This window comes from Kitasatospora sp. NPDC058115, from assembly GCF_042884635.1.
Taxonomy (GTDB): domain Bacteria; phylum Actinomycetota; class Actinomycetes; order Streptomycetales; family Streptomycetaceae; genus Kitasatospora.
Genome location: NZ_JBHVTL010000014.1, coordinates 160333 through 217099, shown reverse-complemented (window position 1 = coordinate 217099; position 56767 = coordinate 160333). Strand labels below are relative to the sequence as shown.

Sequence of the window (56767 nt, the reverse complement as noted above, 5' to 3'; positions counted from 1 at the left end):
ACATCGAGCGCGCCCTGCAGACCGGGCACGACCTGAGCGTGCGCGAGTACTCGCTGCTCGACGTGCTCAGCCGCCAGCACGACGGCGAGGGCGGGCACCTGCAGATGAAGCAGGTCGCCGACGCGGTGGTGCTCAGCCAGAGCGCCACCACCCGCCTCGTCACCCGGCTGGAGGACCGCGGCCTGCTCTCGCGCTACCTCTGCGCGACCGACCGCCGCGGCATCTACACCGATGTGACCGGGCCCGGCCTGGAGCTGCTGGAAGCGGCCAGGCCGACCAACGAGGCCGCCCTCCGGGAGGCGCTGGACGAGGCCGCCAGGAACCCCGAGCTGGCCCCGCTGGTCGCCACCGTCGAGGAGATGAACACGGCGCGACGGCTCCCCGAGCCCGCCGCCGCGCACTGAGCACGACGAAGCCCCGGGACCTCGCGAGAGCGGTCCCGGGGCTTCGTCGTGCCGACGGTCAGGCGGTCAGGCGGTCAGGCGGTCGAGCGGTCGAGCGGTCGAGCGGTCGAGCGGTCGAGCGGTCAGGCGAGGGTGGCGCCGCGGGTGCGGGCGAGGTCCTCCAGGCCGTAGCGGGTGACGTGCTCGGGGTTGCCGAGGTCGACGGCGCGGATGCCCTCGGCGGTCAGGCGGGCGTTGATCTCGTCCAGGTGCTGCTGGACGAGCAGCTTCTCGGCGTCGGTGGTGCGGCCCTTGTGGGGGCGGCCGGCGTGCTCCAGGCTCGCGTAGTTGACCCGCTCGCGGGCGGAGGCGGCGGCACCGGCCGGGGCGCTCTGGACCGGGACGGGGCGGGCGGCCCGCTCGGCGCCGCGCAGCACCTCGGCCATCGGCGCGGCGGTGGCCAGCCGGTCGAACGCCTCGGCGGTCATCACGACGGTCTCCGGCTCGTCGCCGTCCGGGTAGTGCAGCTCGACCGTCACCAGGTCGAGCGCCAGGCCCGCGACCCCGGCCAGTTCACCGGGGAGCGCCTCGATCTCGACCGGGCCGTCCACCAGGTCGGGGTGTTCGCGGACGACGATCCGCACCAGGTCGTCGCCGTTCTCCGCGTGCTTGCCGGTCAGGTCCGAGAACCGGATGATCTTCTGGCCCACTTGTCTTCCTCTCCCTGCCCCTGTGATCAGCGCAGAGCCTAGCCGGGGCGCAGCCGGCGGACGTCCGGAGCGGACGTGCGGCGGGCGCGCGGGGAGGCGCGCGGGCAGGGCGCGCGGAATTGGCCCGCCGAACGGCGGATGCGGCACAGTGGCCCCATGAGCGCGGACACGAGGAGTCACCCGGTCTCCGGGCGGACCGGCCCCGGGCGGCGACGGCCGGTGCAGCAGCGCAGCCAGGAGCGCTACCGGCGGATCCTGGACGCCTGCGCCGCACTGCTCGACGAGGCCGGGGCGGCGGCGCTCACCACCAAGGAGGTGGCCCAGCGCGCGCGGGTGCCGATCGGCACCCTCTACCAGTTCTTCGCCGGCAAGGAGGACCTCCTCGCCGCGCTCGCCGGGCGCAACCTCGACCAGTACCTGCACCGGCTCGACGACCGGTTGCGGTCCGGAGCACCCGTCGGACCGGCCGGGTTCACCGATCTCGCGGTGGAGGAGTTCGTCGCGATGAAGCGCACGGTTCCCGGCTTCGGGCAGGTGGACTTCGGGCTCGCCGGACCGGCCGTCCCGGGGGGTGTCCGCGCCGACCGCCATCTGCTGGACCCCGAGGTCGACAACAACACCGCCGTCGCGCTGCGGCTCCAGGCCCTCGGCGGCGAACTCTTCGCGGCCGCCGACCCGGCGGCCCTCACGCTCGGCCTGCGGGTGGCCCTGGAGGCGGCGGACGCGGTGCTCAAGCTCGCCTTCCGCTGTGACCCGGACGGCGACCCGGCGATGATCTCGGAATGCAAGCGGCTGGTCCGCTGCTACCTCGTCGACCAGCTCGGCGGGCAACGCGGCGGGCAGGTCGGCGGGCAGGTCAGCGGGCCGCTCGGTCGTCCCTGAACGGTCGTCCCTGAACGGGCGCCCCGGGCCGGGGCCGGCGAGCCGTCGCGGGCCGTGGCGAGCCGTTGCGGGCCGGGCGCGCGGGCAGCACAGTGGAGACAGCAGCACGGTGGGACGGAGGAGGGCGGCAACGGCCGCGCCCCCGTCCCCGCTGTCCGCACACACCCCGAGGAGCAAGACCATGCACGCAGCGGTAGGTGACCAGCTCCACATCCACAGCCGGGCGGTGGGCATGGTCGACCAGAAGGGCGAGATCGTCGAGGTGCGCGGCCAGGACGGCCAACCGCCGTACGTGGTCCGCTTCGAGGACGGCCACACGGGTCTCGTCTACCCGGGCCCGGACTGCAACATCGAACCCCGCGAGGCGATCCGCTGACGCCACCGGCCACCGCCCCGTGCCGGTCCGGCCCGGGGCGGTAGTCGTGCTGTTGCCCGGTCCGCTCCCCGGTGGCGGTCTGCCCCTCGGCGACGGTGCCCCGGCCCTGCCGGGTCCACTGGCGGCGCTCGCGCCGGTGCTGGAGCAGTACGGCTACCCGGCGGTGGCGCTGTTCGTCCTGCTCGACAACTGCGGGATCCCCGCGCCCGGGCAGACCATCCTGGTGCTGGCCGCCGTCTTCGCGGGCACCGGGCACCTGGACTTCGCCGCCGTGGTGGCGATCGCCTTCGGGGCAGCCGTGCTCGGCAACACCCTGGGCCACCTGATCGGCGCCACCGGCGGCCGCGCCTTCGTGCACCGCTGGGGCCGGTACGTGCTGCTCACACCGGAGCGGACGGCCCGCGCGGAGGTGTTCTTCGCCCGGCACGGCGGCAAGGTGGTGACCGTCGCCCGGTTCTTCGACGGGCTGCGGCAGACCAACGGCATCATCGCCGGGACGACCGGCATGCCCTGGCCGCGGTTCCAGGCGTTCAACGTGCTCGGCGCCGCGCTCTGGGTGGGGGTGTGGTCCACCGTCGGGTACCTGGCCGGCGCGCACGTGGGCACGGTCTGGCGGACGGCCGTGCGCTACCAGCTGTGGCTGTTGATCGGGCTGGGCGCCCTGGCCGTGCTGTTCGCCGTCCGCCTCCTGCTCGCCCGCCACCTGCTGCGCGGCCGCCGGGGGCGGGAGGCGGACGCGGAAGGAGACGGAGAAGGGGAGGGCGGGAGGAAGGACGAGGCGGACGGGCGCGGTTGCGACGGCCGTCCCGGCCGGTGAGCCTGGAAACGATCACCTGGGAGGCGAGGATGGCCGATGTCGGGAGGCGCACGGGCCCCGGGAGCGGGGACGCGCACCGGGCGCCCGCCAACCGGACCGTCGTCCTCGCCGTCCTCGGGGCCACCGCCGTGGCCCTGGGCGCGCAGGCGGCGGGCGGCACCAGTGCCCGGCTCGTCCTGCTGCTGGTGTTCGTCCCCGCGCTGCTGGCCGGTCTGGGCACGCTCGCCCAGACCGTCGGCGCCGCGATCTGGGTCACCGCCGTCATCCTCGTCAGCTCGGTGTTCTTCCCCCCGGAGTCGATCAACGGCCGGGCGCTGACGCTGGCCACCGTCGTCGGCGCCTCCGCCGTCGCGGTGCTGCTCTGCGCGCGCCGGATCCGGCGCGAGCGCGAGCTGTACCGGATGCGGCAGAGCGCCGTCGCCCTCCAGCGCCAACTCCTGCGCCCGCTGCCGGCGCTGACCTCCGACGTCCTGCTCCACGGCCGCTACCGGCCGATCGAGGAGGACGCCATGGTCGGCGGCGACCTCTACGACATCGCGGACACCCCCTACGGCACCCGGGTCGTCATCGGCGACGTCCAGGGCAAGGGACTGCCCGCGATCGGCACCGGCTTCGCCGTGCTCGGCGCGTTCCGCGAGGCCGCCTTCCGCGAGCCCGCACTCACCGACGTCGCCCTCGCCCTGGAGGACGCGGTCACCCGGCACAACACGTACGCGGCGCAGAGCGGCGAGGCCGAGCGCTTCGTCACCGCGACGGTGTACTGCCTGGACCACCGCACCGGCGTGCAGGCCGTCAACTGCGGCCACCTCGCCCCGTACCTGCTCGTCGGCGGGCGCGTGGAGGCCGTCCCGCTGGCGGCCGGCGTGCCGCTCGGGCTCGCCGATCTCGCCGGGGAGGTGCGGACCGTCCAGTGGTTCGACCTCCCCCGCGACGGGACGCTGCTGCTGCTCACCGACGGGGTCACCGAGGCCGCGGACCGCGACGGCGTCTTCTACCCGGTCGAGCGGCGGCTCCTCGCCCTGGGCGACCGCACCCCGGACCAGCTCCCCGAGGCCCTCGACGAGGACGTCCACCGCCACAGCCGCGGCCGGCGTCGGGACGACCTCACGATCCTCGTGCTGCGCCGCAACCCCGGCACCACCGAACCGGTGGACTAGCCGGCTAGCTCAGCGGGAAGACCTCGAAGGCGACGGCGAAGCGCGTCCCCAGCCGGGTGCCCGCGCCGCGGCCGGCGCCCTCCAGGAAGCCGCGGGCGTCCGCCATCGCGCCGCCGAGACCGGCGAGATACGCCTTGTGGGCCTCCAGCGAGGCGACGCCCCGGTCGAAGTGGTCGGTGGTGTCCACCGCGTGCGCCGCATCCGGCGAGGACGCCGCCCAGATCTGCCGCACCCCGTTCCACGGTTCGAGGCCCTCGTCGACCAGTTCGCGGAAGACCCAGCGGTTGCCCGCGTCCCGCACCGCGTCCAGGGTGGCCCGGCCGACGGCGATGTGGTCGGCCTGGTTGAGGAAAACCCCGCCCCAGGTGTCGCGGAAGTTGCTGGTGATGACGATGTCCGGGCGGTGCCGGCGCACCACCCGGGCGATGTCGCGGCGCAGCGGCAGGCCGTACTCGACGACGCCGTCCGGGTGACCGAGGAACTCGACGGTGTCGACGCCGACGACGGCGGCGGAGGCGATCTGCTCGGCCTCGCGCAGCGGGCCGCACCGCTCGGGGTCCATGCCGTCGATGCCGGCCTCGCCGCTGGTGACCATCACGTAGACGACCCTCTTGCCCTGGTCCGTCCAGCGGGCGACGGCGGCGGCCCCGCCGTACTCCATGTCGTCGGGGTGGGCGACGACGACCAGGGCGGTCTGCCAGTCCTCGTCGACGGGCTCGAAGGGCGCGGGTGCCTGCTGCTCGGTCATGGTGGTGCTTGCCTCTCCGTGATGCCGGCGGGTGCCGTCGTTCGGCCGTTCGGCCGTTCGGTGGTCCGGTCGTTCGGTGGTTCGGTCGTGCCGCACGCGACTCTAGAAGATCACCGGACCGCCCGCCGGGTGATCACGTCGAGCGAGGCGACGGGGTGGCGGGGCGGCGGACTTGCCCCTGACGCGCGGGGCAGGGGTTAGCGTCCTCGCGCCCTCACGTCCTCTCACCTTGGAGTCCGCTCATGCCGTCCCTCCCCAGCACCGTCCGCGAGGTCCGGTTCGTCGCCGCGCCCGACGGCCTGCCCACCCCCGACAGCTTCGCCCTGGCCGAGGCCCCGCTGCCCGCCCCGGCCCCGGACCAGGTCCTCGTCCGTAACCGGGCCTTCGTGGTGTTCCCCGCCCTGCGCACCCTGGTCGGCGGCGCGTTGAGCGACGCGCCCCTCACGATCCGGCCGGGCGACGCACTGCTCGGACCCGCGCTCGGCGAGGTGTTGGCCGCGCCCGCCGACGGGCCGCTGCGCCCCGGCGACCTGGTCACCCATCTGCTCGGCTGGCGCGACCACGCGGTCGCCGAGGCGGGCGCGTTCACCCGGGTGGACGACGGGTTCCCCGACCCGCTCACCCTGCTCGCCCCCGGCCTCGTGGGCTACGGCGCGCTGACCCGCGCGACGGCGGTGCGGCCGGGCGACGTCGTCCTGGTCACCGGCGCGGCGGGGGCGGTCGGCGCGGTGTCCGGGCAGGTGGCCCGGCTGCTCGGGGCGGCCCGGGTGATCGGCACCACCGGCTCGGCCGCCAAGGCGAAGCGGCTGACCGAGGAGTTCGGCTTCGACGCCGTGCTGGTGCGCGGGGCGGGCCCGATCGCCGACCAGCTCGCCTCCGCCGCCCCGGACGGCATCGACGTGCTGCTGGACATGGTCGGCGGCGAGCAGCTCACGGCGGCCGTCGACGCCGCCCGCCCGGACGCGCGGTTCGCGCTGATCGGGGCACTCGCCGGGCAGCTGGACCCGGCCCGCAGCGGCGCCGACGCTCCGACCGTGGTGGACAGCTTCCGGCTGCTCGTCCGCAACGTCACCGTGCACGGCGTGAGCGGGCAGCGGTACGCGGAGCTCGAACCGGAGTGGCGCGAGCGGCTCGCCGGGTGGCTGCGCACCGGCGAACTGACCGTCCCCCTGACCGTCCTCCCGGGCATCGAGCAGGCCCCCGGGGCATTGTCCCGGCTGATCGACGGGGACGTCTTCGGCACCATGGTCGTCGAACTGTAGACCGCCCGGACGGTCCGGCGACCGGACGCAGGACGCCTGACGCCGGGCGCCGGACGCCGGACGACCGGAGCACCGGTGGGCGGGGCGGCAGGACGCTCGGGGAGGGGCGGATGACAGGACGGATGAGGATCGGCGACGCGGCGGCCGCCGCCGGCACCACACCGCGGGCGCTGCGCTTCTACGAACAGCGGGGCCTGCTGCCGCCGCCCACCCGCACCGTGTCCGGCCAGCGCGAGTACGGCCCCGAGACGGTGAGCCGGGTGCGGGTGATCCGGGCGTTGCTGGCGCTCGGGCTGACCGTCGACGACCTCGTCAGCCGGGTGCACCGGCTGGACATGCTCGCCGAGGACCCGCCGCGCAGCTGCGCGTCCACCGGTGAGTTCGGGCCGGACACCTTCGCCCCGGTGATCGAGCAGCGCCTCGCCGCCCTGGACGCGGAGATCGCCCGGCTGACCCGGCTGCGCGAGAGCCTGGCCCGCCACACCGGGGCCGCCACGCCGTAGGCCGTCGAACGCCGTACTCCATAACATCGGGCAACGTGCAGAGAGTTCTCTGCAGAGACCTCTATGCAGAGAACTCTCTGCACCCTACGATTCGAGCATGCCCACCGAAGAACCGTCGCCCGAAGAACCCACCACCGAACCGCCCGAGCGGCCCGCGCGCCGGCTCGACGCACGCAGCCTGCGCGGGCTCGCCCACCCGCTGCGGATGAAGATCTTCGAGCTGCTGAACCTCGACGGCCCGGCGACCGCCACCCGGCTGGCCGAACGGCTCGGCGAGAACACCGGCACCGTCAGCTGGCACCTGCGCCACCTCGCCGAACACGGGTTCATCGAGGAGGAGACCGGCCGTGGCACCAAGCGCGAACGCTGGTGGCGGCGCGTCCCCGTCACCAACCGGCTGGAGACCACCGACTTCCAGGACGACCCGGACACCCGCGGCGCGGTCTCGCTCTATCTGCACGAGCTCCTCGGGCAGTACTTCAACCGGATCAACACCTACATCGCCGAGGACTGGCCGGACGAGTGGCGCAACGCCGGCACCATCTCGGACTGGAGCCGGATGTGGATGACGCCGGACCAGCTCGCGTCGCTCAACGACGAGTTGTTCGCCGTCATCCGGCGCCACCTGCCGGACGAGAACACCGAGCCGGACCCGGCCGCGCTGCCGGTCGTCGTCCAGCTCCAGTCCTTCCCGCGGCGCCGCTACCCCGCCCGCCCGGCCGACGCCGGGAGCGCCGACACCGGGAACACGGACGACGGGCGCACCGATGCCGGCAACACCGACACCGGGCACACGGACGACCCGCAGGGGAGCGCCGAATGAGCCCCGACGCCACCGCCCCCCGCAGCCTGCTGCGCCGTCACCGCGACTTCCGGCTGCTCTGGTGCGGCGAGACGGCCGGCAAGTTCGGCTCCTCCGTCACCGGCGTCGCCATGCCGCTGATCGCCGTCTCCGAACTGCACGCCTCCACCTTCGAGATCGGCCTGCTGAGCGCCGCCTCCTGGGCACCCTGGCTGGTCATGGGCCTGCCGGTCGGCGTCTGGGTGGACCGCTTACGACGCCGTCCGGTCATGCTGACGGCAGCCGGCGTCTCGCTCGCGCTGTTCGCCGCCGTCCCGGTGGCCGGGTGGGCGGGCCGGCTCAGCGTCGGACTGCTGCTGGCCGTCGCCCTGCTCACCGGCACCGCGGCCGTCTTCTTCCAGACCGCCTACACCGCCTATCTGCCCGACCTGCTCTCCCCCGCCGACCAGCCCGAGGGCAACGCCAAACTGCACGGCAGCGCCTCCGCCGCCCAGATCGTCGGCCTCGGCTCCGGCGGTCTGATCGCCCAACTCGCGGGCGCCGCCAACGGCATGTTCGCCAACGCCGCGACCTTCCTGGTCTCGCTGCTCTGCCTGGGCCGCATCCGGCACCGCGAGACGCCGCCCCGGCCGGCCGCCGACCGGTCGCTGCGCCGCGAGGTCGGCGAGGGCCTGCGGCTGCTCGCCGGGGATCCGTGGATGCGCAGCTTCGCCCTGTTCGGCGCGGCGTCCAACCTGGCGCTGATGGGCTACCAGTCGATCCAGGTCGCCTTTCTGGTCCGCGAGGTCGGACTCGCGCCGGGCACCGTCGGCGCGTTGATCGCCACGGTCGGCAGCGGCGGCGTCCTCGGCGCCTTCGTGGCCCGCCGGGTCGCCGCGCGGATCGGCACGGCCCGCGCGATGATCCTCTTCGAGCTGGGCGTGCCCTCGCTCGCCCTACTGATCCCGCTCACCGGTCCCGGCGCGGGCGTGCTCTGCTTCGCCGCGGGCGGCTTCGCGATCTCGGTCGGCGTGGTGGCCGGAAACATCATCAAGGCGGGTTTCCAGCAGCGCTACTGCCCGCCCGAGCTGCTCGGCCGCATCAGCGCGAGCGGAGCCGTCCTCGGCTTCGGCACCATCCCGCTCGGTGCCCTGCTGGCCGGCGTCCTGGGCACCGCGATCGGTCTGCGCCCCGCCCTGTGGATCGCCACCGCAGGCGTGCCACTGGCGGCGCTCGTCCTGCTCCTCTCCCCCGTCGGCCGCACTCGCGACCTGCCCACCACCCCGCGCTCCGCCGACACCCCGGTCCCGGCCCCGGCCCCGGCCACCGAGTCCGCCACCACCGCCTGACCGGCCGCCGGGAGCGCCACCGCCCACGGCCCGGTGATCACCGAGGTGATCCCGGGCCCACCGGCACGCCCGAGCGAAGTCGGTGGCCGACGGAGGCACGGTCCGGCGGGGAGGCACCGGCGCCGCGCCCGCTCTGCGCCCCGCCCTGTGGATCACCACCGCCGGGGTGCCGCTGGCGGCGGTCGTCCTGCTCCTCCCCCGTCGGCCAGAGGCGCGGAGGCCCCGGGAGCCACCCCGCCGACAGCCCTCCGCCCGACGGCTGCCGGGCGAGGGCCCCGCCCCGCAGCCCGCAGTCCCTTCCCACGTCGACGCGCAACGGGGAACAGCCCGACTTCCGGAGTGCCGGCCGTGCCCCTCCCACCTGCCCGGCCGTCAGGCGATCGGCAGATCCGGGCGGGCGAGCCGGCGTCGTAGATTGACGGCATCGCACAGGACAGGCCGGGCGGCCGGCCCCCTCCGCCCGGAAGAACCGACCACCGAAACGCGGCCGCAGCTGGAAGTCGTGCCACGGCGGCACCGGCCCGGGCCGCCAGCCGCCCACCCGCGCGCGCCGCCGACTGTCGGACCGGCGCCATGACACGGGACACGCCGGGCGACCGACCCTCCCCTCCGGAAGAGCCGACCACCGGAACGCGGCCACAGCCGAACGCAGTGCCACGGCAGCCCCGGGCCCAGGCCGCAGCAGCCCACCCGCGCGCGCCACCGGCCGTCGGGCCGTCGCCATGACACGGGGACCCTCCCCTCCGGAAGAGCCCACCACCGGAACACGACCACACCCGGAAGCAGTGCCACGGCAGCCCCGGGCCCAGGCCGCAGCAGCCCACCCGCGCGCGCCACCGGAGGTCGGGCCGTTGCCATGACACGGGGACCCTCCCCTCCGGAAGAGCCCACCACCGGAACACGGTCACAGCCGGAAGTCGTGCCACGGCCGCCCCGGCCCGGGCCGCCAGCAGCGCAGCCGCGCGTGCCGCCGACCGTCGGACCGGCGCCATGACACAGGACACGCCAGGCAACCAGACCCACCCCTCCGAAAAAGCCGACCACCGAAACGCGGCCACACCCGGAAGCAGCGCCACAGCCGCCCCGGCCCGGGCCGCAGCAGCCCACCCGCGCGCGCCGCGACCGGGTGGGGGCGGGCGGGCGCCGTAGGTTGACGCCATGGCACAGGACACGCCGGGCGGCCGGCTCGCCCCTCCGAAGTGGCTGACCGCCGGAATGCGGCCGCAGCCGGCGGCGGTGCCGTGGGCGGCCGTGGCCCGGGCCGCGGCGGGGCTGGCGGCGCCGCTGGCCGTCGGGCTGGCGGCGGGGCGGCCGGCGTACGGGGCGCTGGCGTCGATGGGCGCGCTGTCCGCCGTCATCGGTGACACCGCCGACGCCTACCGGATGCGGGTCTTCAACATCGCCGTGCCCCAGCTGTTCGGTGCCGTCGGCGTCGCGCTCGGCACTCTGGTGTTCGGGCGCGACTGGACGGCCGTCGCCGTCCTGACGATGGTCGCGCTGGTCTCCGGGATGATCTCCTCGATCGGCTCGGTCGCCTCCGTCTCCGGCCTGCTGCTCCTGCTCAACGCCGTCGTCGGGGCCGGTCTGCCGATGCCGCACCCGTGGTGGAAGGCGCCGCTGCTGCTGCTCGCCGGCGGGGCCGTGGTGCTGCTGCTCACCCTGTTCGCCTGGCCGCTGCGCGGCGGCGTGCCGGAGCGGGCGGCGGTGGCGGGCAGCTACCGGGCGGTCGCCGCGTTCGTCCGCGCCGCCGGCACCCCGGAGCACGACGAACGGCGGCTGGCCGTCACCCAGTCGCTCAACTCCTCCTACGACCTGCTGCTCGCCCACCGCACCCGCCGGCACGGCCGCTCTCCTGGGCTGGCCCGGCTGATCGCCCGGCTCAACGCGCTGATGCCGGTCGTCGAGGCGGCCTCCGCCGCCAAACTGCGTCCGGCCGCCCGGCTCGGCCCGCTGCCGGAGGCCTACCCGGCCGCCGTGCTGGCGCTCGCCGACGCCGTCGAGCGCGGCCGCGCCGCCCCGGCACCGGGCGAGGACCCCGCCGCCTTCCTCGACCTGCCCGCGCCCACCGGACCGTCCGAACGCGCGCTGGACCAGGCCCTGCGGTACGCGGCCGCGGTCGGCGCCGAGCCCGGGCGCGCGGACGTCCCCGACCGGCTCGGCAGCCCCGCCGCCCCCGGCGAGCGGGCCCGGCGCGCGGCCCGGGCGGCGCTGCTCTCCGGTGCGTCCTGGCGCTACGGCCTGCGGCTGGCGCTCTGCATCGGCCTCGCCCAGGTGCTGGTCTCGGTGCTGCCGGTGCCCCGCTCCTACTGGGTCGCGCTGACCGTCACCTTCGTCCTGAAGCCGGACTTCGGCTCGGTGTTCTCGCGCGCCGTGCTGCGCGCCTTCGGCACCGCCCTCGGGCTGGTGATCGCCATCCCGGTGCTCGCCGAGGTCCCGCGCGGCTGGTGGGACGTGCCGACCGTCGCGGTGCTGGCCACCCTGATCCCGGCGTTCTCGGCCAAGGGGTACGCGTTCCAGACCGCCGCCATCACCCCGGTCATCCTGCTGCTCTCCGACCTGCTCAACCACCAGGGCTTCGGGCTGGTGCTGCCCCGGCTGTACGACTCGCTGATCGGCTGCGGGATCGCGCTGCTGGCCGGCTACCTGTGCTGGCCGGAGTCCTGGCATACCCGGATCGGCGACCGGCTGGCCGACGCCGTGGCGGACGCCTCCGCGTACGTGGCACTGGCCTTCGCCGCCGCCCCCGGGCGCGATCAGCCGTCCCGGCCGCGCCGACGGCGCCGGCTCTACCGGGACCTCTCGGCGGTCCGCTCCGAGTTCCAGCGCGCACTGACCGAGCCGCCGCCGGTCGGCACCCGGGCGGCGGCGTGGTGGCCGCTGGTGATCGCGGTGGAACGGGTGGTGGAGGCGACCACCGCGACCCGGGTCCGGGTCGAGCACGGGGTGCCGGCACCGCCGCCGCAGGAGGTCGCCGCCATCGCCGCCGACCTCGCCGCCCTGGCCGAGGCGCTGCGCACGGGCACGCCGCTGCCGGCCCCCGAGGAGGGGCCCGCCGCCGCCCACGGCGCCGCGGACGACGTCCTCGGGCCGCTGCGGCGCGAGGTCCGCGCGGCCTGCGCCATCGCGTCCCCGGTCCTGGGCTGACGCCGCGCGACAGGCCGGCCGGGGCCGGGCGCGCCCGGTGACGTGCGCCCGGGGACGTGCGGTCGGTGACGGGCACGGCGACGCCGCCGACGGCCGCTCAGTCCTGGATCCGCCGCCAGGGCCGGTCCGCCTCCAGGGCGAACGCCAGCTCCAGGAGCAGCCGCTCCTCACCGTGGCCGGCCGACAGGTGGACGCCGATCGGCAGCCCCTCGGGGCTCGCGCCGACCGGCAGGGCGATGCCGGGGCCGCCGGTGACGTTGTTGACCGGGGTGAAGGCGACGTAGCGGGTGAGCCGCTCCAGCAGTTCGCCGAAGGCGACGTTCGGGCTCAGGTGGCCGATCGGCGGCGCGACGTGGGCCAGCACCGGCGACAGAATCGCGTCGTACGTGCGGAACAGGCCCGCGTACGTCCGCTCGGAGGCGTGCAGCCGCCGCACCACGCCCGGCACCCGGGCGAACTCGCGGTGGAAGACCCGCCGCAGACCGGTGGTGAAACCGTCCAGCCGGGCCGCCCGGAAGCCGGGGTCGACGGTCAGCCGGCCGGTGGTGGCGATCAGGAAGGCGATGTAGCCCCAGTAGAGGATGAAGTCGCGGGAGAACTCCTCCCCGAACGGCAGCTCCACCGGCGTCACGTCGTGGCCCAGGGCGGCCAGCCGGGCGGCCGTCTCCTCGACGGCCGCCCGGGTCGGCCCGTCGGTGGGCGCCGTCGGGGAGTCCACCACCAGCCCGATCCGCAGCCGGCGCCCGCCGGGGCCCTCGACCAGGCCGAGCGGGGGCATGGCGGGGTTGCGGTAGTGGTGTTCGGCGGCGGCGAGGAACGCGGCGGTGTCGCGGACGGAGCGGGTCAGCACGCCGTCGGTGATCAGGTCGACCGGGAGGCGGCGGCCCTGGGCGTTGGGCACCATCCGGCCGCGGGTGGGCTTGAGGCCGACCAGCCCGCAGCAGGCGGCCGGGATCCGGATCGAGCCGCCGCCGTCGTTGGCGTGCGCGACGGGGACGACGCCGGAGGCGACCAGCGCGGCGGCGCCGCCGGAGGAGGCGCCCGGGGAGTGCGAGGTCAGCCACGGGTTGCGCACGGGGCGGGCGGTGGCGTACTCGGTGGAGGCGTTGAGGCCGAACTCCGGCAGCCGGGTCTTCCCGAGGACGGACAGGCCGGTGCCGAGGAACTGCTCGGCGAAGCCGGCGCTGCGGCGGGCCGGTTTGGCGCGGAACGCCGCGCTGCCCTGGCCGGTGGGCATGCCGCGCAGGTCGGTGTTGTCCTTGAGGAAGCTCGGCACGCCGTACAGCGGCGCGTCCGGCCCGGCACCGTGCACGCCGTGCGCGCCGCGAACACCGTCCACACTGTCCACGCCGTGCACGCCGTCCGCGCCGCCGCCCCCGCCGCCGTGGCCGGGGAACGCCCGCCCGTACGCGGCGAAGGCGACCGGGGCGAGCGCCGCGTCGACGCGTTCGGCGCGCGCCACGGCGGCCGCCGCCAGCTCGGCGGGGCTCACCTCGCCGGCCCGCACCAGGGCGGCCAGCGCCACCGCGTCGTGCTCCCCCAGCGCGTCGTCCCCGTAGGCGTGCACCCGCTCGTCGGCCATCCGGACTCCCCATCCCTGCCAGTCGGTGACGGCACCCGGGCCCGGTTCGCCACCTACCTGCCGGTAATGCCGCGCGAGCTGAGCAGTCTAGGCCGGGCGCGGCCGTACCGAACAGCCCCGCGTGGCGCGGGCACGATCGGGCCGCACCGCCCGTTCGGTCCTGCGACGCTTCTGGGATCCCGACCGCCGGGCCCGACCCCCGGCGGCCCGCGTCACCCCGTCACCACCGAAAGCTGGCCCGCATGATCGAGCTCGACTTCGACGGCACCGGATTCCGCCGCAACGGCGCGCCGCACCGGATCGTCTCCGGCGCGCTGCACTACTTCCGCGTCCACCCCGCGCTGTGGGACGACCGGCTGGCCCGGCTGCGGGCGCTGGGCGTCAACACGGTGGACACCTACATCCCCTGGAACTTCCACGAACTGCCGACCGGCGAGGTGGACTTCACCGGCTGGCGGGACATCGCGGGGTTCGTCCGCCTGGCCGAGCGGCACGGCCTGGACGTCATCCTCCGCCCCGGCCCGTACATCTGCGCCGAGTGGGAGTTCGGCGGGCTGCCGGCGCGGCTGCTGGCCGTGGACGGGATCCGGCTGCGCAGCTCCGATCCCGCCTTCCTCGCCGCGGTGGACGGCTGGTTCGACGCCCTGGCGCCGCAGCTGCTGCCGCTGCTGGGCAGCCGGGGCGGTCCGGTGGTCGCCGTCCAGGTGGAGAACGAGTACGGCAGCTACGGCACCGACGCCGCCTACCTGGCGCACCTGCGCGACGGCCTGGTCGCGCGCGGGGTGGACTGCCTGCTGTTCACCACCGACGGCTCCGAGGACTTCATGCAGCAGGGCGGCGCGATCCCGGGCCTGCTGGCCACCGCCACCTTCGGCTCCCGCGCCCCCGAGCGCTTCGAGGTGCTGCGCCGCCGGCAGCCGCAGGGGCCGCTGGCGGCGATGGAGTTCTGGATCGGCTGGTTCGACCGGGTCGGCGATCCGCACCACGTCCGGGACGCCAAGGAGACCGCCGCCTCGCTCGACGAACTGCTCGCCACCGGCGCCTCGGTGAACCTCTACATGGCGCACGGCGGGACCAGCTTCGGCTTCTGGGCGGGCGCCAACCACTCCGGCACCGGCCCGGACACCCCCGGCTTCGAGCCGACCGCCACCAGCTACGACTACGACGCGCCGATCGGCGAGGCGGGCGAGCTGACCGAGAAGTTCCACACCCTGCGGACCGTCATCGGCAGGTACGTCCCGCTCCCGGAGGGCGAACTCCCGCCCCTGCCGCCCCGGCTGGCGCCGCGCCGGCTCGACCGCGCGAGCGGCCGGGCCCGTCTCCTGGACTCCCTCGACGCGCTCTCCACGCCCGTCCACCGCCCCGTCCCCGAGCCGATGGAACGCCTGGGCCAGTCGTCCGGCCTCATCCACTACCGCACCCACGTCCCCGGCCCGCGCCCCGAACTGCCCCTGCGCGTCGACGGCATCGGCGACCGCGCCCAGGTCTTCGCCGACGGCCGCCCGCTCGGCGTCCTCGACCGCAACCGGCCGGAGCAGACCCTCCCCCTGGCCACCGGCCCCGCCGGCGTCACCCTGGACATCCTGGTCGAGGCCCTCGGCCGCGCCAACTACGGCCCCCAGCTGGACGACCGCAAGGGCATCCGGCGCGGCGTCTCGCACGAACGCCAGCGCCTGCACACCTGGGAGATCCGCCCGCTGCCGCTCACCGACCTCGACGCCCTCGTCCTCCACGACGCCCTCGACACCGCGGACGGCGACCCCGCCTTCCACCGCTTCGAGACCGACCTCGACGCCCCCGCCGACGCCTTCGTCGCCCTCCCCGGCTGGGGCCGCGGCCTGCTCTGGCTGAACGGCTTCCTGCTCGGCCGCTACACCGACGAGGGCCCGCAGCGCGCCCTCTACGCCCCGGCCCCGCTCTGGCAGGCCGGCCGCAACACCCTCCTCGTCCTCGAACTCGCCCGCCACGGCGACTCCCTGGAACTCCGCGACGAGCCCGACCTCGGCCCCACCACCCGCGCCCCCAGCGCCGACTACTGAGCCGCGCCCGGGGCCGGCCGTGCGGTGCGCGGCCGGCCCCGGGGCCGGGTCACTCGACGGTGACGCTCTTGGCGAGGTTGCGGGGCTTGTCGACGTCGCGCTTCAGGGCGACGGCGGCGTGGTAGGCGAGCAGCTGGAGCGGGATGTTGAGGAGCAGCGGGTCCAGCTCGGGTTCGCTCTTGGGGACCAGCACGCAGTGGTCGGCGAGCTTGGGGTCGGGGCGGCGGTGGGCGACGGCGAGGACGCGGCCGGAGCGGGCCTTGATCTCGCCGAGGGTGGTGAGGTTCTTGTCGAGCAGCTCGTCGTCCGGGACGAGGGCGACGGTGGGCAGTTCGGGGCTGATCAGGGCCAGCGGGCCGTGCTTCAGCTCGCTCGCCGGGTAGGCCTCGGCGTGCACGTAGGAGATCTCCTTGAGCTTCTGCGCGCCCTCGCGGGCGACCGGGTAGCCGCGCACCCGGCCGATGAACATCATGCCGGTGGAGTCGGCGTACTCGGCGGCCAGGGCGGCGATCTCGTCGCTCTGGGCGAGGATCTCGCGGATCTGGCCGGGCAGGGCCTTGAGGGCGGAGACGATCCGGCGGCCGTCGGCGGGCGAGAGGTCGTGGATCCGGCCGAAGTGCAGGGCGATCAGCGCGAAGGCGACGACGGTGGAGGTGAACGCCTTGGTGGAGGCGACCGAGATCTCCGGACCGGCGTGCAGGTAGATGCCGCCGTCGCACTCGCGGGCGATGGCGCTGCCGACGGTGTTGACGACGCCGAGGACGCGGCCGCCCTTGCGCTTGACCTCCTGGACGGCGGCGAGGGTGTCGTAGGTCTCGCCGGACTGGCTGACCGCTATGTAGAGGGTGTCGGCCTCGATGACGGGGTTGCGGTAGCGGAACTCGGAGGCCGGCTCGCTGTGGGCGGGGATCCGGGCGAGCTCCTCGATCAGCTGGGCGCCCATCTCGCCGGCGTAGTAGGCGGAGCCGCAGCCGAGGATCTTGACCCGGCGGATCTCGCGCAGTTCGCGGGCGTCCAGGTTGAGGCCGCCGAGGTGGGCGGTGGCGAAGCGCTCGTCGAGGCGGCCGCCGAGGGTGCGCTCGACGGAGCCGGGCTGCTCGTGGATCTCCTTGAGCAGGAAGTGCTCGTAGCCGCCGGTGTCGTAGGAGTCGATGTCCCAGTCGACGGTGGACGGCTGGCGGTGGGTGGTGCGGGCGTCCTCGGTGAAGGTGCGGAAGCCGTCGGCGCGCACGGTGGCCAGCTCGCCGTCCTCCAGGTGGACGACCTGGCGGGTGTAGCGGACGAGGGCGGAGACGTCGGAGGCGACGAACATCTCCTTCTCGCCGAGGCCGAGCACGATCGGGCTGCCGTTGCGGGCGACCACGATGCGGTCGGGCTGCTCGGCGTCGAGGACGGCGATGCCGTAGGTGCCGACGACCTTGCCGAGGGCGGCGCGCACGGCGTCCTCCAGCTCGCCGCCCTCGGCGGCGTGGGCGGCGACGAGGTGGGCGAGCACCTCGGTGTCGGTCTCGGAGCGGAACACCGCGCCCTCGGCGGCGAGCCGTACCCGCAGCTCGTCGGCGTTCTCGATGATGCCGTTGTGGACGACGGCGATCCGCCCGTCGTTGTCCAGGTGCGGGTGGGCGTTGGCGTCGCTGGGCACGCCGTGGGTGGCCCAGCGGGTGTGGCCGATGCCGGTGGTGCCCTTGAAGCGGGCGGGGACGTCGGCGGCGAGGTCGGCCACCCGGCCCTTGACCTTGCGGACCTTGATGCCGCCGGTGCGCCCGGCGACGGCGACGCCGGCCGAGTCGTAGCCGCGGTACTCCAGCCGGGCGAGGCCCTCCAGCAGGAAGGGGGTCGCGTCCTTGGGGCCGATGTAGGCCACGATTCCGCACATGGTGGGCTCCTTGGTTCCGTGAGTACGAGGGCGGCCGGGCGGGCCGTGCCGACAAGACCTGAACGCGGCGGTGAGGGACGGCCGGTGAGGGAACGGCCGGCCGCAGGGACGGCCGGTCAGCCGTAGACGATCCGGCGCAGCTGGCGGGCCGAGAGCCCGGGCGCCGCGACCCGGCGGGCCGGGAGTTCCTCGGCGAGCCGGGCGAAGATCCGTTCGTTGGTCAGGCCGCGCGCCTGCAGTTCGCCGTGGCGGCGCCGGACGTACTCCTCGGTGGTCTCGGAGAAGTAGGCCAGCACCTCCGCCACCACCCGCGCCGCCTCCCGGGGCCCGAGCGGGCTGGTCCGGGTGAGGTGGGCGAGCAGGTCTTCGTGGGGGTGCGAGGGACCGGGCGAGCTGGACACGAGTGGGGAGCCTAGGCGCCCCCTCAGCGAAAGATCAAAAATCCTGCCCGATTTCGGGCAGGATCCCGCCGTGTTCGAAGCATGAACGGGGGTCTTGTAGCCGCACGGGTGACCACGTAGCGTGATGACTTGCTCACACACCGGGGGGCCGGGGGAGGACGGGAGCGTCGGAAGAGTGTCGGAAGAACCGGAGGCTTGCTGATGTGCGGGATCACCGGATGGGTCGCCTACGACCGCGACCTGACCCTCGAACGAGCGGTGCTCGACGCCATGACGGCGACCCAGCTCTGCCGCGGTCCGGACGCCGGGGGCGTCCACCTGGAGCGGCACGCCGCGCTGGGCCACCGGCGCCTCGCCGTGATCGACCCGCAGGGCGGCGTCCAGCCGATGACGGCCGAGCACGACGGCCGGCTGCTGGCCGCCCTCAGCTACAGCGGGGAGGTGTACAACCACCGCGAACTGCGCGCCGAGCTGGAGGCCGCCGGGCACCGCTTCCGCACCCGCAGCGACACCGAGGTGGTGCTCCGCGCCTACCTGGAGTGGGGCGAACACCTGGCCGAGCGGCTCAACGGCATGTTCGCCTTCGCCGTCTGGGACGCCCGCGCCGAGGAACTGCTGCTGGTCCGCGACCGGATGGGCGTCAAACCGCTGCACTACCACCCGACACCGGACGGCGTGGTCTTCGGCTCCGAACCGAAGGCGCTGCTCGCCCACCCCGCGGTGCGCCCGGTGGTCGACCTCGACGGACTGCGCGAACTGCTCGCGCTGACCCGCACCCCGGGCCTCACCCCGTACCGGGGCATCGCCGAGGTCCGGCCGGGCCACGTGGTGCGGGTGCGGCGCCAGGGCCTGACCGCCCGGCGCTACTGGGCACTGGAGGCCCGCGAGCACGTCCAGGACCTCCCCACCACGATCGGCACCGTCCGGGCCCTGCTGGAGGACATCGTCCACCGCCAGCTGGAGTCCGACGTGCCGCTCTGCTCGCTGCTCTCCGGCGGCCTCGACTCCAGCGCGGTCACCGCCCTGGCGGCCCGGACGCTGCGCGCCGCCGGCGCCGGCCCGGTGCGCTCCTTCGCGGTCGACTTCACCGGCCAGTCCGAACACTTCGCCCCGGACGCCGTCCGCACCACCCCGGACGGCCCGTACGCGCGGATGCTCGCCCGGCACGTGGGCGCCGACCACCAGGTGATCGAACTGGACAGCGCCGCCGTCGGCGCCCCGGCGCAGCGGCTCGCCACCCTGCGCGCCCGCGACCTGCCGGGCGGCGTCGGCGACATGGACTCCTCGCTGCTGCTGTTCTTCCGCGGGGTGCGCGAACGCTCCACGGTGGCGCTGTCCGGCGAGTCGGCGGACGAGCTGTTCGGCGGCTACCGCTGGTTCCACGACCCGCAGATCGTGCGCACCGAGGACTTCCCGTGGGCGGCGGTGCTGAGCAGCCTCGGCGGCAGCGGCAGCGGGCCGCGCGAACAACTGCTCGACCGGGAGCTGCTCGGCAAGCTCGACCTGCCCGGCTACCGGCAGGCACGCTACCGGGAGGCGATCGCCGAGGTCCCGCACCTGCCGGACGCCGACCCGTTCGAACGGCGGATGCGGGAGGTGTCGTACCTCAACCTGACCCGCTTCGTGCGCATCCTGCTGGACCGCAAGGACCGGATGAGCATGGCCACCGGGCTGGAGGTGCGGGTGCCGTTCTGCGACCACCGGCTGGTGCAGTACGTCTTCAACACGCCGTGGGCGATGAAGTACTTCGACGGCCGGGAGAAGAGCCTGCTGCGCGCCGCCGTGCGGGACGTGCTGCCCGACGAGATCGCCGACCGGATGAAGAGCCCGTACCCGGTCGTCCAGGACCCCCGCTACCCGCAGCTGCTGCGCGGCGAGCTCGCCGCACTGGCCGCCGACCCCCGCTCCCCCGGCCTCGCCCTGCTGGACCGGCGGGCGCTGTCCGACGCGCTCGCCCCGGACACCGATCCGCAGACGGTCCGGCTGGCGACCGATCTGGCCCTGGACCTGGACGCGTGGCTGACGGAGTACCAGGTCCGCCTGGAGCTGTGAGCGACCCGCCCCCGGGCGGCGCGCGCCCCGCGCCGCCCGGCCCCGTGCCACCGTCCGTGACCAGCCGCGGGCCCGCCTCGTTGACCGGGCGGGACGTGCGATAGCGTCGCCGACACCTCCCGAATGGCGGTCGATAACACGGAATCCGAAGCCCGTGCCGTCAGGATGGGGAGAGTCCCGTCCGTCTCGATCCGCCGGGGGATCTCCGTCATGCAACCGCGAGCCTTCGCGATCCTCACCGCCCTGCTGCTCGGGGTGCTCGGCCTGGGGTCGGTGGCCGTCACCGACTGGACGCCCGAGCCGGTCACCGCCGCGGTGGCCGGGTCGGCCTCCCCCGGGGCCGGCACCGACGGCGCGGGCGGCACCGGCACCGGACAGCCGGCCGCGAGCGCCACGGCGACCGGGGACCCGGCGGTGTGGACCCGCTCGACGCTGCGCAACAAGCTGATGGCCGAGATGGAGGCCACCGACCCCGGCGTCGCCCTGGCCGACCTCGACCGGATCACCAAGCAGCTGCCGTACACCGTCCGGTTCTGCCACCCGATCGCCCACGAGCTCGGGCACGCGGCGGTCACGCGCTTCCACGCCGACTTCCAGAAGGTCATCTCCTTCCCGCACGAGACCTGCGCGGCCGGCTACCTGCACGGCGCCGTCGAGGAGATGCTCAACGCCTCCACCCAGCCCGAGACCGACCTGGTCAAGCTCTGCGCGCCCAAGAACAGCGGCCCGTGCATCCACGGCGTGGGCCACGGCACGATGTTCGTCGCCAAGCAGGACGTCGCCAAGGCCCGCGAGCTGTGCAACAGGTTCACCTCCGACCAGAACCGGATCCGCTGCTCCGAGGGCCTGTTCATGCAGCTCTTCGGCCCGGACGAGGAGGACGAGACGGCCAAGGCCAACCTCCCGGCCGACAAGCTCGCCCAGGACCCGCTCTACCCGTGCAAGGACCAGCCGGCGCTGTTCCAGTCCGCCTGCTACTTCTACGCGCCGACCTTCTACCTCTCCTCGCACGACTACCCGAACCACCCCGAGGTGTACGCCGAGGCCCTGAAGTGGTGCCTGAACGGCAAGGCCTCCGGCGGGGCGGTGGACTGCAGCCGGGGCGTGGGCTCGCGCACCATGAAGTACAACCTGGACCGCGAGGACTGGGCCGCCCAGCAGTGCGCGACCGCGGCCGACGGCTGGCAGCGCAAGGCCTGCGCGGAGGGCCTGGTCAGCTACTACACGGTGAACTACACCGACGCGGGGGCGGCCGGGCGGCTCTGCGCCAAGCTCACCGACAAGGAGATGCAGGGCTACTGCCGCTCGGCGGGCGGGCTCTCCGCCTCGCTGGACTGACCCCCGCCGTCCCACCTGCCGGGCCCGCGCCGCACGGCGCGGGCCCGTTTCCGTAGGATCACGGGGATCCGGGTGCGCCGAGGACGCCGCGCCACCAGGCCCGCACCCTCCCCGGAGCCGCACATGACCTCCGACGACTTCCGCGCCGCCGACGAGCGCCTCCCCGCCGACGTCCGCCGCGCCGCCGACGTCCGCCTCCCCGCCGACGACGACTTCCGCGCCGCGGCGCACACCGCCGCCGACCTGGCCGCCGACCACCTCGCCGGGCTGGCCGCCCGCCCGGTCTGGCGGCCGATGGACGACGACGCCCGCCGCACCCTGCTGGACGCCCCGCTGCCCACGACCGGCCGCCCGCTCGCCGAGCTGCTGGAGGCGGTCGGCCGCGACGTGCTGCCGCACCCGATGGGCAACGGCCACCCGCGGTTCTTCGGCTGGGTGAACTCCGCCCCGGCCCCGGCCGGCGTGCTCGCCACCCTCGCCGCCGCCGCGATGAACCCCAGCTCGGCCGGCGGCGACCACGCCGACGTCCACCTGGAGCGGGCCGTGGTCCGCTGGATCGCCGAGCTGGTCGGCTTCCCCCACCCGCCCGGCGGCGGGCTGCTCACCTCCGGCACCTCGATGGCGACCATCGTCTGCCTGTCCGCCGCCCGCAACCGGGCCGCCCGCGCCGCCGGACGGGACGTCCGCGAGGACGGCCTCGCCGGGATGCCGCCGCTGGTCGGCTACGTCACCGGCGAGACCCACTCCTGCGTCCGCAAGGCCGCCGAGCTGCTGGGCCTCGGCAGCCGGCACCTGCGCACCGTGGCCACCGGCCCCGACGGGGGCCTCGACCTCGCCGACCTGCGCGCCGCGATCGCCCGCGACCGGGCGGCGGGGCTGCTGCCGTTCCTGGTGGTGGCCTCGGCCGGCACGGTCGGCACCGGCGCGGTGGACGCCTTCGACCCCCTCGCCGACCTCTGCGCCGAGGAACGCCTGTGGCTGCACGTGGACGGCGCCTACGGCGCGTTCGGCGTGCTCGACCCGGTGATCGCCCACCGCTACGCCGGGATGGAGCGCGCCGACTCGCTGGCCCTCGACCCCCACAAGTGGCTCGGCGTGCCGGTCGACTGCGGCTGCGCGCTGGTCCGCGACCCCGAGGGGCTGCGCGCCACCTTCAGCCTCGTCCCCTCCTACCTGCGCGACGAGGCGGCCGGGGAGCTGGGCTGGTTCTCCGAGTACGGCACCGAGCAGACCCGCCCGTTCCGCGCCCTCAAGGTGTGGGCCACCATCGCCCACCGCGGCCGCGACGGCCTCGCCCGGGACATCGCCCGGACCACCGCGCTCGCCCGACGGCTCGGCGAACTCATCACCGAGGACCCCGAATTGGAGCTGCTCGCCGAGGTCCGGACCTCCATCGTCGCGTTCCGCCTGCGCCCGCCCGGCCGCACCGAAGCCGCCCTGGACGCCCTCAACCGCGAGCTGCCCGCCGCCGTCCAGCGCCGCGGCCGCGCCTTCGTCACCGGCGCCCGCCTGGCCGGCCGCGAGATGCTCCGCGCCTGCCTCCTCAACCCGGCCACCACCGAAACGGACCTGCGGATCCTGCTCGAAGAAGTGAAGGCGGCCGGGCGCGGAACGGGCGATGCACAGCACCATTAACCGTCAGGTCACGGGGGATTCGTGATCGTGAAACACCGAAGCGGCAGATTGATGGCATGGAGCACCTGGAGAAGCCGAAGCCCGAAACCGTCCAGTCCCCGAACCCCTCCCGTGCCCAGCGCCGCGGCGTCCGTGCCCAGCGGTGGCGACGCGACGCGGTGGAACTCGCCGCCGTCTTCCTCTCGGTGACCGCCGCCGACCTGGTGGCCAAGCTCGTGGTGCACGGACCGGACGGGCCGGTGGTGCTCGCTGCGTCCGCCACCGCACTGCTCGCCACGGCGCTGTTCCACGCCTGGTGGTCGCACCGCCATCACCTGCACGGACCGCCCGGACCGGACGCGCCCGAGCCACCGGACGGGACACCGGCCGGGGCGCAGGCCCAGGCCGGGGCCCAGGCCGGGACGCAGGCCGAGCCGCTGAAGGGCCCGCTGCACGACTTCGAGGAGACCGCACTGTGGCGGGTCCGCACCACGGTGCGGGACTCCCCCGGCAGCCTGGCCCGGGTCTGCGCGGCCTTCGCGGCGCGGCAGGTGAACATCGTCTCGATGCAGTCCCACCCGCTGCCGTCCGGCGCCGTGGACGAGTTCTTCGTCCGCGCGCCGCGGTCGCTGACCCGCGCCGACCTGACCGCGCTGGTCGCCGGGGCCGGCGGGCACGACATCTGGACCGGCCCGGCCGACGCCCACGACCTGGTGGACGTGCCGACCCACGTCCTGGCGCTGGCCACCCGGACCGCGCTGGACGCCGCCGAGCTGCCGGTCGCGCTGCGCCGGCTGTTCGGGCAGTGCAGCATCCGGCAGTACCCGGGCGCGGCCGCCCGCACCGCCGCCGGGGCGGACGGGCACGTGCTGCGGCTGCCGGTGCCCTCCGGGGACCTCATCGAGCTCACCCGCCCGCAGCTGCCGTTCACCCCGACCGAGTTCGCCCGGGCGCAGGCACTGGTCGAGCTGGACACCCTGCTCGGCCCCCGGGTGCCGGACGTCCGGTCCCGGCTGAGCCAGCCGGCCGGCGCCGACCTGACCGTGCGGCGCGCGGACGCGGCCGACAAGGCGGCCGCGCTGGCGATGCACCGGCGCTGCTCCCCCGACGCGCTGCGCAAGCGCTACCACGGGCCGGTCCGGGACGCCGACCGCTACCTGGACCACCTGCTGGACGCCCGGCACGGCCAGACCCTGGCGGTGGAGGCGGCGGACGGGCGGATCGTCGCCCTCGGGCACCTGATGTGGGACGACGACGGCGCCGAGGTGGCGGTGCTGGTCGAGGACGCCTGGCAGCGGCGCGGGCTGGGCCTGGACCTCATGCGGCGGATGGCGGCGCTGGCCCTGGAGGCCGGGGTGGACACGGTGTACGCGGTCACCCAGTCGTCCAACTCCGGGCTGATCGCCACCATGCGGCGGCTGGCGGCGCCGCTGGACTACCAGGTGGAGGACGGCACGCTGGTCATCACCGCGCACCTGGCGGAGGCGGCCGAGGAGCTCCCGGTGCCCTGGCAGACCCGTCCGGGCCGGTGAGCCGCATCGGCACGTCGGGTAATCATCCGGTCATTTCTTCACCACACCCTCACCAAGGGTCCCTCCCGCGCCGGCGCGCGGAACCGCCGCACCCCGCTCACGCGTCCCCGACGGCGAACGGCCCCTCCGTACACCGCCCGTCCTGACGCCGCGCCAGGGCCGCCCGGAAGGGCTTCCCGCGCACGTCGCAGCAGGCGGCGCGGGGTCCGGGGCGACGGGTCGGGCGGCGGAGTCGGTAGGCTGATCCCGTCCCCGCCGCCCGACGGCCCGTAGTCCGGCCCCCGGGCGGTGCCGCAGCAAGGAGGAACCACTGAGCATGGCAGGCACCGAATCGGAGCCCACAGGCGCACGCGACGCCTCGCTGCCGGCGCGCGCGAAGATCGCGGTGACCGCCGGCAAGGTGGCCGCCGCCGTCTCCCGCAAGGCCGGGCGCGGCAGCGGCTCGGTGATCGGCGGCAAGGTCGCCCTGAGGCTCGACCCCGATCTGCTCGCCACCCTCGCCGAGAACCTCGACGTGGTGCTGGTCAGCGCCACCAACGGCAAGACCACGACCACCCGCCTGATCGCCGAGGCGCTGCGCGCCGCCGGCCCGGTGGTCTCCAACGCGCTGGGCGCCAACATGCCGGCCGGCATCACCTCCGCCCTGGCCGGCGGCTCGGAGGCCCGCTTCGGCGTCATCGAGGTCGACGAGAAGTACCTGGCGATGGTGGCCCGGGACACCCGCCCCAAGGCGATCGCCCTGCTCAACCTCTCGCGCGACCAGCTGGACCGCGCCGCCGAGACCCGCATGATGGCGGAGAAGTGGCGCGAGGGCCTCCAGGACACCGAGGCCGTGGTGATCGCCAACGCCGACGACCCGCTGGTGACCTGGGCCGCGTCCTCCTGCAAGAAGGTGGTCTGGGTGGCCGCCGGACAGGCGTGGAAGGAGGACGCCTGGTCCTGCCCCGCCTGCGGCGGCGTGATGCAGCGCCCCGGCGACGACTGGTTCTGCCAGGAGTGCGGCTTCAGGCGCCCCAACCCGCACTGGGCCCTGCAGGGCACCCACGTGATCGACCCGCAGCGCGGCGCCTGGCCGATCCAGCTCCAGCTGCCCGGCCGGGCCAACCTGGCCAACGCCACCAGCTCGGCCGCCGTCGCCGCCGTGTTCGGCGTCTCCCCGCAGGTCGCGCTGGAGCGGATGCGCTCGGTCACCGCGGTGGCCGGCCGCTACGACGTCGTCCAGTACCAGGGCCGCGACATCCGGCTGCTGCTGGCCAAGAACCCGGCCGGCTGGCTGGAGACCTTCTCGCTGATCGACGGCCCGCCGACCCCGGTGGTGCTCTCGGTCAACGCGCTCGACGCCGACGGCACCGACACCTCCTGGCTGTGGGACGTGGACTACGAGCGGCTCGCCGGGCACCCGGTGTTCGTGCTGGGCCAGCGCAAGCTGGACCTCGCGGTGCGCCTGGAGGTCGCCGGGCTGCAGTTCCACGTGGTGGACTCGCTGGAGCAGGCGGTCCGGATGGCCCCGCCCGGCCGGATCGAGGCGATCGCCAACTACACCGCCTTCCAGCAGCTGCGGAAGGTCGTGGCCGGCTGATGCCGGACCGGCACCGAGCAGCCCCAGCAGCCCACCGCACGTACGTCATGGAAGGCCTTCGAGGATGAGTGAGAGCAGCCTGCGCGTGGTCTGGGTCTACCCCGACCTGCTCAGCACCTACGGCGACCGGGGCAACGCCCTGGTCGTGGAGCGCCGGGCCCGTCAGCGCCATCTCAACGTGACCCGGATCGACGTCCGCTCCGACCAGGCGGTGCCCACCAGCGGCGACATCTACCTGATCGGCGGCGGCGAGGACCGTCCGCAGCGGCTCGCCGCCGAGCGGCTGCGCAACGACTCCGGCCTGGTGCGGGCGTCGGAGAACGGCGCGATCATCTTCGCGGTCTGCGCGGGCTACCAGATCCTCGGCCACGAGTTCGTCAACGACCTCGGCCAGCGCGAGCCGGGCCTCGGCCTGCTGGACGTGTGGACCACCCGCGGCGAGGGCGAGCGCTGCGTCGGCGACGTGCTGGCCGACGTGGACCCGCACCTCGGCCTGCCGCAGCTGACCGGCTTCGAGAACCACCAGGGCGTGACCCACCTCGGCCAGGGCGTCAGCCCGCTCGCCCGGGTCACCGCCGGCCGGGGCAACGGCACCGGCGACGGCACCGAGGGCGCCTGGCGGGACACCGTCTTCGGCACCTACCTGCACGGCCCGGTGATGGCGCGCAACCCCGCCGTCGCGGACATGCTGATCAAGCTGGCGCTGGACGTGAACGCCCTGCCGCCGGCCGACACCACCTGGTACGACGCGCTGCGCGCGGAGCGCATCGCGGCCACGACGCGCCCCGCGTAGCACGTCCCGCGCCCGTCCGGCCGGGTGCCCGCGATGCGGTCACCCGGTCCACGGACGGCCCGGAACGTACGACAATGGGGCTGCCCCTCCCCGGGGCTGCCGGCTGCACACCCTCCTCGGCAGCAGGCTGCACTTCCACGCGGGGGCGCCGACGGCGCCGCTCCCGCGTCGGCTCCTGCCCGGCCGGACGCAGGGGCCGTATGCTCGGAATCCACGGCCGGTTTCGGACGTTCTGTCCGGATCGGCCGGTCCTTCACCCGGCGGCCATCTCCGCGCCACTCCGGCGCGGGAAGGGCTCGCTACGGTGGCGGTCCGTCGTCCCAGCCTGTAGTCCGGCCGTTCCTCGGTTCTGCTCGGGAGTTGCAAAGCAATGCGTATTGGAGTGCTGACCAGCGGCGGTGACTGCCCCGGCCTGAACGCGGTGATCCGCTCCGTGGTCCACCGGGGGGTGGTCGACCACGGCGACGAGATCATCGGGTTCGAGGACGGCTGGCGCGGTTTCCTGGAGGGGCACCACCGGCCCCTGACCCTCGACTCGGTGAGCGGCATCCTCGCCCAGGGCGGCACGATCCTCGGTTCCTCCCGGGTGCAGCCCAGCCACCTGCGCGACGGCGTCGAGCGCGCCAAGCAGTACTGCGCGGACCTCGGCCTGGACGCGGTGATCCCGATCGGCGGCGAGGGCACCCTGAAGGCCGCCAAGCTGATGAGCGACGCGGGCCTGCCGATCGTCGGCGTGCCGAAGACCATCGACAACGACATCGCCTGCACCGACGTCACCTTCGGCTTCGACACCGCCGTGTCGGTCGCCACCGAGGCGCTGGACCGGCTGAAGACCACCGCCGAGTCGCACCAGCGGGTCATGGTCGTCGAGGTCATGGGCCGGCACACCGGCTGGATCGCCCTGAACGCGGGCATGGCGGCCGGCGCGCACGCGATCGTCGTCCCGGAGCGCCCGTTCCACATCGAGAAGCTCACCGCCGTCGTCCGCGAGCGCTTCGACCGGCAGAAGAAGTTCGCCATCGTGGTCTGCGCCGAGGGCGCCAAGCCCGAGCCCGGCACCATGCACTGGGAGGAGGGCACCAAGGACATCTACGGCCACGAGCGGTTCACCGGCATCGCCACCCAGCTCTCCCGCGAGCTGGAGCACCGGCTCGGCAAGGAGGCCCGCCCGGTGATCCTCGGTCACACCCAGCGCGGCGGCACCCCGACCGCCTACGACCGGGTGCTCGCCACCCGGTTCGGCTGGCACGCCGTGGAGGCCGTCCACAAGGGCGCCTTCGGGCACATCACCGCGCTGCAGGGCACCAGCATCAACCTGGTGCCGCTGGGCGAGGCCGTGGCCGAGCTGAAGACCGTGCCGGCCGACCGGTACCTGGAGGCCGAGACGGTCATCTGACCGCCCGCCCCGTACGGCCCCGGCCCCCGAGCGCGCGAGCGCCGGGGGCCGGGGCCGTTCCCGGCCGAGCCCCCCCGGGGGGCGTCGGAACGACGCGAGCCAGTGCGCGCATTCCGGCGGCGCTTTGGGTAGCGTGACGGGGATGGAGATCCTCGCCTACGGCGTCCAAGCAGACGAACAGCCGCTCCTGGAGAAGGCCTTCGCCGGCCGGCACTCCCTGCGGACCCTGGCCGTGTTCCTCGATCGCGACACCGCGCCGCTCGCCGCCGGCCACCCGGCCGTCAGCAGCAGCGTCAACGACGTCCTGGACGCCGGGACCCTGGCCGTCCTCGCCGCCGGCGGGACGAAGCTGATCGCCCAGCGCTCCACCGGCTTCAACAACATCGACCTGGAGGCCGCCGCCGGGCTCGGCCTCACCATCGCCCGGGTCTCCCACTACAGCCCCTACGCCGTCGCCGAACACGCCTGGGCGCTCGCCCTGGCCGTCAACCGGCGCCTCACCCGCGCCGCCAACCGTTCCCGGGAGTTCGACTTCCGCCTCGACGGCCTGCTCGGCCGCGACATCCACGGCATGACGGTCGGCGTCATCGGCACCGGCAAGATCGGCGAATGCTTCGCCCGGATCGCGGCCGGATTCGGCACCGAGCTCCTCGGCTGGGACATCGCCCCCAACCCCGCCTGCCTCGACCTCGGCATGACCTACACCGAACTGCCCGAACTCCTCTCCCGCGCCGACCTGATCAGCCTCCACGTCCCGCTGCTCCCGGCCACCCACCACCTCATCGACGCCGCCGCCCTGGCCCGGATGAAGGACGACGCGATCCTGGTCAACTCCAGCCGCGGCGGGCTCGTCGACAGCGCCGCCCTGGTCGAGACCCTGCGTGCCGGACGCCTCTCCGGCGTCGGCCTCGACGTCTACGAGGAGGAGACCGGCGTCTTCTTCACCGACCGCTCCATCCACGGCATCACCGACGACACCCTCGCCCGCCTCGTCACCTTCCCGCAGGTCCTGGTCACCAGCCACCAGGCCTACTTCACCCACACCGCCGTCGGCCAGATCATCGACGCCACCGCCCGCAACATCGACGACTTCGCCGCCGGGCGCACCAACGAGAACACGCTCGTCCCGAAGGCCTGAGCGCACCCCGGCGGATTCCCGGGACTCCGGATCACCGGAGGAGCCCTCTCCCGGGAAGCCCGCCGGGGCGCGCGCGTTCCGCGGCCCGGGGCGTCAGCCGACGCCCGGCAGGGTGACGACCAGTCCGGCGTAGGAGAGCCCCGCGCCGTAGCCGAGCAGCAGCGCGGTGTCCCCGGCCTCGGCCTCGCCCGAGGCCAGCAGCTGGTCCATGGCGAGCGGGACGGACGCCCCCGAGGTGTTCCCGGACCGGGCGACGTCCCGGGCCACGGCCACCGTCCCGGGCAGCCCGATGCGGGCCGCGATGGCGTCGATGATGCGCACGTTGGCCTGGTGCGGGACGAAGGCGTCCAGGTCCTCGACCGTGAGGCCGGAGGCGGCGAGCGCCCGCCGCCCCACCTCCGGCATCTCGGTCACGGCCCAGCGGAAGACGCTCTGGCCCTCCTGGACCATGTGGGGGAACGCGCCGCCGGAGGAGCCCCCGGAGGAGTCCTCGGACGGGTTCCCGGACGCCTTCCCGACGGCGTCCCTGAGCGCGGTCCACGGTCTGGTCTGGGTGATCAGGGCGGCCTGGGAGCCGTCCGCGCCCCACACCACCGGGCCGATGCCGGGCTCCGCGGCGGGGCCGACGACCACGGCGCCCGCGCCGTCGCCGAAGATGAAGGCGGTCGAGCGGTCCCGCGGGCTGATCAGGTCGGTCATCCGCTCCACCCCGACCACCAGGACGTGGGCGCCCCTGCTGCGGACGGCGTCCGCGGCGACCGCCACGCCGTGGACGAAACCCGCGCAGCCCGCCGACAGGTCGAACGCGGCGGCCCGCCGGGCGCCCAGGCGGTGGGCGATCGACGCCGCGGCCGAGGGCGTCTGCAGCATGTGGGTGAAGGTGGCGGCGATGACGCAGTCGATCCGCGCCGGATCGATCCCCGCCGCCGCGACCGCCTTGCTCGCCGCCGCCTCCCCCATCATCTCCAGGGTCTCGTCGTCGTCGGCCCAGTGCCGGGTGACGATGCCCGTCCGGCGCCGGATCCAGGCGTCCGAGGAGTCGATGAACCGGCACGCCTCCTCGTTGTCGACCACCCTGCGGGGCCGGTAGGTCCCGAGTCCCAGAATGCCCGCGTTCCCCTCCGCCGCCGGCGCGCAAATCCTCGCACCCATCGTCAGACCTTCCGCCACGCCGGCGTCCAGGAACCGTCGGTCACCTCGTAGTCGCCGAAGAGCGTCGGCGCCTCGGCCCGCATGAGCTCGCCGACCCGGTGGAAGACGAGCCGGATCTCCTCCTCCGCCTCGGGGGCCGTCCGGGACTCGATGACGTGGCGCAGCGTCCGGACGTTCGCCGTCCAGACCAGGCTGGTGCCGACACCCTCGGGGGCGAAGCGCCGCATGAAGGAGGTCCGGTGCTTCTTCTCGGCGAACGGGACGCCCTCGCGGTCGAGGCCGAAGTGCCGGGCCATCCAGAGCTGGAGCTCCTCCAGTTCCCGCAGGGCCCTCCCGGTCCGTTCCATGAGCTCCGGGTCGTCCTTGGCCCAGTCGGGGAACCAGAACGGCAGTTCGTCCAGCCGCAGGAAGCGCAGCGACTCCTGGGAGACGGCCGTGCCCGCGCGGTGGCGGACGAGCTCATGGGTGAGCACCCGGCTGACGTTCTTCAGCACGAAGGTGAAGTTGGCGTGCTCCAGCACCGATCCGTGCGCGCCGGCCAGCACGTTGCGCAGGTAGGCGGCCTGGTCCGTGCGCACCCGGGTGACGTTGGGGTTGAGCCCCGGTTCCCAGGACCGGTAGCACATCCGGCCCGCGATCTCGGCCAGGGTCTCGGCGTCGTTCGGCGGGTTGTCGAGGGCACCCTGGTCGAACCTGGCCAGCCACTGTTCGCCCCCGATCTCCCGCAGGTAGGCGGTGACCTCCCGCAGGTCGAGGGACGGACGCGCGATCACGGTGATCTCGGGTTCAACGAGTTTCATGGTGTCCTTCCCGGTGCGGGTGGGGGTCGGCGACGTCCAGGCGGGCCGGGGCCCGGAAGGAGACCAGCGGCAGGAACGGCGGCGGTTCCGGGGTGGCCGGCCGCAGTCCGGGGAACCGCTCGGCGCACATGCTCAGGAACACCCGGCCCTCGACGCGCGCGAGTTCGGCGCCCGGGCAGCGGTGCCGGCCGAGCCCGAAGCCGAGGTGCTGGTGACCGGCGTCCCGCATCGGGCAGAGCCGCTCCGGGTCCGGGTGGGCCTCGGGGTCGTTCCCGGCGCTCGTCAGCATGAGGAGCAGTTCCGCCCCGGCCGGCAGGTCGACCCCGCCGAGCCGGGTCTCCCGGCTGGTGACCCGCCGCCAGGCCGTCAGCGAGGGCTCGCGGCGGAGGATCTCCTCCAGCCACCGCCCGGCGGCCGTGGGGTCGCCGGCCAGCTCCGGCCAGTGGACCCCGCTCTCCAGGGCCCGGTGGGCCGCGGTGGTGATCATCTGGGTGGTCGTCACGTGTCCGGCGACCAGCAGGTTGGAGCAGACCGCGACGGCCACCTCGCGGCTCAGCGGGGCGCCGTCGGGGGTCCGCTGCCGGGCCAGCGCGGCGAGCAGGGAGTCCTCGGGGGCGTCGCGGATCTCGGCCAGCTCGCAGAGCCAGGTGTAGAAGGCGGCCACCCGGTGGGCGAGTTCCCGCTGCCGGTCCTTCTCGGTGCGTCCCCAGAACAGCGTGATGAACGCGTCGGTCCAGTCGGCGACGGTGTGCACGTCGGCCCGGGCCGTGCCGGTCAGGCCCAGGAGGTGCAGCATGACCCGGACCGGGACGGTCCGGGCCGCGCCGCGGGCCAGGTCGTGGCGGCCGGTGGTGCGCAGGTCGGCGGCCATGACGTCGAGTTCCTCGGCCGTGATCCGCTCGATCTCCGGTGTGGCGAGGCGGACCCGCTGGGCGCTGAGGAGCTTCAGGACGATCGCGCGCAGCGCCGGGTGGCTGTCCCCGCTGTTGTTGAACAGTGCCGGGGGCAGGGTCTTGAAGCCCACCCGGTCCAGGATCCGCAGCGCGGGGAGCCGCAGCGGGACGACGGAGCGCAGGGTGTTGTCGTTGCGGTAGGTGACGGTGTCCAGGAGGACCCGCCGCACGTCCTCGTCCCGGCTCACCAGCCACAGCTTGGTCGCCGGGTCGTGGTGCACGGGGGCGGTGTCCCGCAGCCGTGCGAGGACGGGGAACGGGTCGGCGGCGAACTCCGCCGCGAACAGGTCGACTTCGGGCGCCGCCGTGCGCACGAGGGCGGGGGCGCCGGCCTCGGCAGTCACGTCAGCCGCTCCGCCCGGCCCTGGTCGGGGGAGCCGACCAGGGGGAGGCTGCCGTCGGCGACCATGGCGCCCAGGAGCTGGCGGCGGACCTTCCAGGTCGAGGTCATCGGCAGGGCGTTCCACGGGCTGTGCAGCGGTTCGGCCATGCCGGGCAGTCCGGCGACCGCGCGCTGCCACGCCGCGGTGCCGAGCGGCTGGTCGCCGTGGGTCGCCACCACCGGGACGGGGTTGCCGTCCTTGCCCTCGACCAGGACGACCTCGGTCAGCTGCGGCAGCCGCTCCATGAGCACGTCCTCCACCTGGAGGCTGCTGGTCACGCCGTCGATGTGGTCGATCTCCCGGTCGAGGAGGTGCACGCACCCCCACTTGCTGCGGTAGCCGAGGTCGCCCATCCGCCACCAGCCGCCGGCGAACCGCTCCGCGAACTGCTCCGCGCCGCCGATGATGCCCACCGAGTGGCCGTGCGTGCGCACCAGGATGGGGCCGACCTTCTCCGGGCCGGAGGCGTCGGCCAGCGGCTCCCCGATCCTGACCTCGGTGACGCCCTTGAAGGGGAAGCCGAGGCAGCGGCCGTCCGCCGTCCTGGCCAGCCGGCGGGTGTAGGGCCGGAGACAGACCGGCCCGGTCTCGGACTGTCCGTAGCCCTGCACGTAGACCGGCATCCTGCGCCGGCTGGCGCCGAGCAGGATGCGGATGGTGCGCGGGTGCATGGCGTCGAAGGTGTTGATGAAGTAGCGGACGTTGGCCAGCGGGCCGCGCGGGTCGTCGGCCAGCGCCTCCCACTGGATGAGGATGTTGGGGTGGGCCTCCAGCAGCCCGGGGCGGGTCTCGCTCAGCAGGTCGGCGGCCTTGCGCGGGTCCGGGTCGGTCAGCACGACGGTGTGCTGGCCCCGGGAGATGACGATGTACAGCAGCGGCCATATCCGGGCGTGCACCAGCGAGACGCAGATGGCCCGGGCCTCCCGGGCGCGCATGATCTTCGCGGTCCGCAGCTGCGGCTTCAGGTGCCACCACAGGCTGCGCGCGGACTGGAGGACGAGCTTGGGCAGCCCGGTGGTGCCCGAGGTGTGCGTGGCCAGGCACGGCGCGTCGGGCTCGGTGCGCACCGCGGCGCGGCGCGGGGCTCCGGCGTGCCGGTCCAGGCTCTCGTGGCCGTCGGCCTCGCCGGTGAGCAGCAGCACCCTGCTGGTGGTGGCGGCGACGTCGACCCCGTCGAGCGCGCCGCGCAGGGTCGCCGGGTCGGTGAGCAGCACCGCCGGTTCGTCGGTCTTCGTCAGGAGCTGCGCGACGATGTCGCCGTCGAGCTTCGGGGACAGCAGGAGCGGGACGGCGCCGAGCCGGCTGAGCGCACAGGCCGCCAGGACGAGGTCGAAGGTGTTCGACGCGAAGAGGAACACCCGCTCGCCCGCGCCGACCTCGGCGGCGGCCAGCCGGGCGGCTATCTCCTCGACGTGGTCGGCGAGCTGACGGAACGTCACGCTGGTACCCGAGGCGGGGAAGAGCGCGAGCCGGTGGTCGAGGGTCATGCGGCTGTTCGGGTGCTGGGACGCCCCCATGGCGAACAGGTCACCGATGTAGAGTGCCTCGTTCTGTGCTGCGGACATGCGGCGTTCTCCTCCGTGGTTCGCTGGTGGGTCGATTGACGTGCGGTGGCGCGCCGGTCAGCTCCTCGCTCCCTCCGGGGCGGCCGGCCTCCTCGGGACGACCACCTGGACGGCCTGGGCGGTGCACACCGTCGCTCCCGCTTCGGTGGTGAACACCGTGTCCACCCACACCCGGCGCCGGTCCGCCCGGACGACCGCCGCCTCGGTGTGCACGCGCCCGCCGGTCAGCGGGAGCAGGAAGCGCATGGACAGCTCGCGGGTCGCGAGCCACTGGTCGTCCTCCAGGACGGTGTACATGCACACCCCGGCGAAGCTGTCGGCCACGGCGGCCAGGTATCCGCCGAACACCCCGCCGGGACCGACGACGACCGGGTCGACCTCCCAGCTGCCCCACACCCGGCGGTCCTTCCAGCCCTCGATGCGCGGCAGGCGCAGGGCGTCCATCACGGCCGGAGGACTGGCCGTGCCGGCCACGATCCTGTCCAGGAGCTGGTGGTACCCGTGCATCAGACGTCCTTGCGGTCAGGGGCGGACGACCGCCCAGGTCAGTACGGACCGGCCGGAGCGGAGCAGGCCGGTCTCCAGCAGCACTCCCGCGACGAGAACGGTGGCCGCGGGTCCGGGAAGGTCCCCGCAGGCCTCCGGGCGCAGTTCGATCTGCTGGAAGCCGCTGATCGCGACGCCCCGGGAGCAGACGGCCTTGTAGATCGATTCCTTCAGGGAGAACAGGGTGCCGAGCCGGGCGACGGGGTCGGGGCCGGGCTCCAGCCAGGCCCGTTCCCGCTCCGTGCAGACGAGCCGGGCCGCCCGCAGCGGGAGCGCGTCCAGCAGTTCGAGGTCGACCCCGACCGCCCGGGCCAGCGAGCGCGGGGCGGCCAGGCAGACCCCCACGCCCTCGCGGTGGCTGATCGATCCGGCGACGCCGTCCGGGAACAGCGGCAGCCGGCCCTCGGCCAGCACCGGACCGGGCACGCCCAGACCGGCCAGGCACCGGGCGGCCGCCGCGCGGCCGAGGCGGAAGTCCGCGTGCCGGGTGGCGGGCAGCCGCCGGAGCAGGTCCTCCTCCGCCGGGTGGGGTGCCGGGGTCCGGTCCGCCCCGGCGTGGGCGAAGGCCAGCGCCGTCCCGGCGGGCGGACCGCCGTGGCGGGCGACGGCCGACTCCAGGGCGGACACCGCTCCCGGGGCGGACGCCGCGTCCGGCGCCGACACCGCCGGGGCCTGCTCCGTCAGCGGGGTGTCAGCCTCCACTGCCGGTGGTGGCGTCCGCCGGCCCGGCCGTCCGCAGCAGGTCGTCGATGGCGGCGATCGTGGTCACCGACGTGATCTCCTCGTCGTCGAGGGCCCGCCGGATCTCCTCCTCCAGGTGCATCACCACCAGGACCATCTCCCCCGAGTTCAACCCGGACTCGCGCAGGTCGTCACCGTCGGCGATGTCGTCGAGGATCGCCGGCGCCGCCATGCTCCGGGCGAGCAGCTCACGGGCGTTCATCATGCCTTCTCCTTCAGTGGGTTGACCAGGAGCACGTTGCGGACCGCGACCGGGGTCCCGTCGTGGGTGTGGCGCACGGTCTCCCGGTCGGCGGGACAGTCGCACGGGACGAGCCGGTTGGGCACCGAGCCGAGGCAGAACTCGACGAACTCCTCGCCCGCGCCCTGGCGCAGCCCGAGGAGGGCGAAGACCGGGTCGATGACCTTCCACTCGCCGTCCTCGTGGACCTCCGCCCAGGAGTGGTCGCTCCCGAGCAGGCCCATGAGGTAGCCCTTGCGGGTGCGGGCCCGCAGGCCGGCCGCGGTGAGGACGTCCCGCAGGTGCAGGCTGACGCTGATGCAGTTCGCGGTGCCGTTGGCGCGGGCCGCCGCCGGGTCGTTGCGCATGGCCACCGGCATGTCCTGGTAGCGCATCCGCCCGCTGCGCATCTCCTCCAGCGACGCGTGGAACGCCTCGCGGACCAGCGGGTCGCGGACCCGCCGGACGCTGCCGACCGTTCGCACGGTCGCCGCGAACCCGGCCGCGGGCGGGCGGCCCTCGACGCTCGCGCCGCGGACTTCCAGCTCGGTGCCCTTCGCGGTGCGCTCGTCGCGGGCCTCGCCGCCGAACTCGGCGCTGGCCAGGCGGGCGAATTCCCACGCCCCGCCGCAGTCGTCGGACTCGACGCAGGCCGCGAGGTTGCGCATCGCCCAGGAGCGCGGGTTGACCCACTCGCCGGGCGGCGAGGCGGCGAAGCGGAACAGGTAGCGCTGCACCAGTTCCATGAAGGAGCCGCCGGAGCCGGAGGCGGCCGCCACATTGCGGATGTCGCTGTCCTCGAAGCGCGCCCGGTCGCCGTCGCCGCGCGAGCGCAGGCCCTCCCGCACCAGCAGGTCGAGGACCTCGCCGGGGCAGCGCATGACCGTCAGGGCGGCCTCGCGGTCCATGTCGAACCGTGCGTACGCGTCCGGTGTGGGTACGATCTGTCGCAGCGCGCTGACCCAGCCGGCGGCCTCCGGCGCCGCGGCGGTGAGCGGGCCGGTCGCCGGGGTCATCTGCCGGACTCCCGCGCGGCGGGCTCGGCGGGCTGCACCTGCTCCGTCAACGCGCCGATCAGGTCGTCGACGGTCTCGATCGAGAACAGCGCGTCGTCGTCGAGGCTGACGCCGTGCACCTGCTCCAGCGTGTTGACGATGCGCAGCAGCTTCACGGACTCCATGCCGGGCAGCAGGGACAGCTCGGCGTCCCCCGGCAGTGCGGTGGCGTCGATGTCCAGCTCCGCGGTGAGGGCCGCGATCACGGAGGACACGATGCTGTCGGACGCGGTCTCCCTCATCCGGAGACTCCCTTCGGGGTGTGGGGGTGGTGAAACGTTCATGCGGCACCGGCCGGGTCCGCGGCGCCGCGCCCGTCGCCGAGTTCGTCCAGCAGCGACCGGAGCTTGCCGCGCTGCACCTTGCCGCTGCTGGTCTGCGGCAGGAACCTGGTCGGGGCGAGGTGCACCGTGACCGCGCTCAGGCCCATCCGGGCCCGCAGCTGCCGGTGGCAGGCGGCGATCAGCGCGGCGCGTTCGTCCTCGCCGGTCAGGGCGGTCTCCACGACGAGCGCCATGTGGTCCTCCGCCGCGATGGCGGCGCACGCCTTGCGGGCCACCCCGGGGAGGTCGCGGACGACGGCCTCGGCGTCCTCCGCGTAGTAGTTGACGCCCCGGACGATGATCATGTCCTTCCGGCGGCCGAAGATGTACAGCTCGCCGTCGGCGATCACGCCCATGTCCCCGGTCCGGTGCCAGCCGTCCGGCGAGCGCTCGTCCCCGGCCGGCCGGCGGTAGTAGCCGCTCATCACCGACGGCCCGGAGATCTCGATCTCGCCCGGGTGCCCCTCCGGGACCGGGGCCCCGTCGGCGCAGACGCGTACCGCGATGTCCGGGACGGGGGTGCCCACGCTCACCAGCGCACGGGCGTTCGGCGCGCCCTCGGTGCTGAGCGCGAAGCGCCCGTCAGCCAGGGCCTCGCGGTCGACCCAGCGCAACCGGGGCTCCAGCTCGGCGGAGGAGAACGTCACCGTGAGGGTGGCCTCGGCCATGCCGTAGACCGGGCACATGGTCTGCGGCCGGAAGCCCCAGCTCCCGAAGGTCTTCTGGAACTCCTCGATGGAGCGGGCGTTGACCTGCTCGGCGCCGTTGCACCAGACCCGCCACGCGGACAGGTCGGCCGGCTCCGGCTGCGGCTCCTCGGCGCGCACCGCACTGACCAGCGCGTCCACGAAGAAGTTCGGCGCCGCGGTGTGGGTGCAGCCCTCGGCGGCGAAGCGGCGGAGCCAGTCGAGCGGGCGCTTGACGCCGCCGCGGGGCCGCCAGAGCACGGCGTCGCAGCCGGTCCCCAGCGCCGTCAGCAGGCAGAAGATCCCCATGTCGTGGAAGAGCGGTACCCACAGGCCCCAGGTGTCGTCGCCGGTCGAGCCCGAGGCGCTCGCCAGCGCGTGCACCGCGGTCACGATGTTGCCGTGGGTCACCGGCACGCCCTTGGGGCTGGCGGTGCTGCCGGAGGTGTACTGGATGTAGGCCAGCTGCTCCGGGTCGGCCGGCGCCGCGGGCACCCGGCCCGCGTCGCCGGCCGGCAGCGCGTCCGCCGACAGCACCGTGACGCCGGGGATCGCGCGTTCCAGCGCGCCGCGCACCCGCTTCAGCTCCGGATCGACGACCAGGACACCGGCCCCGGAGTCGGCGAGGATGCCGGCCACGTGCTGGACGTAGCCGTCCACGCCCCCGTACCCGAACGGCAGGGCGATCGACAGCGGCACCGCCCCGAGGTACTGGGCCCCGAAGAGCAGCCGCAGGAAGCCGCTGCCGTTGTGCATGACGAAGGCGACCCGGTCCCCCGGGGCGATGCCCAGGGAGGCCAGCCCGGCCGCGGTGACGCGGGACTCCGCGAGCAGGTCGGCGAGGAGGACCCTGCGGTCCTCCTCGACCAGGGTGAGGGTGGACGATCCACCCCGGCTTTCCAGCAGTTGGAGCAGCGTTGCGGTCATTGCCGTTGTCCCTTCCACCTGTCTGGGGGGCTCACTGCTACTTGTCGGCACCCGCCGGCCTGGGCAGGAACCGGACGCCGAGCGCCACCGCGGCCGCGGCCCCGGCCAGGACGAGCACGCTCACCCCGTAGGCCATGCGGTAACCGTGGTGGTCCGCGTCGGCGAGCGCCTCCCTCGCCTCGGGACCGGGTGCGGCCAGGGCCTCCCGGCAGGCCGCGGACTCGGCGGCCGCGGCGGGGTCGCCCTCGCCCTGGGCGATCACGCACTCCCGCAGGCTCGCGGCGACGCTCGCGCTGGTGGTCGCGGGCAGGTGGTCCGCGGAGTTCCGGGCCGAGGAGCCCAGGGTTCCGAAGAACACCACCCCGATCAGGGCGACGCCCAGGACCGCGCCGACCTGCTGACCGGTGCTCAGGGTCCCGGAGGCGGACCCGGCATCCGAACTGCGGATCGAACCGAGGACCAGTCCGAGCAGCGGGGCGAGCGCGAGACCGAGGCCGAAGCCCGCGACGACGAACGAGGGGATGAAGTACCAGCCCTTGAGTCCGTTGCCGGCCAGCAGCGTCGTCAGGCCGACGGCGAGCACACCGAGGGACCACACCAGGGCGCCCACGGTGACGGAGACCCGGCCGCTCCTGCGGCGTGCGAACGGGGTCGAGGAATAGTAGCCGACGAGGGAGCCGACCGCGAAGGGGGCCATCACCGCGGCCACCGTCAACGCGCTGTACCCGTAGGCGAACTGGAGCAGCAGCGACTGGTAGAGGAAGAAGGAGGTGATGCCCGAGTAGGCGAGCATGTACATCAGCAGACCGACGGTGAACGCCCGGTCGCGCCACAGCGACGGGGGGATCAGCGCCGACTGCGTCCGGCGGTGGACCCTGGCGCAGCGCAGCGCGAACGCCGCGAACAGCGGGACGGAGACGACCATCAGCGCGAAGCTCCACCACGGCCAGTCGCGCTCGTGGCCCTCGATCAGCGGGAAGCACAGGCAGGCGAGGGCCGTGACGATGAGGAGCACCGCCGGCAGGTCGAGCTTGCGGGCCTGTTCCGAACGGGACTCGGGCAGGTAGAGCAGTGCGGCGACGAGCGCGACGATCCCGATCGGAAGGTTCACCAGGAAGGCCGGCCGCCAGCTGCTGCCGAACAGGTCGAGCTGGATGAGCACGCCGGAGAGCATCGGGCCCACGATGGTGGCGGCGCTGACGACCATGCCCAGCGCGGCGAACGCCTTGGGGCGGCGCTCCGGCGGCACCACGACCTGGATGACGGTGAGGGTCTGGGGGTACATCAGGGCGGCGGTGAGCCCCTGCAGCGCCCGGGAGGCGATCAGCATGGACGGGCTCTGCGCGAGTCCGCAGGCGGCCGAGGTCAGGATGAACCCCGCCAGGCCGATCACGAACAGCCGTTTGCGTCCGTAGAGGTCACCTAACCGGCCGCCGGTGATCAGCAGGACCGCGTAGGTGAGCTGGTAGATGGCGACGACCCACTGCACCTGGGAGAAGCTCGCGTTCAGCTCGCTCTGGAGGACCGGGGCCGCGACGTTGACCACGGAGGAGTCGGCAAGCACGAGGAACGCCGCAACCAGGACGATGGCGACGGAGAGACCCGGCGGTCGCGACCGGGCCACCCCCGTCTGCGCCGGCGCGAGCATGCTGTCGGTCAAGACTCCCCCTCGGTGGTCTTTCTCGGTGGCCTTCACGGCCTGAACAGGTGTGCCGGTCCGCTGCGCAGCGACGCCCGGCACCCGCGTCACGGCACCCCGATGCCCCCCTTCCGCACGGTGCGGAGAGAGGGGACGCCGGGGGAAAGAGGTGGCGACCGAGGACTCAGAGGGCCTGGAGCCACTCCCGGGTGACGCCCAGGACCTTGGGGGCACCACTGTCGAGGCTCTCGATCAAGTGCGCGATCGTGCGTGCGGCCAGGGCCTTCCGCATGGCCATCTCGGCCTTGGACATCTCGATCTGAACGATGCACGGAAGCCGGCCGCTGGTCATGCCCAGCTGGGCGCCGACCCCGTTGTCGCGGATCCCGGTGCACTGGAACAGGTCGGCCGGCCCTTCGACGGCGACCACGATGTCCATCAGGGAGATCTCACCCGCCGCACGGGCGAGCGAGAAGCCACCCTGCACCCCTGGAGTAGAGCGCAGGATACCGGCCCGCACCAGCGACTGGAGCTGCTTGGCGAGGTAGGCCTTCGGCAGACCGTGGAACTCCGCCAACGCACCGGCCTGGACGGGGGCTCCGGCAGGGGCGCACGCCAACGTGATGCAGGCATGAACCATCCACTCGACGCCCGCTCCCATCTTCATGACATCGAGGATAGCGGATGTCTTGGTTCAGACAAGCGGCGTTCCGCCCGGCCGGATCCGGCGCTTCTGCACCCTTTGCCCGCCTTGCCGGGTTCGACCCCTTCATGTACATGTCGGGACATTGCGGCTCGAATATCCATAATGGCAAATTCATGCGCGGTGAACCTCTTCAATTTGTTCGTTGACGCGGCGAAATCCAGCCCGTACTGTCACTCGGAGCCCTGCCGTGCAGGGTCTCCTGATGCATGACCGGAAAAATCGGGCGCCGGCCGGTGCCGCTGGAGTGGCATCGGCCGGGCGACGGGATTTCCGATTTCCGGTCGGTCGCGAGCGCATTCCGGTATTCCGCAGGAGAATCGACGGGGGTTCCACTTTCCATGTCCAGCGATCACACCGTGTCCGGTCCCCGCGCCTACACGCCGTTGACGGAGCAGGACCGCCGGGCCCGGGCCGCGGAGAGCGGCGGGGAGCCGGTGCTCGACTTCAGCATCGGCCGGGTCAACGAGAACAGCACGCCCTACATCGACTACCACAGCGTCGACACGCTCCTGAGCCTCCAGCACCCCCGGACCGACGAGCCCGCCGAGCTGACCTTCTACATCGTGGGCCAGGTCCAGGAGCTGCTGTTCAAGCTGATGTTCACCGAGGTCAACCGCGTCCGGGACCTGCTCTTCGAGGACGACCTCACCGAGGCGATGCGCTTCCTGCGCCGGGTGGCGTCGGTCGAGCGCACGCTCACCGCCTGCTGGGAGCCGGTCAGCACGCTGACGCCGGCCGAGTTCCTCGGGTTCCGCGACGCGCTGGGCGCCGCCTCCGGGTTCCAGTCGTACATGTACCGGCAGCTGGAGTTCTCCCTCGGGAACAAGGACCCGCGAATGGCCGAGGCGTACCACGCCGTCCCGTGGCTGCACGAGCAGGTGTCGAAGGTCCTGCGGGCGCCCAGCCTCTACGACGCGGTCCTCTCCGTCCTGCACCGCCGCGGTCTCATTCCCCGGAAGTGCCTGAACGAGCGCTACGCCGAACCGTACGAGCCGGACGTCCTGGTGGAGGACGCCTGGGCGGCGGTCTACGGCTCTCCGCGGCAGCACCACGAACTCTATGTGTTCGCCGAGGCCCTGGCCGATCTGAATTACCACTACTCCCGCTGGCGCACGACCCATCTGCTCGCCGTCGAACGCATCATGGGCTACAAACCGGGAACCGGCGGAACGCTCGGCGTGGAATGGCTCCGCCGGGTCGCCGAACACCGTTTCTTCCCAGAATTGTGGAGCGTCCGCACCCGACTCTGAACGGAAAAGGCGCGACTTTCATGAATGTCTACGGAAAGTACGACCAGGAAGCCCTGGACATCCAGTACTCCCCCAGTTCGAAGGTCGACGACATCAAGCCCTTCCTCACCGAGTACGCCGTGCGCAGCCGGCGGACCCGGGAGGAGCTCGCGGTGCGCCGCGGGATCCCGTACGGCCCCGAGGCCTGCGAGACGCTGGACTTCTTCCCGGCCGACGGCCCCGACGCCCCGCTCCTGGTCTTCGTCCACGGCGGGTACTGGCAGGAGCTGAGCAAGGACGACTCGGCCTTCCCCGCGCCGGGGGCGGTGGCGGCCGGTGCCGCGTTCGCGGCGCTCGGCTACGGGCTCGCCCCGCACTACTCCCTGGAACAGATCGTCGGCCAGGCCCGCCGCGGCCTCGCATGGCTGGTGCGGCACGCGGACGACCTGGGCGTCGACCGCCGGCGCATCCACCTCGCCGGGCACTGCGCGGGGGCCCATCTGGTGCTGTCCGCGCTCCTGGACGACTGGCGGCCCGACGGACGGCATCCGGCCGACGTCTTCGCCGGGGCCGTCCTGATCAGCGGGGTCTACGACCTCGAACCCCTCCGGCTCACCTATGTGAACGAGCCGCTGGGACTCACGGAAGTGACGGCCCGTCGGTTGAGCCCGCTGTACCACCTGCCCGACCGGCTCCCGCCGCTCGTGGTGGCCCGCGGCGGCGCCGAGACGGACGAGTTCTGCCGGCAGCACGGCGAGGCGGTCGAGGCGCTCGGGCGGCGCTCACCCGGGATCCACGACCTCGTCGTCCACCACCGCAACCACTTCGACATCACCTTCGACCTGACCGACCCGGCAACCGCGCTGGGGGCGTCGGTCCTGCGGCCACTGCGGGCGGCCGCACCGGACACCGGAACCGCCGGAACCGCCGGACCTGCTGAACCCGCCGGACCTGCTGGACCTGCTGGACCCGCTGAACCCGCTGGATCCGCTCGGACCACGACCTGACCTTTAGGGGGCTTTCTCCTCATGAACAGCGACAACCGGATTCAGAGCGTCGTCGTGCTCGGCGGCGGCACGGCCGGCTGGATGTCCGCCGCGTACCTGGGCCGGGCTCTCGGGCAGACCGTCAAGATCACGGTGCTGGAGGCCCCTGAGGTCCCCAGGATCGGCGTCGGCGAGGCCACCATCGCCAACCTGCAGAAGGTGTTCTTCGACTTCCTCGGCCTGCGTGAGGAGGACTGGATGCCGGAATGCAACGCGAGCTTCAAGATGGGCATCCGGTTCGTCAACTGGCGCACCCCCGGCGCCGGCGAGGCCGTGGGCCGCCCGCACGCCGGCGGCAAGGACCACTTCGACCACCTCTTCGGGCTGCTGCCCGAGCACGACAACCTGCCGCTGTCCCACTACTGGACCCGCAAGCGGCTGAACGGCGAGACCGACGAGCCGTTCGACCGGGCGTGCTACGTGCAGCCGGAGATCTTCGACCGCAAGCTCTCGCCGCGCCGCCTGGACGGCACCAAGGTGGCCAGCTACGCCTGGCACTTCGACGCCAACCTGGTCGCGAAGTTCCTGCGCCGCTTCGCCACCGAGAAGCAGGGCGCCGTCCACATCGAGGACACCTACGTCAGCGCCGCGCTCGACCAGCGCGGCCACATCACCTCGATCACCACCGCGTCCGGCCGCACCCTGGAGGCCGACCTCTTCGTCGACTGCTCGGGCTTCCGCAGCCTGCTCATCAACCAGGTCATGCGCGAGCCCTTCCTGGACATGGGCGACCACCTGCTCAACGACCGCGCGGTGGCCACCCAGGTGCCGCACGACGACGAGGCCCACGGCGTGGAGCCCTTCACCTCGGCCATCGCGATGTCCTCCGGCTGGTCCTGGAAGATCCCCATGCTCGGCCGCTTCGGCACCGGCTACGTCTACTCCAGCCGGTTCGCCACCCAGGACGAGGCCACCGAGGAGTTCTGCCGGATGTGGGGCCTCGACCCCGAGACCCAGCCGCTCAACCACATCAGGTTCCGGGTCGGGCGCAACCGGCGCGCCTGGGTGAAGAACTGCGTCGGCATCGGCCTCTCCTCCTGCTTCCTGGAGCCCCTGGAGTCCACCGGCATCTACTTCGTCTACGCGGCGCTCTACCAGCTGGTCAAGAACTTCCCCGACAAGAGCTTCGACCCCGTTCTCGTCAACCGGTTCAACCGCGAAATCGAGACCATGTTCGACGACACCCGGGACTTCATCCAGGGGCACTTCAGCTTCGCCCCGCGCAATGACACGCCGTTCTGGCGAGCCTGCAAGGACCTCGAACTCGCCGAGGGCTTCAAGGAGAAGGTCGCCCTCTACAAGTCCGGTCTCGGCGTGAACCTCCCGGTGACCGACGAGAGCAACTACTACGGCAACTTCGAGGCCGAGTTCCGCAACTTCTGGAGCAACGCGAACTACTACTGCGTCTTCGCCGGTCTCGACTACCTGCCGGACCGCCCGATGCCCGCGCTGGCCCACCGGCCGGACGCCATCGCCGCCGCCGAGGCGAAGTTCGCCGACGTCCGCCGCCAGCGGGACGAGCTGGTGGCCACGCTGCCGACGACCCACGAGTTCCTGCGCCAGCTGCACGGCAAGTGACCGTAGGCGGCGGCCCGGAGCCAGCCGGGCCGCCGCCCCGCTCCGACCTCCCGGAGGTCCGCATGACATTCCGCCGCCGGCCGGCGACGGCCGCCGTGTCGAAGGCCGACGTGTCGAAGGCCGGGTCGACGGCCGGGTCGAAGGCCGACGGAGGCGTTCGGCCGTGAACGCCACCTCTGCGGCCGAGCCCGAGCCGGTGTCCCCGGAGGCCTTCCGCGGACTCATGGCGGAGTTCCCGACCGGGGTGGCCGTCGTCACGGCACGCGACGCGGACGGCCGGCCGTGGGGCATGACCTGCTCCTCGCTCTGCAGCGTCAGCACCTCACCGCCGACCCTGCTGCTCTGCCTGCGCGCCGAGAGCCCCACGCTGGCCGCCCTGCTGGAGAGCGGCGCCTTCGCCGTCAACCTGCTGCACGGCGGGGCGCGGCAGGTCGGCGAACTCTTCAGCTCGGGGGACGCGGACCGCTTCGACCGGCTGCCCTGGGCCGCCGGCGACGGCGGCCCCCACCTGTCCCGCCACACCCATGCCATCGCGGACTGCCGGGTCGACCGGACCGTGGACGGCGGAAGCCACCTGGTCGTCTTCGGGCGGGTGTTCGGCGTCACCACCACGGACGGGCACCTGCCGCTGCTCTACGGCCGCCGCCAGTACGGCAGTTGGACCGGGGCGCAGGCGGCCGCGACCCCCTCGCCCGATCGGAGAGCTCTCGGATGACCAGCCGCAGCCACGCCCAGGAGCTCGACCGGGCGGACCCGCTCGGCGGCGCGCGCAAACGCTTCGACCTGCCCCCGGGCGTCGTCTACCTGGACGGGAACTCGCTCGGCGCCGCCCCCGCGGGCGTGGCCGACGCCCTCGCCGGGATCCACCGGCAGTGGCGCGACCACCTGATCAAGGGGTGGACCGACGACGGCTGGCTGACCGCTCCCCTGCGGGTCGGCGACCGGATCGGCCGGCTGATCGGTGCCGCGCCCGGCCAGACGGTCACCGGCGACTCCACCTCCGTCCAGTGGTTCAACGCGCTGACCACGGCGGCCCGGCTCAGGCCGGACCGCCGGATCGTGCTCGCCGACACCGACGCCTTCCCCACCGACCGCTACCTCACCGACTCGGTCGCCCGGCTGCTCGGCCTGGAGGTCCGCGCGGTCCCGGCGGGACGGTTCGGCGCCGCGCTGGCCGAGCTCGGCGAGCGGGTCGCCGTGGTCGCCGCGAGCCCGGTCGACTTCCGCACCGGCGAACGCCTGGACCTCGCGGAGGTCACCGCCGCCGCCCACGCGGCCGGCGCGGTGACCGTCTGGGACCTGTGCCACGCGGCCGGCGCGCTCGACATCTCGGTGGACGCCGCCGGGGTGGACCTCGCCGTCGGCTGCTCCTACAAGTTCCTCTCCGGGGGCCCGGGCGCCCCGGCGTACGTCTACGTGGCCGAACGCCACCGCGCGGCCACCGACCAGCCGCTGACCGGCTGGCTCAGCCATGCCGCGCCCTTCGACATGGCGGCCGGCTACCGCCCGGCCGCCGACATGTCGCGGTTCCGGATCGGCGCGCCGCACATGCTGTCCCTGACGGCGCTCGACGCGGCGCTCGACGCCTTCGACGGCCTCTCCATGGCGGACGTCCAGGCGAAGAACCTCGCGCTGGGCGCGTTCTTCATCGCCTGCGCCGACGCGCACCTGGCCGGCCGGGGCTTCGACCTGGTCACCCCGCGCGAGGGGCACCGGCGCGGCAGCCAGGTCACCCTGAGCCACCCCCGGGCGGCCGCCCTGATGGACGGCCTCGCCGCCCACGGCGTCATCGGCGACGTCCGCCCCCCGGCCCTGCTGCGGTTCGGCTTCAACAGCCTCTACGTCTCCTACACGGACATCCACCGAGCGGTCATGGCGCTGCGCCTCCTGACGGAGCCCGCCGACGCCTGACGCGGACGGCCGACCGGTCCCGGCACCGTACGAGTTCATCGGAGAGATCAATGTGGTTCAGTGACATCCTCGACCGGCACTGCCAGCAGCGCGGTGACGCCCCGGCCGTCGTCGAGGGGACGAGCAGCCTCAGCTGGCGGCAGCTCAGGGCGGCCGCCCAGTCGGTGGCGGCCCACCTCCGCGACCGGGGCGTCGGGCACGGTGACCCGGTCGCCGTGCACGCGCGCAACAGGTTCGAGGTGATCGTGGCCTACTTCGCGCTGGCGCACCTGGGCGCCCCGTTCGTCCCGGTCAACCACGCCATGTCCCCGGCCGAGTTCACCGAGGTCGCCGAGCGCCTCGGGGTGCGGCACGTGATCGGCGAGCGCCGGCTGGTCGACCGCCTCGGGCTCGACGCCGCCCGCACGACCGTCTTCGAGTCGGAGGAGTTCCGGCGGGCCCTGACCACCGAGGTCCCGCTCACCGCGCCGGCCGCCTCCCCCTCCGACCCGCTGGCCTACCTGCTGACCTCGGGCACCACCGGGAAGCCGAAGGGCGTGCTGCAGACCTCCGAGGCGCTGCGGCAGATGACCCTCTCCTGGCTGGCCGAGGCACGGGTGGACGACAGCGTCCGGCTGCTCAACCTCAACTCGCTGGCGCACGGCGGCGTCACCGTGACGTTCCACTACCTCGCCGCCGGGGCGACGCTCCACCTGATGCGCGAGTTCCAGCCGCGCGCCGTGCTGCGCACCATCGCCGAGCAGGAGATCACCCACCTGTGGATGGTCCCGCAGATGCTCCGCTTCCTGATGATGACCGTGGGGCCCGACGCCGTCGTCGAGAACCGTCTGCGCGAGATCATGTTCGGCGCGTCCCCGATGAGCCAGGACCTGCTGCGCGACGCCGCGCGCGCCTTCGGCTGCGGCTTCCGCAACATCTACGGCATGACGGAGGCCGGCGGCACCTTCTGCACCTGGTCGGTGGGCCCGGGGGCGCCGGGGGCGGACCCCGTGCCGCGGGAGTCCAGCGGCCGCAGCGTGCCGGGCATCAGGGTGGAGATCCACGACGAGGACAACCGCCCGCTGCCCCTCGGCGAGATCGGCGAGGTGTGCGTGCTGGCCCCCGGGCGGATGTCGGGCTACGTCGGCGATCCCGTCGAGACCGGCCGGACCGTCGTGGACGGCTGGGTCCGCACCGGCGACCTCGGCGTGATGGACGCCCACGGCTTCGTCCACCTGAAGGACCGCATCAAGGACGTCATCAAGCGCGGCGGCCAGAACGTCTTCCCGGCCGAGGTGGAGAACGCCATCGCGGGCTTCGAGGGGGTGCGCGACACGGCGGTGATCGGCGTCCCGGACGAGGTCTGGGGCGAGGTGCCGCTGGCCTTCGTCGTCACCGAGGACCCCGCCTTCGCCGCCGCCCGGCTCCTGGCCCACCTGCACGGCCGGCTGGCCTCGTACAAGCTCCCCCGGGAGGTCGTGATCGTCCCGGAGATCCCGCGCAACGGGGCGGGGAAGATCCTCCGCCGGGTCCTCGCCGAGCAGACCGCCGAGCAGACCGCCGAGCAGACCGCGGGACAGAGCGCCGGACAGAGCGCCGGACGGAGCGCCGAGCAGAGCGCCGCGCAGGCCGGGGCGCGCCGATGACCCGCACGCCGCCCGAGGGCCGCCCGAGGCGGGTCGCCTGCATCGGGGCCGGGCCGGCCGGCCTGCTCGCCGCGACGCAGATCAAGGCGGCCCGCCCCGGCTGGAGCGTCGACGTGTACGAACGCGCGCCCGAGGGCGAGACCTACGGGTACGGCGTGGTGTTCTCGGACACCGCCGTCCGCACCATCGACTTCATCGCGCCCTCCCTCGGCCGGCTGCTGGCCGCCCAGGTCACCTGGGACGCCGTCGAGGTGCGGGCCCGTGGCCGGCGCCACCGCAGCGCCGGCCACGGCTACGTGGCCCTCTCCCGGCACCGGCTGCTCGCGGAGCTGGCGGGCCGGGCGGCCGGGGCGGGAGTCGCCCTGCACTACGGGGTCGCCGCCGACGCGGAGCTGCTGAGCGCCGAGTACGACGTGGTGGTGGCCGCCGACGGCGCGGCCAGCCGGACCCGGCGGGCCCTCGCCGGGGAGCTGGGCGCGCGGACCGGGCTGGGCCGGTCGCGGTTCGCCTGGCTCGGCACCGCGGCCGAGTTCGACGCCATGACCTTCATCTTCGAGGAGACCGCCCACGGACCGGTCGTCGCCCACGGCTACCCGCACGGGGACGGCGTGAGCACCTTCGTGGTCGAGCTGCCCGCCACCGGCGACCCCGCGGCCGCGGCGGAACGCGGGCGGCTGGAGCAGGACCTCGGCCACTGGTCGGACGTCTTCGCCGAGCACCTCGCCGGACACCCCCTCCAGGCGAAGGACCTGCGCTGGGCGAACTTCCCCGCGGTACGGCTCGACCGCTGCGTGCGCGGCAACGTGGTGGTCATCGGCGACGCCTCCCACACCGTGCACTACTCGGTGGGGTCGGGCACCCGGATGGCCCTGGAGGACGGCTACTACCTGGCCCGCGCGCTGCACCGCCACGAGGTCGTCGCCGACGCGCTGGCGGAGTACGAGCGCAGGCGGCTGCCCAGCGTCCGCGCCCTCCAGGACGCCGGGGAGCGCAGCATGCGGTGGTTCGAGAACGCTCCGGCCCACCTGGAGCGGCCGGGCGCGCAGTTCTCCGTGCACCTGCTCAGCCGGGCCGTCCTGCCCGTCGCCGCGAGGGTCCGGGCCGAGGCCCCGGACCTCGTGGACGAGGCCACCCGGGTGGTCGCCGGGGGTGACTACCGGCCCGCCCCGGACGGCGCGCTGGCGCTGCCGCTGGACGTCGGCGGGCTCCGGCTCCCGGGGCGCCTGGTGCTCGACCTCGGCGACGGCACCCCGGAGGGCGCGGTGCCGCAGGACGCGCCGTACGGCTGCGTGCTCGCGCCGCCCGGGCGCCCGGCGGGCGGCGCGATCGTCACGGCGGACCGGCTGGCGGACCACCTGGCCGGCCCGGCCTCCCGGCACTCCGCCGCCCCGCCGCCGTTGGTCGTCGTCGACATGGGCGTCTGCCCGCCGGACCCGGCCCGGGCGGGCGGCGAGGCGGCGGCGCTGTCCGCCGCGGTCGCCGATCGCGGCGGCGGCCGGGCTCCGGGTGCGGTGGTCGCGGTGCGCAGCACGGTCGCCGCCACGGGCGGCCCGGCGTCCGGCGGGGCCGTGGAGGCGCTGCTCGCCCGGCTGCGCGCGATGCGCTCGGCGGGCCTGTGCGAGCTGGCCGACCTCGACGCCGGGCCCGGCGGGGGCGCGGCCCCGGAGGCGGTCCTCGACGCGCTCGAATGGGCCGACGCCGTGCGGTCGGCGCTCGGGATCCCGGTGATGCTCAGTGGCTTCCGGGCGCGTCCGGACCAGGCGGAGCCGCACATCCTGGCGGGGCGGATCGACGCCTGGTGCGTGCGCGGCGCCGCCCGGACGGAGGGCGGGGCCTGACGCGGCGGGCCGGGAGCGGGGATTCCCGCACGGATCACGGACGCCCGCGGGTGCGACGGGGGCCGGGGCGCGGCCCGGGGTAAGGCCCGCCTAGGCTGTATGCCGAAGCAAAACGGGCGAACCGGACCCATCCAGGGGCCGTGACGAGGGAAAGCAGGACCCGCCGATGGGCGACGGAATGTCAGGCATGCACCACCACGGCGGGATGACCGAACTCGGCCCCTTCTCGCTCTCCAACGTGCTCACCTGGTCCCCCGACTGGGTGTTCCTGATCGGCAGCCTGGCCGCGCTCGCGCTGTACGTCACCGGCGTGGTCCGGCTGCGGCGGCGCGGCGACGGCTGGCCGGTCGGGCGCACGGTGGCCTGGGTGCTGGGTGTCGGCTCGGTGATCCTGGTCACCTGCACGGGTCTGAACGACTATGGCATGGTGCTGTTCAGCGCGCACATGATGCAGCACATGGTGCTCTCCATGCTGTCGCCGATCCTGCTGCTGCTCGGCGGGCCGATCACCCTGGCGCTGCGGGCGCTGCGGCCGGCCGGCAAGGGGCGCCCGCGCGGGCCGCGCGAGCTGCTGGTGGCGCTGCTGCACTCGACCTACGTCAAGGTGATCTCGCACCCGGCCTTCACCATCCCGCTGTTCATCGCGAGCCTGTACGGCGTCTACTTCACCCCGCTGTTCGACTTCCTGATGCAGTACCGGCTCGGGCACATCTTCATGATGGTCCACTTCCTGGCGACCGGCCTGGTCTTCTTCTGGCCGATCATGGGCGTGGACCCGGGCCCGCACCGGCCCGGCCACGTGATGCGGATCATCGAGCTGTTCATGGGCATGCCGTTCCACGCGTTCTTCGGCGTCGCGGTGATGATGGCCAACCACCAGCTGGTGAACACCTTCACCACCGAGGGCGCGCCGCCCGGGACGGACCTGCTGGCCGACCAGAAGCTCGCGGGCGGCATCACCTGGGCGTTCGGCGAGATCCCGACCGCGATCGTGCTGATCGCGCTGGTCTACCAGTGGATGGGCTCGGAGCAGCGGCTCTCGCGCCGCCGGGACCGCGCCGAGGACCGCAGCGGTGACGCCGAGCTGGCGGCGTACAACGCCTACCTGGCCTCGCTGGACCAGCGCAGCCGGCGCCCCGCGGCCGACGCCGGCTGAGCCCGGCCCGTTCCCCCCGGGAGCCCCCGTCCGATCACGGACGGGGGCTCCTGCGTGTCCGGGGCGGTCCTCAGGCCGCGCCGCCCGGGGCCTGCCGGGCGAGGCCGGCGACCAGGATGTCCAGGCCGAACTCGAAGCGCTCCTCGCCGACGTTGCGGGTGAGCGCGGCGGCCATCGAGGTGATCATCGGGTAGCGCTCGTCCGGGACGGTCGCGAAGTAGGCGCGGATCCGGTCGGTGAACTCCTGGGTGTTCGCGCCGCCCCGGCTGGAGGCCTCGAAGGCGGTCGCGGTGGTGTACAGGCCGAGCAGATCGACCCCGTAGGCGGCGGTCTGCTCGTCCAGGCCGCCGGCCCGCAGCATGGCGAGCATGGCCTCGGCGATGTCCATCGCGTGCGGGGTGACCGGGACGTTGGCGACCACCGCGGCCCTGGCCAGGTCGCGGTGCGACAGCAGGGCCTCCCGGGAGCGGCGCAACAGGTCCTTGATCTGCTCCTGCCACCGCGCCGGGTCGGCCGGCTCCAGCTCGATGCCGGCGTAGGCGAGGTCCAGGACCAGCTCGACCAGCTCCTCCTTGGAGCCGACGTGGGCGTAGAGGCTGGCGGCGCCGGTGCCGAGCTCCTGGCCGACCCGGCGCATGCTGAGCGCGTCCATGCCCTCGGTGTCGACGATCCGCAGCGCCGCCTCGACGATCCGCTCCTGACTGAGCGGCTGCCTCCGGGGGGCGGCCTTCGCCTTCCCCTGCCAGTGCTCGGGCCAGCCGGAACGCGGGGCGGCACTGCTCATGGGGGCTCCTTCGGGGTCGGCGACGGATCCCAGATTACTTGACACGAACACTGTTCCATGGGAGAACACTGTTCGTTGAAACAAACAGCGTTCGTTCCGACGAACAGCGTTCGTCGACAGTTCTGATTCCGGAGACCGCCTCCATGACTAGTCAGACCGCCCCACCCCGGGCCCCCGCACCCCCGACCGCCGGCCACCGGCTGCGCTGGGCGGGCCTCGCCGTCGTCCTCGCCGCCGAGGTGATGGACCTCCTCGACACCACGATCGTCGGCGTCGCGGCGCCCTCCGTCCGCCAGGACCTCGGCGGCAGTGACGCCCAGATCCAGTGGATCACCGCGTCCTACACGCTCGCCTTCGCCGTCCTGCTGATCACCGGCGGCCGGCTCGGCGACCTCTTCGGCCGCAGGCGCCTGTTCGTCCTCGGCGCGGCCGGCTTCACCCTCGCCTCGCTGCTCTGCGCGGCGGCGCCCGGCGCCGGCACCCTGATCGCCGCCCGCACCGTGCAGGGCCTGTTCGCGGCCCTGCTCATCCCGCAGGGGCTCGGCCTCGTCAAGGCGATGTTCCCGCCCGAGCAGCTCGGCGCCGCGTTCGGGCTGTTCGGCCCCGTGCTGGGCCTCTCCTCGGTGCTCGGCCCCACCCTCGGCGGCTACCTCACCGACGCCGACCTCTTCGGCCTCGGCTGGCGGACCGTCTTCCTGATCAACCTGCCGCTCGGCCTGCTCGCGGTGCTCGCCGCCACCCGGATCCTGCCCGCCGACCACCTCACCCGCACCCCCGGCGCCGGGCGGCTGGATCCGGTCGGCGTGCTGGTGCTCGGCCTCGCCGTCCTGCTGCTGGTCTACCCGCTGGTCCAGGGCCGCGAGCTGGACTGGCCGCTGTGGACCTTCCTCTCGATGGCCGCCTCGGTGCCGGTCCTGTGGCTGTTCACCCGGCACCAGCGCGGCGTGCTGCGGCGCGGCGGCACCCCGCTGGTCGAGCCCTCGCTGTTCGGCAAGCGGGCCTTCGTCTCGGCGCTCGCCACCGGCCTGGTGTTCTTCGCCGCGCTCTCCGGGCTCCTGCTGGTCTTCACCCTCCACCTGCAGCTCGGCCTCGGCTGGACCCCGCTGCACGCCGGGCTCTCGATGATCCCGCTGTCGGTCGGCGTGGTCGTCGGCGCCGTCCTCTCCGGCGGCCTGCTGGCGCCCCGGTACGGCCGCCGGGTGCTGCATGCCGGGATCGCCGTCGCCGTCGCGGGCGCGCTCGGCCTCTGGTTCACCGTCGAGCGCGGGGACGCGGGCCTCACCAGCTGGCAGCTGGCCCCGGCGCTCGCGCTGACCGGGCTGGGCCTCGGCCTGATCATGGCGCCGTTCTTCGACATCGCGCTGGCCGGGGTCGAGGAGTCCGAGACCGGTTCGGCCTCCGGCGTCCTCAACGCCCAGCAGCAGCTCGGCGGCTCGGTGGGGGTCGCCCTGCTCGGCACCGCGTTCTTCGGCTGGGCCCGCGCCGACGGCTTCCGGCACGCGGCCGGCTGGACGTACGGGCTCGTCGCCGCACTGCTCGCCGCGGCCTTCCTGACCGCCTTCCTGCTCCCCCGGCACGCCCGGCCGGAGGGCGGGGGGCACTGAGCGCCCCGCAGGGCCGGGAGGGCCGGAGGGCCCCGGGGATCCGTCGCGACGGATCCCCGGGGCCCTCCGGGTTCAGCGGTGACGCGGCGAGCGCCCGGGTCAGCCGAGGTTGGCGAGCGCCTCGTTGAGGGTCTTCGACGGGCGCATCACGGCCGCGGCCTTGGCCGGGTCCGGCTGGTAGTAGCCGCCCAGGTCGACCGCGGAGCCCTGCACCGCGATGAGCTCCTCGACGATGGTCTGCTCCTGCTCGGTGAGCGTCTTGGCCAGACCCTCGAAGGCCTGCGCGAGCGCGGCGTCCTCGGTCTGCTTCGCCAGCTCCTGGGCCCAGTAGGTGGCCAGGTAGAAGTGGCTGCCGCGGTTGTCGATGCCGCCGAGGCGACGGCTCGGCGACTTGTCCTCGTTGAGGAAGGTGCCGGTGGCGCGGTCCAGCGTGTCGGCCAGCACCTGGGCGCGGGCGTTGCCGGTGGTGCGGGCCAGGTGCTCGAAGCTCGCGGCCAGCGCGAAGAACTCGCCCAGGCTGTCCCAGCGCAGGTAGTTCTCCTTGACCAGCTGCTGGACGTGCTTCGGGGCGGAGCCGCCGGCGCCGGTCTCGAACAGGCCGCCGCCGTTGATCAGCGGGACGACCGACAGCATCTTGGCGCTGGTGCCCAGCTCCAGGATCGGGAACAGGTCGGTCAGGTAGTCGCGCAGCACGTTGCCGGTCACCGAGATGGTGTCCTCGCCGCGGCGGATGCGCTCCAGCGAGAACGTGGTGGCGTCGACCGGGGACTTGATCTCGATCTGCAGACCGGCGGTGTCGTGCTCCGCCAGGTAGGTCTTGACCTTCTCGATCAGCACGGCGTCGTGGGCGCGGCTCTCGTCCAGCCAGAAGACGGCCGGGCTGCCGGTGACCCGGGCGCGGGTGACGGCCAGCTTCACCCAGTCGCGGATCGGCAGGTCCTTGGTCTGGCAGGAGCGGAAGATGTCGCCCGGCTGGACGGCCTGCTCCAGGACGACCGCGCCGGTGGCGGCGTCGACCAGGCGCACGGTGCCGGCGGCGGCGATCTCGAAGGTCTTGTCGTGGCTGCCGTACTCCTCGGCGGCCTGGGCCATCAGGCCGACGTTCGGGACCGAGCCGATGGTGGCCGGGTCCAGGGCGCCGTGGGCGCGGCAGTCGTCGAGGACGGCCTGGTAGACGCCCGCGTAGCTGCTGTCCGGCAGCACGGCGAGGGTGTCGGCCTCCTGGCCGTCCGGGCCCCACATGTGGCCGGAGGTGCGGATCATGGCCGGCATCGAGGCGTCGACGATGACGTCGCTCGGCACGTGCAGGTTGGTGATGCCCTTGTCGGAGTCGACCATGGCCAGGGCCGGGCCCTCGGCCAGCTCGGCCTCGAACGAGGCCTTGATCTCCTCGCCCAGGTGCGGGACCTTCTCCAGCCCGGCCAGGATGCCGCCGAGGCCGTTGTTCGGGTTCAGGCCCGCCGCCACGAGCACCTCGCCGTACTTGGCGAAGGTCTGCGGGAAGAAGGCGCGGACCACGTGGCCGAAGATGATCGGGTCGGAGACCTTCATCATGGTGGCCTTGAGGTGGACCGAGAACAGCACGCCCTCGGCCTTGGCCCTGGCGACCTGCGCGGCCAGGAACTCGTTCAGCGCGGCGGCGCGCATGACCGAGGCGTCCACGACCTCGCCGGCCAGCACCGGGACCGACTCGCGCAGCACGGTGGTGGCGCCGTCCTCGGCGACCAGCTCGATGCGCAGCGCGCCGTCCTCGGCGATGACGGCCGACTTCTCGGTGGAGCGGAAGTCGTTCTCGCCCATGGTGGCGACATTGGTCTTGGAGTCGGCCGACCAGGCGCCCATGCGGTGCGGGTGGGTCTTGGCGTAGTTCTTGACCGACGCGGGGGCGCGGCGGTCCGAGTTGCCCTCGCGCAGGACCGGGTTGACGGCGCTGCCCTTGACCTTGTCGTACCGGGCGCGGACGTCCTTGTCCTCGTCGGTCTGCGGGTCGTCCGGGTAGTCCGGCAGCGCGTAGCCCTGCGCCTGCAGCTCGGCGATGGCGGCCTTCAGCTGCGGGATCGAAGCCGAGATGTTCGGCAGCTTGATGATGTTGGCACCCGGGGTCTTGGCGAGCGCGCCCAGCTCGGCGAGGGCGTCGCCGATCCGCTGGTCCTCGGTGAGACGCTCCGGGAAGCTCGCGATGATCCGCCCGGCGAGGGAGATGTCGCGAGTCTCCACCTTCACGCCCGCCGTCGAGGCGTACGCCTGGACCACCGGCAGGAACGAGTACGTTGCCAGGGCCGGCGCCTCGTCGGTGTGCGTATAGATGATGGTCGAGTCAGTCATCGGTACTCCGCTTCACGTCTCCAACGTCTTGACGTCAAGATATCTCGTGACCGCCCCTTCGCTCCACCTCCCCCCGGAATCGGATCAGCTCCACCGTCGTCCCGGGGCCGCCGCGGGGCAAGCGGAGCGGCCCGGAGAGCGCCGTCCGGTGAGCGGTGCACCCGACCGTCAGGACTCCGTCAACGCGGTGCGGCATTCGGTCAACGCTGCGTCAGGACTGTTCACCGTGCGCCCGTGACCGCCCTAGCGTCATGGGCAGAGGTTCCGAGCAGCACCGAGCAGTCAGCGCAGTACCGAGCAGTACGAGCAGTTCCGGCAGGCCCCTCTCCACCACTCGGGAGCACCCGCATGGCCCGCGTCGTCGTCTGGCACGTTCCGGTCACCGTCACCGGACGGACCACCTCCCTCCGCCTCTTCCGCCTGCGCGACGGCCGCCGCTGCGCGGTCGCCTTCAGCTCGGCGGGCGCGCTCGCCGAGCTGCTCGGCCCGGAGCAGGCCGCCGTCGAGCTCGGCGAACCGGCGC

General features: G+C 73.9%; 48 protein-coding genes (2 of these 48 running past the window's edge). 29 read left to right on the top strand and 19 right to left on the bottom strand.

Annotated features, from left to right (window positions below):
* On the top strand, positions 1–404 hold the 3' portion of the coding sequence (locus tag ACFVVL_RS17425) for a MarR family winged helix-turn-helix transcriptional regulator (protein WP_380294094.1). Its footprint begins 82 nt before the window's first position; only the last 404 of its 486 coding nucleotides appear in the window; its start codon lies beyond the left edge, outside the window; the stop codon is at positions 402–404.
* Between the two features lie 122 nt (positions 405–526).
* Here ACFVVL_RS17425 and ACFVVL_RS17420 read toward each other — a convergent pair whose 3' ends face one another.
* On the bottom strand, positions 527–1093 hold the full coding sequence (locus tag ACFVVL_RS17420) for a hypothetical protein (RefSeq protein ID WP_380294095.1): 567 nt from the start codon (positions 1091–1093) through the stop codon (positions 527–529).
* Positions 1094–1249: 156 nt separating this feature from the next.
* On the opposite strand from ACFVVL_RS17420, the gene ACFVVL_RS17415 reads away from it, so the two are divergent.
* The 4 genes from ACFVVL_RS17415 (at position 1250) to ACFVVL_RS17400 (ending at position 4325) form a co-directional block, all read left to right on the top strand.
* The gene (locus tag ACFVVL_RS17415) at positions 1250–1975 is read left to right on the top strand and encodes a TetR/AcrR family transcriptional regulator (RefSeq protein ID WP_387675988.1); all 726 of its coding nucleotides are present in this window, start codon (positions 1250–1252) and stop codon (positions 1973–1975) included.
* 181 nt (positions 1976–2156) lie between these two features.
* On the top strand, positions 2157–2351 hold the full coding sequence (locus ACFVVL_RS17410; protein ID WP_380294097.1) for a DUF1918 domain-containing protein: 195 nt from the start codon (positions 2157–2159) through the stop codon (positions 2349–2351).
* A gap of 52 nt (positions 2352–2403) precedes the next feature.
* Positions 2404–3168, top strand: coding sequence for a DedA family protein (locus ACFVVL_RS17405; protein WP_387675985.1), 765 nt, complete (start codon positions 2404–2406; stop codon positions 3166–3168).
* A gap of 29 nt (positions 3169–3197) precedes the next feature.
* Positions 3198–4325, top strand: a complete 1128-nt coding sequence (locus ACFVVL_RS17400) for a PP2C family protein-serine/threonine phosphatase (protein WP_387675982.1) — start codon at positions 3198–3200, stop codon at positions 4323–4325.
* Positions 4326–4329: 4 nt separating this feature from the next.
* Here the strand turns inward: ACFVVL_RS17400 and ACFVVL_RS17395 are convergent, their stop codons facing one another.
* Positions 4330–5073, bottom strand: coding sequence for a PIG-L deacetylase family protein (locus ACFVVL_RS17395; protein ID WP_387675979.1), 744 nt, complete (start codon positions 5071–5073; stop codon positions 4330–4332).
* A gap of 242 nt (positions 5074–5315) precedes the next feature.
* Between ACFVVL_RS17395 and ACFVVL_RS17390 the strand changes: the two genes are divergently transcribed.
* The 5 genes from ACFVVL_RS17390 (at position 5316) to ACFVVL_RS17370 (ending at position 12112) form a co-directional block, all read left to right on the top strand.
* Positions 5316–6335, top strand: a complete 1020-nt coding sequence (locus tag ACFVVL_RS17390) for an MDR family NADP-dependent oxidoreductase (RefSeq protein WP_387675977.1) — start codon at positions 5316–5318, stop codon at positions 6333–6335.
* Between the two features lie 122 nt (positions 6336–6457).
* A complete protein-coding gene (locus ACFVVL_RS17385) occupies positions 6458–6838 on the top strand; it encodes a MerR family transcriptional regulator (RefSeq protein WP_380294115.1) in 381 nt (126 codons plus the stop codon).
* Positions 6839–6935: 97 nt separating this feature from the next.
* The gene (locus ACFVVL_RS17380; RefSeq protein ID WP_387675974.1) at positions 6936–7661 is read left to right on the top strand and encodes an ArsR/SmtB family transcription factor; all 726 of its coding nucleotides are present in this window, start codon (positions 6936–6938) and stop codon (positions 7659–7661) included.
* On the top strand, positions 7658–8968 hold the full coding sequence (locus tag ACFVVL_RS17375) for an MFS transporter (RefSeq protein WP_387675971.1): 1311 nt from the start codon (positions 7658–7660) through the stop codon (positions 8966–8968). The genes ACFVVL_RS17380 and ACFVVL_RS17375 overlap by 4 nt, the downstream gene beginning before the upstream one ends.
* Positions 8969–10126: 1158 nt before the next feature.
* Complete coding sequence (locus tag ACFVVL_RS17370; RefSeq protein WP_387675968.1) at positions 10127–12112, top strand: FUSC family protein; 1986 nt, start codon at positions 10127–10129, stop codon at positions 12110–12112.
* 97 nt (positions 12113–12209) lie between these two features.
* On the opposite strand, the gene ACFVVL_RS17365 is transcribed toward ACFVVL_RS17370, so the two are convergent.
* Positions 12210–13694, bottom strand: coding sequence for an amidase (locus ACFVVL_RS17365; protein WP_387675965.1), 1485 nt, complete (start codon positions 13692–13694; stop codon positions 12210–12212).
* Between the two features lie 242 nt (positions 13695–13936).
* On the opposite strand from ACFVVL_RS17365, the gene ACFVVL_RS17360 reads away from it, so the two are divergent.
* Positions 13937–15733 carry a beta-galactosidase family protein gene (locus ACFVVL_RS17360; RefSeq protein WP_387675962.1) on the top strand — a complete coding sequence of 599 codons (1797 nt, stop codon included), beginning with the start codon at positions 13937–13939 and terminating at the stop codon, positions 15731–15733.
* Positions 15734–15782: 49 nt separating this feature from the next.
* On the opposite strand, the gene glmS is transcribed toward ACFVVL_RS17360, so the two are convergent.
* Positions 15783–17609, bottom strand: coding sequence for a glutamine--fructose-6-phosphate transaminase (isomerizing) (gene glmS, locus ACFVVL_RS17355; protein WP_380294107.1), 1827 nt, complete (start codon positions 17607–17609; stop codon positions 15783–15785).
* A 116-nt stretch (positions 17610–17725) separates the two neighbouring features.
* On the bottom strand, positions 17726–18010 hold the full coding sequence (locus ACFVVL_RS17350) for a hypothetical protein (protein ID WP_327683601.1): 285 nt from the start codon (positions 18008–18010) through the stop codon (positions 17726–17728).
* 201 nt (positions 18011–18211) lie between these two features.
* Here ACFVVL_RS17350 and asnB point away from each other — a divergent pair, with 201 nt between their 5' ends.
* From asnB to ACFVVL_RS17310, 8 genes are all read left to right on the top strand, one after another.
* Positions 18212–20062, top strand: a complete 1851-nt coding sequence (gene asnB, locus ACFVVL_RS17345; RefSeq protein WP_387675959.1) for an asparagine synthase (glutamine-hydrolyzing) — start codon at positions 18212–18214, stop codon at positions 20060–20062.
* 210 nt (positions 20063–20272) lie between these two features.
* Positions 20273–21400 (top strand): hypothetical protein, encoded by a 1128-nt coding sequence (locus ACFVVL_RS17340; RefSeq protein ID WP_387675956.1) that lies wholly within the window; start codon positions 20273–20275, stop codon positions 21398–21400.
* 123 nt (positions 21401–21523) lie between these two features.
* Positions 21524–23035: a pyridoxal phosphate-dependent decarboxylase family protein gene (locus ACFVVL_RS17335; RefSeq protein WP_387675953.1), complete on the top strand. Its 1512-nt coding sequence runs from the start codon at positions 21524–21526 to the stop codon at positions 23033–23035.
* A gap of 56 nt (positions 23036–23091) precedes the next feature.
* Positions 23092–24546 (top strand): GNAT family N-acetyltransferase, encoded by a 1455-nt coding sequence (locus ACFVVL_RS17330; protein ID WP_387675950.1) that lies wholly within the window; start codon positions 23092–23094, stop codon positions 24544–24546.
* Between the two features lie 316 nt (positions 24547–24862).
* A complete protein-coding gene (locus ACFVVL_RS17325) occupies positions 24863–26125 on the top strand; it encodes a MurT ligase domain-containing protein (RefSeq protein WP_355371978.1) in 1263 nt (420 codons plus the stop codon).
* A 64-nt stretch (positions 26126–26189) separates the two neighbouring features.
* Complete coding sequence (locus ACFVVL_RS17320; RefSeq protein WP_380294112.1) at positions 26190–26918, top strand: type 1 glutamine amidotransferase; 729 nt, start codon at positions 26190–26192, stop codon at positions 26916–26918.
* 370 nt (positions 26919–27288) lie between these two features.
* Positions 27289–28314, top strand: coding sequence for a 6-phosphofructokinase (locus ACFVVL_RS17315; RefSeq protein ID WP_380294113.1), 1026 nt, complete (start codon positions 27289–27291; stop codon positions 28312–28314).
* 142 nt (positions 28315–28456) lie between these two features.
* Positions 28457–29452, top strand: a complete 996-nt coding sequence (locus ACFVVL_RS17310; RefSeq protein WP_380297648.1) for a 2-hydroxyacid dehydrogenase — start codon at positions 28457–28459, stop codon at positions 29450–29452.
* 93 nt (positions 29453–29545) lie between these two features.
* Here the strand turns inward: ACFVVL_RS17310 and ACFVVL_RS17305 are convergent, their stop codons facing one another.
* From ACFVVL_RS17305 to ACFVVL_RS17250, 12 genes are all read right to left on the bottom strand, one after another.
* The gene (locus tag ACFVVL_RS17305; protein WP_387675945.1) at positions 29546–30604 is read right to left on the bottom strand and encodes a beta-ketoacyl-ACP synthase III; all 1059 of its coding nucleotides are present in this window, start codon (positions 30602–30604) and stop codon (positions 29546–29548) included.
* A gap of 2 nt (positions 30605–30606) precedes the next feature.
* Positions 30607–31404, bottom strand: a complete 798-nt coding sequence (thyX, locus tag ACFVVL_RS17300; RefSeq protein ID WP_387675942.1) for an FAD-dependent thymidylate synthase — start codon at positions 31402–31404, stop codon at positions 30607–30609.
* The gene (locus ACFVVL_RS17295) at positions 31391–32701 is read right to left on the bottom strand and encodes a cytochrome P450 (protein ID WP_387675939.1); all 1311 of its coding nucleotides are present in this window, start codon (positions 32699–32701) and stop codon (positions 31391–31393) included. The genes thyX and ACFVVL_RS17295 overlap by 14 nt, the downstream gene beginning before the upstream one ends.
* Positions 32698–34305 carry a class I adenylate-forming enzyme family protein gene (locus ACFVVL_RS17290; protein ID WP_380297640.1) on the bottom strand — a complete coding sequence of 536 codons (1608 nt, stop codon included), beginning with the start codon at positions 34303–34305 and terminating at the stop codon, positions 32698–32700. The genes ACFVVL_RS17295 and ACFVVL_RS17290 overlap by 4 nt, the downstream gene beginning before the upstream one ends.
* A gap of 57 nt (positions 34306–34362) precedes the next feature.
* The gene (locus ACFVVL_RS17285; RefSeq protein ID WP_380297639.1) at positions 34363–34812 is read right to left on the bottom strand and encodes a PaaI family thioesterase; all 450 of its coding nucleotides are present in this window, start codon (positions 34810–34812) and stop codon (positions 34363–34365) included.
* A gap of 15 nt (positions 34813–34827) precedes the next feature.
* Positions 34828–35553, bottom strand: a complete 726-nt coding sequence (locus tag ACFVVL_RS17280) for a 4'-phosphopantetheinyl transferase (protein WP_387675934.1) — start codon at positions 35551–35553, stop codon at positions 34828–34830.
* Entirely contained in the window at positions 35543–35797 is a 255-nt protein-coding gene (locus ACFVVL_RS17275; protein ID WP_380297636.1) for a phosphopantetheine-binding protein, read from the bottom strand. The genes ACFVVL_RS17280 and ACFVVL_RS17275 overlap by 11 nt, the downstream gene beginning before the upstream one ends.
* A complete protein-coding gene (locus ACFVVL_RS17270; RefSeq protein WP_387675930.1) occupies positions 35794–36828 on the bottom strand; it encodes a transglutaminase domain-containing protein in 1035 nt (344 codons plus the stop codon). The genes ACFVVL_RS17275 and ACFVVL_RS17270 overlap by 4 nt, the downstream gene beginning before the upstream one ends.
* Positions 36825–37109, bottom strand: a complete 285-nt coding sequence (locus ACFVVL_RS17265; RefSeq protein WP_387675927.1) for an acyl carrier protein — start codon at positions 37107–37109, stop codon at positions 36825–36827. The genes ACFVVL_RS17270 and ACFVVL_RS17265 overlap by 4 nt, the downstream gene beginning before the upstream one ends.
* A gap of 38 nt (positions 37110–37147) precedes the next feature.
* The gene (locus tag ACFVVL_RS17260) at positions 37148–38803 is read right to left on the bottom strand and encodes an AMP-binding protein (RefSeq protein ID WP_387675924.1); all 1656 of its coding nucleotides are present in this window, start codon (positions 38801–38803) and stop codon (positions 37148–37150) included.
* Between the two features lie 37 nt (positions 38804–38840).
* A complete protein-coding gene (locus ACFVVL_RS17255; RefSeq protein WP_387675921.1) occupies positions 38841–40463 on the bottom strand; it encodes an MFS transporter in 1623 nt (540 codons plus the stop codon).
* A gap of 163 nt (positions 40464–40626) precedes the next feature.
* Positions 40627–41109: an RrF2 family transcriptional regulator gene (locus ACFVVL_RS17250; RefSeq protein WP_387675919.1), complete on the bottom strand. Its 483-nt coding sequence runs from the start codon at positions 41107–41109 to the stop codon at positions 40627–40629.
* Positions 41110–41486: 377 nt separating this feature from the next.
* On the opposite strand from ACFVVL_RS17250, the gene ACFVVL_RS17245 reads away from it, so the two are divergent.
* The 8 genes from ACFVVL_RS17245 (at position 41487) to ACFVVL_RS17210 (ending at position 51531) form a co-directional block, all read left to right on the top strand.
* Positions 41487–42398 (top strand): tryptophan 2,3-dioxygenase, encoded by a 912-nt coding sequence (locus ACFVVL_RS17245; protein ID WP_387675916.1) that lies wholly within the window; start codon positions 41487–41489, stop codon positions 42396–42398.
* Between the two features lie 20 nt (positions 42399–42418).
* Positions 42419–43384, top strand: coding sequence for an alpha/beta hydrolase (locus ACFVVL_RS17240; RefSeq protein ID WP_387675913.1), 966 nt, complete (start codon positions 42419–42421; stop codon positions 43382–43384).
* 21 nt (positions 43385–43405) lie between these two features.
* On the top strand, positions 43406–45001 hold the full coding sequence (locus ACFVVL_RS17235; protein WP_387675910.1) for a tryptophan halogenase family protein: 1596 nt from the start codon (positions 43406–43408) through the stop codon (positions 44999–45001).
* 163 nt (positions 45002–45164) lie between these two features.
* Complete coding sequence (locus tag ACFVVL_RS17230; RefSeq protein WP_380296568.1) at positions 45165–45716, top strand: flavin reductase family protein; 552 nt, start codon at positions 45165–45167, stop codon at positions 45714–45716.
* Positions 45713–46912 (top strand): kynureninase, encoded by a 1200-nt coding sequence (locus ACFVVL_RS17225; protein ID WP_387675907.1) that lies wholly within the window; start codon positions 45713–45715, stop codon positions 46910–46912. Before ACFVVL_RS17230 ends, ACFVVL_RS17225 begins: the two co-directional genes overlap by 4 nt.
* Before the next feature lie 50 nt (positions 46913–46962).
* Complete coding sequence (locus tag ACFVVL_RS17220) at positions 46963–48537, top strand: class I adenylate-forming enzyme family protein (protein WP_387675904.1); 1575 nt, start codon at positions 46963–46965, stop codon at positions 48535–48537.
* Positions 48534–50375: an FAD-dependent monooxygenase gene (locus tag ACFVVL_RS17215; RefSeq protein WP_387675901.1), complete on the top strand. Its 1842-nt coding sequence runs from the start codon at positions 48534–48536 to the stop codon at positions 50373–50375. Before ACFVVL_RS17220 ends, ACFVVL_RS17215 begins: the two co-directional genes overlap by 4 nt.
* Before the next feature lie 187 nt (positions 50376–50562).
* A complete protein-coding gene (locus ACFVVL_RS17210) occupies positions 50563–51531 on the top strand; it encodes a cytochrome c oxidase assembly protein (protein WP_380296577.1) in 969 nt (322 codons plus the stop codon).
* 70 nt (positions 51532–51601) lie between these two features.
* Here the strand turns inward: ACFVVL_RS17210 and ACFVVL_RS17205 are convergent, their stop codons facing one another.
* Positions 51602–52315 carry a TetR/AcrR family transcriptional regulator gene (locus ACFVVL_RS17205; RefSeq protein ID WP_387675897.1) on the bottom strand — a complete coding sequence of 238 codons (714 nt, stop codon included), beginning with the start codon at positions 52313–52315 and terminating at the stop codon, positions 51602–51604.
* 143 nt (positions 52316–52458) lie between these two features.
* Here ACFVVL_RS17205 and ACFVVL_RS17200 point away from each other — a divergent pair, with 143 nt between their 5' ends.
* Positions 52459–53919, top strand: coding sequence for an MFS transporter (locus ACFVVL_RS17200; protein ID WP_387675894.1), 1461 nt, complete (start codon positions 52459–52461; stop codon positions 53917–53919).
* 99 nt (positions 53920–54018) lie between these two features.
* Here the strand turns inward: ACFVVL_RS17200 and ACFVVL_RS17195 are convergent, their stop codons facing one another.
* Positions 54019–56244 (bottom strand): NADP-dependent isocitrate dehydrogenase, encoded by a 2226-nt coding sequence (locus ACFVVL_RS17195; RefSeq protein WP_387675891.1) that lies wholly within the window; start codon positions 56242–56244, stop codon positions 54019–54021.
* 348 nt (positions 56245–56592) lie between these two features.
* Between ACFVVL_RS17195 and ACFVVL_RS17190 the strand changes: the two genes are divergently transcribed.
* Positions 56593–56767 carry the 5' portion of an SAV_915 family protein gene (locus ACFVVL_RS17190; protein ID WP_387675888.1) on the top strand. The gene runs 149 nt beyond the window's last position, so 175 of the gene's 324 nt are visible here — the first part of the coding sequence; it begins with the start codon at positions 56593–56595; its stop codon lies off the right edge, out of view.

Coding starts and splice junctions, on each gene's coding strand:
- ACFVVL_RS17415 (WP_387675988.1), top strand. CDS start 1,250: ATGAGCGCGGACACGAGGAGTCACCCGGTCTCCGGGCGGACCGGCCCC.
- ACFVVL_RS17410 (WP_380294097.1), top strand. CDS start 2,157: ATGCACGCAGCGGTAGGTGACCAGCTCCACATCCACAGCCGGGCGGTG.
- ACFVVL_RS17400 (WP_387675982.1), top strand. CDS start 3,198: ATGGCCGATGTCGGGAGGCGCACGGGCCCCGGGAGCGGGGACGCGCAC.
- ACFVVL_RS17395 (WP_387675979.1), bottom strand. CDS start 5,073: ATGACCGAGCAGCAGGCACCCGCGCCCTTCGAGCCCGTCGACGAGGAC.
- ACFVVL_RS17390 (WP_387675977.1), top strand. CDS start 5,316: ATGCCGTCCCTCCCCAGCACCGTCCGCGAGGTCCGGTTCGTCGCCGCG.
- ACFVVL_RS17385 (WP_380294115.1), top strand. CDS start 6,458: ATGAGGATCGGCGACGCGGCGGCCGCCGCCGGCACCACACCGCGGGCG.
- ACFVVL_RS17380 (WP_387675974.1), top strand. CDS start 6,936: ATGCCCACCGAAGAACCGTCGCCCGAAGAACCCACCACCGAACCGCCC.
- ACFVVL_RS17375 (WP_387675971.1), top strand. CDS start 7,658: ATGAGCCCCGACGCCACCGCCCCCCGCAGCCTGCTGCGCCGTCACCGC.
- ACFVVL_RS17370 (WP_387675968.1), top strand. CDS start 10,127: ATGGCACAGGACACGCCGGGCGGCCGGCTCGCCCCTCCGAAGTGGCTG.
- ACFVVL_RS17365 (WP_387675965.1), bottom strand. CDS start 13,694: ATGGCCGACGAGCGGGTGCACGCCTACGGGGACGACGCGCTGGGGGAG.
- ACFVVL_RS17360 (WP_387675962.1), top strand. CDS start 13,937: ATGATCGAGCTCGACTTCGACGGCACCGGATTCCGCCGCAACGGCGCG.
- glmS (WP_380294107.1), bottom strand. CDS start 17,609: ATGTGCGGAATCGTGGCCTACATCGGCCCCAAGGACGCGACCCCCTTC.
- asnB (WP_387675959.1), top strand. CDS start 18,212: ATGTGCGGGATCACCGGATGGGTCGCCTACGACCGCGACCTGACCCTC.
- ACFVVL_RS17340 (WP_387675956.1), top strand. CDS start 20,273: ATGCAACCGCGAGCCTTCGCGATCCTCACCGCCCTGCTGCTCGGGGTG.
- ACFVVL_RS17335 (WP_387675953.1), top strand. CDS start 21,524: ATGACCTCCGACGACTTCCGCGCCGCCGACGAGCGCCTCCCCGCCGAC.
- ACFVVL_RS17330 (WP_387675950.1), top strand. CDS start 23,092: ATGGAGCACCTGGAGAAGCCGAAGCCCGAAACCGTCCAGTCCCCGAAC.
- ACFVVL_RS17325 (WP_355371978.1), top strand. CDS start 24,863: ATGGCAGGCACCGAATCGGAGCCCACAGGCGCACGCGACGCCTCGCTG.
- ACFVVL_RS17320 (WP_380294112.1), top strand. CDS start 26,190: ATGAGTGAGAGCAGCCTGCGCGTGGTCTGGGTCTACCCCGACCTGCTC.
- ACFVVL_RS17315 (WP_380294113.1), top strand. CDS start 27,289: ATGCGTATTGGAGTGCTGACCAGCGGCGGTGACTGCCCCGGCCTGAAC.
- ACFVVL_RS17310 (WP_380297648.1), top strand. CDS start 28,457: ATGGAGATCCTCGCCTACGGCGTCCAAGCAGACGAACAGCCGCTCCTG.
- ACFVVL_RS17305 (WP_387675945.1), bottom strand. CDS start 30,604: ATGGGTGCGAGGATTTGCGCGCCGGCGGCGGAGGGGAACGCGGGCATT.
- thyX (WP_387675942.1), bottom strand. CDS start 31,404: ATGAAACTCGTTGAACCCGAGATCACCGTGATCGCGCGTCCGTCCCTC.
- ACFVVL_RS17290 (WP_380297640.1), bottom strand. CDS start 34,305: ATGTCCGCAGCACAGAACGAGGCACTCTACATCGGTGACCTGTTCGCC.
- ACFVVL_RS17285 (WP_380297639.1), bottom strand. CDS start 34,812: ATGCACGGGTACCACCAGCTCCTGGACAGGATCGTGGCCGGCACGGCC.
- ACFVVL_RS17275 (WP_380297636.1), bottom strand. CDS start 35,797: ATGATGAACGCCCGTGAGCTGCTCGCCCGGAGCATGGCGGCGCCGGCG.
- ACFVVL_RS17270 (WP_387675930.1), bottom strand. CDS start 36,828: ATGACCCCGGCGACCGGCCCGCTCACCGCCGCGGCGCCGGAGGCCGCC.
- ACFVVL_RS17265 (WP_387675927.1), bottom strand. CDS start 37,109: ATGAGGGAGACCGCGTCCGACAGCATCGTGTCCTCCGTGATCGCGGCC.
- ACFVVL_RS17260 (WP_387675924.1), bottom strand. CDS start 38,803: ATGACCGCAACGCTGCTCCAACTGCTGGAAAGCCGGGGTGGATCGTCC.
- ACFVVL_RS17250 (WP_387675919.1), bottom strand. CDS start 41,109: ATGAAGATGGGAGCGGGCGTCGAGTGGATGGTTCATGCCTGCATCACG.
- ACFVVL_RS17245 (WP_387675916.1), top strand. CDS start 41,487: ATGTCCAGCGATCACACCGTGTCCGGTCCCCGCGCCTACACGCCGTTG.
- ACFVVL_RS17240 (WP_387675913.1), top strand. CDS start 42,419: ATGAATGTCTACGGAAAGTACGACCAGGAAGCCCTGGACATCCAGTAC.
- ACFVVL_RS17235 (WP_387675910.1), top strand. CDS start 43,406: ATGAACAGCGACAACCGGATTCAGAGCGTCGTCGTGCTCGGCGGCGGC.
- ACFVVL_RS17225 (WP_387675907.1), top strand. CDS start 45,713: ATGACCAGCCGCAGCCACGCCCAGGAGCTCGACCGGGCGGACCCGCTC.
- ACFVVL_RS17220 (WP_387675904.1), top strand. CDS start 46,963: ATGTGGTTCAGTGACATCCTCGACCGGCACTGCCAGCAGCGCGGTGAC.
- ACFVVL_RS17215 (WP_387675901.1), top strand. CDS start 48,534: ATGACCCGCACGCCGCCCGAGGGCCGCCCGAGGCGGGTCGCCTGCATC.
- ACFVVL_RS17210 (WP_380296577.1), top strand. CDS start 50,563: ATGCACCACCACGGCGGGATGACCGAACTCGGCCCCTTCTCGCTCTCC.
- ACFVVL_RS17205 (WP_387675897.1), bottom strand. CDS start 52,315: ATGAGCAGTGCCGCCCCGCGTTCCGGCTGGCCCGAGCACTGGCAGGGG.
- ACFVVL_RS17200 (WP_387675894.1), top strand. CDS start 52,459: ATGACTAGTCAGACCGCCCCACCCCGGGCCCCCGCACCCCCGACCGCC.
- ACFVVL_RS17195 (WP_387675891.1), bottom strand. CDS start 56,244: ATGACTGACTCGACCATCATCTATACGCACACCGACGAGGCGCCGGCC.